Annotated in this window: 57 protein-coding genes, 1 other RNA gene and 1 other annotated feature (1 of these 59 running past the window's edge); of the genes, 13 read left to right on the forward strand and 45 right to left on the reverse strand. The window is 43.8% G+C overall.

Annotated elements, in window-relative coordinates; all coding sequences use genetic code 11:
• Positions 1 to 173 precede the first annotated feature (173 nt).
• The 15 genes from galE to GB992_RS06700 all read right to left on the reverse strand — a co-directional run bounded on the left by galE (position 174) and on the right by GB992_RS06700 (position 11201).
• Positions 174 to 1166 (reverse strand): UDP-glucose 4-epimerase GalE, encoded by a 993-nt coding sequence (gene galE / locus GB992_RS06630; RefSeq protein WP_161001740.1) that lies wholly within the window; start codon positions 1164 to 1166, stop codon positions 174 to 176.
• A gap of 83 nt (positions 1167 to 1249) precedes the next feature.
• Positions 1250 to 2026, reverse strand: a complete 777-nt coding sequence (locus GB992_RS06635) for an acyl-[acyl-carrier-protein] thioesterase (RefSeq protein WP_161001741.1) — start codon at positions 2024 to 2026, stop codon at positions 1250 to 1252.
• Positions 2027 to 2914, reverse strand: coding sequence for a 16S rRNA (cytidine(1402)-2'-O)-methyltransferase (gene rsmI, locus GB992_RS06640; RefSeq protein WP_161001742.1), 888 nt, complete (start codon positions 2912 to 2914; stop codon positions 2027 to 2029).
• A 14-nt stretch (positions 2915 to 2928) separates the two neighbouring features.
• Positions 2929 to 3279: a DNA replication initiation control protein YabA gene (locus GB992_RS06645; protein ID WP_017262130.1), complete on the reverse strand. Its 351-nt coding sequence runs from the start codon at positions 3277 to 3279 to the stop codon at positions 2929 to 2931.
• Between the two features lie 51 nt (positions 3280 to 3330).
• Positions 3331 to 4344 (reverse strand): DNA polymerase III subunit delta', encoded by a 1014-nt coding sequence (gene holB, locus GB992_RS06650; RefSeq protein WP_161001743.1) that lies wholly within the window; start codon positions 4342 to 4344, stop codon positions 3331 to 3333.
• A 28-nt stretch (positions 4345 to 4372) separates the two neighbouring features.
• Positions 4373 to 4702, reverse strand: coding sequence for a cyclic di-AMP receptor DarA (locus tag GB992_RS06655; protein WP_017262128.1), 330 nt, complete (start codon positions 4700 to 4702; stop codon positions 4373 to 4375).
• Between the two features lie 56 nt (positions 4703 to 4758).
• Entirely contained in the window at positions 4759 to 5400 is a 642-nt protein-coding gene (tmk, locus tag GB992_RS06660; protein ID WP_225439112.1) for a dTMP kinase, read from the reverse strand.
• A 67-nt stretch (positions 5401 to 5467) separates the two neighbouring features.
• Positions 5468 to 6307: a glucosaminidase domain-containing protein gene (locus tag GB992_RS06665; protein WP_161001745.1), complete on the reverse strand. Its 840-nt coding sequence runs from the start codon at positions 6305 to 6307 to the stop codon at positions 5468 to 5470.
• 226 nt (positions 6308 to 6533) lie between these two features.
• Positions 6534 to 6779 carry a YaaL family protein gene (locus GB992_RS06670; RefSeq protein WP_161001746.1) on the reverse strand — a complete coding sequence of 82 codons (246 nt, stop codon included), beginning with the start codon at positions 6777 to 6779 and terminating at the stop codon, positions 6534 to 6536.
• Between the two features lie 66 nt (positions 6780 to 6845).
• Positions 6846 to 7445 carry a recombination mediator RecR gene (gene recR / locus GB992_RS06675; protein ID WP_017262124.1) on the reverse strand — a complete coding sequence of 200 codons (600 nt, stop codon included), beginning with the start codon at positions 7443 to 7445 and terminating at the stop codon, positions 6846 to 6848.
• 18 nt (positions 7446 to 7463) lie between these two features.
• On the reverse strand, positions 7464 to 7769 hold the full coding sequence (locus GB992_RS06680; protein WP_017262123.1) for a YbaB/EbfC family nucleoid-associated protein: 306 nt from the start codon (positions 7767 to 7769) through the stop codon (positions 7464 to 7466).
• Positions 7770 to 7822: 53 nt separating this feature from the next.
• Positions 7823 to 9736 carry a DNA polymerase III subunit gamma/tau gene (gene dnaX, locus GB992_RS06685; protein ID WP_161001747.1) on the reverse strand — a complete coding sequence of 638 codons (1914 nt, stop codon included), beginning with the start codon at positions 9734 to 9736 and terminating at the stop codon, positions 7823 to 7825.
• Positions 9737 to 9923: 187 nt separating this feature from the next.
• An RNA gene (ffs, locus tag GB992_RS06690) (signal recognition particle sRNA small type) lies at positions 9924 to 10020 on the reverse strand.
• Between the two features lie 52 nt (positions 10021 to 10072).
• Positions 10073 to 10591 carry a tRNA adenosine(34) deaminase TadA gene (tadA, locus tag GB992_RS06695; protein WP_161001748.1) on the reverse strand — a complete coding sequence of 173 codons (519 nt, stop codon included), beginning with the start codon at positions 10589 to 10591 and terminating at the stop codon, positions 10073 to 10075.
• Positions 10584 to 11201, reverse strand: coding sequence for a class I SAM-dependent methyltransferase (locus GB992_RS06700; RefSeq protein ID WP_161001800.1), 618 nt, complete (start codon positions 11199 to 11201; stop codon positions 10584 to 10586). The genes tadA and GB992_RS06700 overlap by 8 nt, the downstream gene beginning before the upstream one ends.
• Positions 11202 to 11434: 233 nt before the next feature.
• On the opposite strand from GB992_RS06700, the gene nrdH reads away from it, so the two are divergent.
• From nrdH to GB992_RS06720, 4 genes are all read left to right on the forward strand, one after another.
• Entirely contained in the window at positions 11435 to 11662 is a 228-nt protein-coding gene (gene nrdH / locus GB992_RS06705; protein ID WP_161001749.1) for a glutaredoxin-like protein NrdH, read from the forward strand.
• A gap of 98 nt (positions 11663 to 11760) precedes the next feature.
• Positions 11761 to 13926: a class 1b ribonucleoside-diphosphate reductase subunit alpha gene (nrdE, locus tag GB992_RS06710; RefSeq protein ID WP_161001750.1), complete on the forward strand. Its 2166-nt coding sequence runs from the start codon at positions 11761 to 11763 to the stop codon at positions 13924 to 13926.
• 264 nt (positions 13927 to 14190) lie between these two features.
• Entirely contained in the window at positions 14191 to 15168 is a 978-nt protein-coding gene (gene nrdF / locus GB992_RS06715) for a class 1b ribonucleoside-diphosphate reductase subunit beta (RefSeq protein ID WP_017262117.1), read from the forward strand.
• 207 nt (positions 15169 to 15375) lie between these two features.
• Complete coding sequence (locus GB992_RS06720) at positions 15376 to 15951, forward strand: LOG family protein (protein ID WP_161001751.1); 576 nt, start codon at positions 15376 to 15378, stop codon at positions 15949 to 15951.
• Positions 15952 to 16116: 165 nt separating this feature from the next.
• Here GB992_RS06720 and mprF read toward each other — a convergent pair whose 3' ends face one another.
• The gene (mprF, locus tag GB992_RS06725) at positions 16117 to 18699 is read right to left on the reverse strand and encodes a bifunctional lysylphosphatidylglycerol flippase/synthetase MprF (protein WP_161001752.1); all 2583 of its coding nucleotides are present in this window, start codon (positions 18697 to 18699) and stop codon (positions 16117 to 16119) included.
• Positions 18700 to 18915: 216 nt separating this feature from the next.
• Here mprF and GB992_RS06730 point away from each other — a divergent pair, with 216 nt between their 5' ends.
• Positions 18916 to 19629, forward strand: coding sequence for a sunset domain-containing protein (locus GB992_RS06730; protein ID WP_161001753.1), 714 nt, complete (start codon positions 18916 to 18918; stop codon positions 19627 to 19629).
• A 229-nt stretch (positions 19630 to 19858) separates the two neighbouring features.
• Here GB992_RS06730 and rplL read toward each other — a convergent pair whose 3' ends face one another.
• From rplL to GB992_RS06805, 15 genes are all read right to left on the reverse strand, one after another.
• Complete coding sequence (gene rplL / locus GB992_RS06735) at positions 19859 to 20224, reverse strand: 50S ribosomal protein L7/L12 (protein WP_017262113.1); 366 nt, start codon at positions 20222 to 20224, stop codon at positions 19859 to 19861.
• A 106-nt stretch (positions 20225 to 20330) separates the two neighbouring features.
• Positions 20331 to 20840 carry a 50S ribosomal protein L10 gene (gene rplJ / locus GB992_RS06740; RefSeq protein ID WP_017262112.1) on the reverse strand — a complete coding sequence of 170 codons (510 nt, stop codon included), beginning with the start codon at positions 20838 to 20840 and terminating at the stop codon, positions 20331 to 20333.
• Positions 20841 to 20863: 23 nt separating this feature from the next.
• Positions 20864 to 21001: a sequence feature (ribosomal protein L10 leader region), on the reverse strand.
• Between the two features lie 39 nt (positions 21002 to 21040).
• Complete coding sequence (gene rplA, locus GB992_RS06745) at positions 21041 to 21730, reverse strand: 50S ribosomal protein L1 (protein ID WP_161001754.1); 690 nt, start codon at positions 21728 to 21730, stop codon at positions 21041 to 21043.
• Between the two features lie 148 nt (positions 21731 to 21878).
• Positions 21879 to 22304, reverse strand: coding sequence for a 50S ribosomal protein L11 (rplK, locus tag GB992_RS06750; protein WP_017262110.1), 426 nt, complete (start codon positions 22302 to 22304; stop codon positions 21879 to 21881).
• A 113-nt stretch (positions 22305 to 22417) separates the two neighbouring features.
• Entirely contained in the window at positions 22418 to 22969 is a 552-nt protein-coding gene (gene nusG, locus GB992_RS06755) for a transcription termination/antitermination protein NusG (RefSeq protein ID WP_017262109.1), read from the reverse strand.
• Between the two features lie 147 nt (positions 22970 to 23116).
• Positions 23117 to 23293 (reverse strand): preprotein translocase subunit SecE, encoded by a 177-nt coding sequence (secE, locus tag GB992_RS06760; RefSeq protein WP_017262108.1) that lies wholly within the window; start codon positions 23291 to 23293, stop codon positions 23117 to 23119.
• 12 nt (positions 23294 to 23305) lie between these two features.
• A complete protein-coding gene (gene rpmG / locus GB992_RS06765) occupies positions 23306 to 23455 on the reverse strand; it encodes a 50S ribosomal protein L33 (protein ID WP_081495858.1) in 150 nt (49 codons plus the stop codon).
• 127 nt (positions 23456 to 23582) lie between these two features.
• Positions 23583 to 24179: an RNA polymerase sigma factor gene (locus GB992_RS06770; protein WP_161001755.1), complete on the reverse strand. Its 597-nt coding sequence runs from the start codon at positions 24177 to 24179 to the stop codon at positions 23583 to 23585.
• A gap of 344 nt (positions 24180 to 24523) precedes the next feature.
• Positions 24524 to 25399: a 23S rRNA (guanosine(2251)-2'-O)-methyltransferase RlmB gene (gene rlmB / locus GB992_RS06775; RefSeq protein WP_162855648.1), complete on the reverse strand. Its 876-nt coding sequence runs from the start codon at positions 25397 to 25399 to the stop codon at positions 24524 to 24526.
• 8 nt (positions 25400 to 25407) lie between these two features.
• The gene (locus GB992_RS06780) at positions 25408 to 25818 is read right to left on the reverse strand and encodes a Mini-ribonuclease 3 (protein ID WP_161001756.1); all 411 of its coding nucleotides are present in this window, start codon (positions 25816 to 25818) and stop codon (positions 25408 to 25410) included.
• Positions 25811 to 27226: a cysteine--tRNA ligase gene (gene cysS / locus GB992_RS06785; RefSeq protein ID WP_161001757.1), complete on the reverse strand. Its 1416-nt coding sequence runs from the start codon at positions 27224 to 27226 to the stop codon at positions 25811 to 25813. The genes GB992_RS06780 and cysS overlap by 8 nt, the downstream gene beginning before the upstream one ends.
• A 625-nt stretch (positions 27227 to 27851) precedes the next feature.
• On the reverse strand, positions 27852 to 29339 hold the full coding sequence (gltX, locus tag GB992_RS06790; RefSeq protein ID WP_017260996.1) for a glutamate--tRNA ligase: 1488 nt from the start codon (positions 29337 to 29339) through the stop codon (positions 27852 to 27854).
• A gap of 207 nt (positions 29340 to 29546) precedes the next feature.
• On the reverse strand, positions 29547 to 30851 hold the full coding sequence (locus GB992_RS06795; RefSeq protein WP_161001758.1) for a PIN/TRAM domain-containing protein: 1305 nt from the start codon (positions 30849 to 30851) through the stop codon (positions 29547 to 29549).
• A gap of 54 nt (positions 30852 to 30905) precedes the next feature.
• Complete coding sequence (radA, locus tag GB992_RS06800) at positions 30906 to 32273, reverse strand: DNA repair protein RadA (protein WP_161001759.1); 1368 nt, start codon at positions 32271 to 32273, stop codon at positions 30906 to 30908.
• 165 nt (positions 32274 to 32438) lie between these two features.
• Complete coding sequence (locus GB992_RS06805) at positions 32439 to 32981, reverse strand: dCTP deaminase/dUTPase family protein (RefSeq protein ID WP_161001760.1); 543 nt, start codon at positions 32979 to 32981, stop codon at positions 32439 to 32441.
• A 196-nt stretch (positions 32982 to 33177) separates the two neighbouring features.
• Here GB992_RS06805 and GB992_RS06810 point away from each other — a divergent pair, with 196 nt between their 5' ends.
• Together GB992_RS06810 and rpiA are read left to right on the forward strand one after the other, a co-directional pair.
• Entirely contained in the window at positions 33178 to 33450 is a 273-nt protein-coding gene (locus GB992_RS06810) for an N-acetyltransferase (RefSeq protein WP_161001761.1), read from the forward strand.
• A gap of 21 nt (positions 33451 to 33471) precedes the next feature.
• Complete coding sequence (gene rpiA, locus GB992_RS06815; protein ID WP_161001802.1) at positions 33472 to 34152, forward strand: ribose-5-phosphate isomerase RpiA; 681 nt, start codon at positions 33472 to 33474, stop codon at positions 34150 to 34152.
• Between the two features lie 134 nt (positions 34153 to 34286).
• On the opposite strand, the gene GB992_RS06820 is transcribed toward rpiA, so the two are convergent.
• Positions 34287 to 34958: a phosphatase PAP2 family protein gene (locus tag GB992_RS06820; protein WP_161001762.1), complete on the reverse strand. Its 672-nt coding sequence runs from the start codon at positions 34956 to 34958 to the stop codon at positions 34287 to 34289.
• A gap of 272 nt (positions 34959 to 35230) precedes the next feature.
• On the opposite strand from GB992_RS06820, the gene GB992_RS06825 reads away from it, so the two are divergent.
• Genes GB992_RS06825 through GB992_RS06835 form a run of 3 tightly spaced genes read left to right on the forward strand, consistent with a single transcriptional unit; the run spans position 35231 to position 37816 of the window.
• On the forward strand, positions 35231 to 36073 hold the full coding sequence (locus GB992_RS06825) for a sulfite exporter TauE/SafE family protein (protein ID WP_161001763.1): 843 nt from the start codon (positions 35231 to 35233) through the stop codon (positions 36071 to 36073).
• On the forward strand, positions 36073 to 36462 hold the full coding sequence (locus tag GB992_RS06830) for a DUF1634 domain-containing protein (protein ID WP_161001764.1): 390 nt from the start codon (positions 36073 to 36075) through the stop codon (positions 36460 to 36462). Before GB992_RS06825 ends, GB992_RS06830 begins: the two co-directional genes overlap by 1 nt.
• A 13-nt stretch (positions 36463 to 36475) precedes the next feature.
• Positions 36476 to 37816, forward strand: coding sequence for an LCP family protein (locus GB992_RS06835; protein ID WP_161001765.1), 1341 nt, complete (start codon positions 36476 to 36478; stop codon positions 37814 to 37816).
• 83 nt (positions 37817 to 37899) lie between these two features.
• Here GB992_RS06835 and GB992_RS06840 read toward each other — a convergent pair whose 3' ends face one another.
• The 3 genes from GB992_RS06840 to GB992_RS06850 all read right to left on the reverse strand — a co-directional run bounded on the left by GB992_RS06840 (position 37900) and on the right by GB992_RS06850 (position 39506).
• Positions 37900 to 38355, reverse strand: coding sequence for a threonine/serine exporter family protein (locus GB992_RS06840; RefSeq protein ID WP_161001766.1), 456 nt, complete (start codon positions 38353 to 38355; stop codon positions 37900 to 37902).
• 44 nt (positions 38356 to 38399) lie between these two features.
• Positions 38400 to 39155: a threonine/serine exporter family protein gene (locus GB992_RS06845; protein ID WP_161001767.1), complete on the reverse strand. Its 756-nt coding sequence runs from the start codon at positions 39153 to 39155 to the stop codon at positions 38400 to 38402.
• Between the two features lie 147 nt (positions 39156 to 39302).
• Complete coding sequence (locus tag GB992_RS06850) at positions 39303 to 39506, reverse strand: cold-shock protein (protein ID WP_017260984.1); 204 nt, start codon at positions 39504 to 39506, stop codon at positions 39303 to 39305.
• Between the two features lie 306 nt (positions 39507 to 39812).
• Here GB992_RS06850 and GB992_RS06855 point away from each other — a divergent pair, with 306 nt between their 5' ends.
• Entirely contained in the window at positions 39813 to 40157 is a 345-nt protein-coding gene (locus tag GB992_RS06855; protein ID WP_017260983.1) for a hypothetical protein, read from the forward strand.
• Between the two features lie 80 nt (positions 40158 to 40237).
• On the opposite strand, the gene GB992_RS06860 is transcribed toward GB992_RS06855, so the two are convergent.
• The 4 genes from GB992_RS06860 to GB992_RS06875 all read right to left on the reverse strand — a co-directional run bounded on the left by GB992_RS06860 (position 40238) and on the right by GB992_RS06875 (position 45172).
• Positions 40238 to 41134 carry a cation diffusion facilitator family transporter gene (locus tag GB992_RS06860; protein ID WP_017260982.1) on the reverse strand — a complete coding sequence of 299 codons (897 nt, stop codon included), beginning with the start codon at positions 41132 to 41134 and terminating at the stop codon, positions 40238 to 40240.
• Between the two features lie 139 nt (positions 41135 to 41273).
• A complete protein-coding gene (locus GB992_RS06865; RefSeq protein ID WP_161001768.1) occupies positions 41274 to 42248 on the reverse strand; it encodes a beta-galactosidase small subunit in 975 nt (324 codons plus the stop codon).
• Positions 42229 to 44121 carry a glycoside hydrolase family 2 TIM barrel-domain containing protein gene (locus GB992_RS06870; RefSeq protein ID WP_161001769.1) on the reverse strand — a complete coding sequence of 631 codons (1893 nt, stop codon included), beginning with the start codon at positions 44119 to 44121 and terminating at the stop codon, positions 42229 to 42231. The genes GB992_RS06865 and GB992_RS06870 overlap by 20 nt, the downstream gene beginning before the upstream one ends.
• Before the next feature lie 595 nt (positions 44122 to 44716).
• Positions 44717 to 45172: a MerR family transcriptional regulator gene (locus GB992_RS06875; protein ID WP_161001770.1), complete on the reverse strand. Its 456-nt coding sequence runs from the start codon at positions 45170 to 45172 to the stop codon at positions 44717 to 44719.
• Between the two features lie 186 nt (positions 45173 to 45358).
• Here GB992_RS06875 and GB992_RS06880 point away from each other — a divergent pair, with 186 nt between their 5' ends.
• A complete protein-coding gene (locus GB992_RS06880; RefSeq protein WP_161001771.1) occupies positions 45359 to 46867 on the forward strand; it encodes an MDR family MFS transporter in 1509 nt (502 codons plus the stop codon).
• Positions 46867 to 47610, forward strand: coding sequence for a DUF4811 domain-containing protein (locus GB992_RS06885; RefSeq protein ID WP_161001772.1), 744 nt, complete (start codon positions 46867 to 46869; stop codon positions 47608 to 47610). Before GB992_RS06880 ends, GB992_RS06885 begins: the two co-directional genes overlap by 1 nt.
• A gap of 111 nt (positions 47611 to 47721) precedes the next feature.
• Here the strand turns inward: GB992_RS06885 and tkt are convergent, their stop codons facing one another.
• From tkt to helD, 6 genes are all read right to left on the reverse strand, one after another.
• Positions 47722 to 49755, reverse strand: coding sequence for a transketolase (gene tkt, locus GB992_RS06890; RefSeq protein WP_161001773.1), 2034 nt, complete (start codon positions 49753 to 49755; stop codon positions 47722 to 47724).
• Positions 49756 to 50216: 461 nt separating this feature from the next.
• Positions 50217 to 51527, reverse strand: coding sequence for an APC family permease (locus GB992_RS06895; RefSeq protein ID WP_161001774.1), 1311 nt, complete (start codon positions 51525 to 51527; stop codon positions 50217 to 50219).
• A gap of 251 nt (positions 51528 to 51778) precedes the next feature.
• Entirely contained in the window at positions 51779 to 52414 is a 636-nt protein-coding gene (gene apf / locus GB992_RS06900) for an aggregation-promoting factor (protein ID WP_161001775.1), read from the reverse strand.
• Positions 52415 to 52701: 287 nt separating this feature from the next.
• Positions 52702 to 53910, reverse strand: a complete 1209-nt coding sequence (locus GB992_RS06905; protein WP_161001776.1) for an MFS transporter — start codon at positions 53908 to 53910, stop codon at positions 52702 to 52704.
• 649 nt (positions 53911 to 54559) lie between these two features.
• Positions 54560 to 55486 (reverse strand): type I pantothenate kinase, encoded by a 927-nt coding sequence (coaA, locus tag GB992_RS06910; protein WP_161001777.1) that lies wholly within the window; start codon positions 55484 to 55486, stop codon positions 54560 to 54562.
• Positions 55487 to 55610: 124 nt separating this feature from the next.
• Positions 55611 to 57671 carry the 3' portion of an RNA polymerase recycling motor HelD gene (gene helD / locus GB992_RS06915; protein ID WP_161001778.1) on the reverse strand. Its footprint extends 231 nt past the window's final position, so 2061 of the gene's 2292 nt are visible here — the last part of the coding sequence; its start codon lies beyond the right edge, outside the window — the gene reads right to left on this strand; it ends in the stop codon at positions 55611 to 55613.

Consider the following 57671-nt stretch of genomic DNA (forward strand, 5'->3'; position numbering starts at 1 on the left):
AGCACTTGAACTAATTAATCAACGACCATTAAAAATACATCATCAACAGACTGCCATTGAAAGATTCCGGGCTTGTTCGGATTAAACTTGTAATTTGCCTAACCACGAAAAAAACTTCGTTGCGCAAACGAAGTTTTTTTACGTAAATCAAGTTAACAATAAATCAAAGCAGACTAACGATCCTCATAACCGTTTGGATGACTTTGTGTCCAAGCCCATGCAGTCTTAATAATGTCATGAACATCATCATATTGCGGCTTCCATCCAAGGATATTACGAGCATCTTCCGATTCAGCGACTAATGAATCAGGATCTCCGGGGCGCCGTGGTGCGATCTTGGCCGGAATCTCTTTCCCAGTCACTTCACGAGCTGCTTCAACCATCTGTTTAACAGAAAAACCAGTGGATGAGCCCAAGTTAAACGCACGACTCTCATTGCCTTCGTCCAAGTATTTCAATGCCAAAATATGAGCATCTGCTAAGTCCAGAATATGAACATAGTCACGCACATTAGTGCCATCTGGTGTATCGTAATCGTCACCGTACATATCAATATGGTCACGTTCACCAAGTGCCGTTTGCAAAATAATTGGAATTAAATGTGTTTCTGGGTGGTGATCTTCACCAATGGAACCATCAGCTTTAGCACCAGCCGCATTAAAGTAACGAAGCGCAACCCATTTAATGCCGTAAGCAACGTCACACCAATGAATCATGTGTTCCATAATCAGCTTACTTTCACCATAAGGATTGATTGGCTTTTTCTGATCGTCTTCATGAATCGGAATCCGTTCAGGAACACCATATGTAGCAGCAGTTGATGAGAAAATCATCCGTTTGCAACCCTGTTCATGCATCACTTCCAACAACGTAATCATGCCATAAACATTGTTGTCAAAGTACTTCAATGGATCTTTCATGGATTCTGGCACAATGGAAAATGCGTCCATGTGGATAACACCATCAATGTTTTCTTTTTCGAAAACGCTGGTCAGAAACTCGCGGTCACGGGTATCGCCTTGATAAAAGCGTGCCTTTTCATTAATAGCAGCGCGATGACCAGTAGATAAATTATCTACAACAACCACGTCGTAACCCTTTTCAATTAAACGATCCACCATGTGTGAACCGACGTAACCGGCACCACCGGCAACTAAAATTGACATTTTATTTTCCTCCAAATCGTTAACATCGGTACTATCATAGCATAACCTGATTGACCACAACAGCACCGGTCAGCACAGATGCATTAATCCACTGTTGTTGCGGATAACGGCCGCCATGTCAGCGTTGCTTCAGCATATCGCTCATCATCACCCATGATGTGATGATGGGTAGTTACTGTTCCATCTTCATTGTTAACCGGCGCGGTCACTTCACTTTTTACCGTGCTTCCATAACGGACTTCATTTTCAAACCGAATCGCCAGATGGCACAACTCGTGATGAATCAAAAATTCTTCATCTAGAGCATCCATCAGCCAATCAAAATAGTGTGAATTGTTTACGTGATGATTTGAATCTAAGTCAAAATAGCGCACCCGATACGCCTTGGTTGCCGCCACATCTGACTCTTCAAAACTAGTTGGTCGTGATAAACGAGGAATCCGTTTGACCATTTCAGAATGGTAAGGCGCCACGGCGTCGTCTGGAATAGCGACCATTTTACGGGCTTCCAAGTCCATCACAACGCAGATTGTATCTACATGAACCAGCTCGTTGCCCTGCTCATCTTCTAAAAAGAATTGGCGGTACGCAAAATAACGATTATTAGAAGTCGCTTCGGTCACCAAATGCACCTTTTCGTGGTCTCGAGGCAACCGCTTAATATCTATTTCGTACTGAGCAATAACCCAGCCATAGCCCTTGGATAGCATGTACTCCGTGCCAACACCAAAGCTGTCAGCCTGATCGTATGAAGTTAGCACCAGCATGTTGATTAACATGCCTAACGTTACCTTACCCGTTAAATCTGTTTCGTAATACTGAATTTTATGTTCTTCATCATACCGGTTCTGTTGCGTCATTTAATTGTCCTCGTTCAAGTGATGGTAGGTTGCATAAACCTCTTGCTTGCGTAACTGGCGAGCTTTAGCGACAGCCTTAATTGCATCGTTAGGCTTGTCACCTCGAGCAATCAACGTCTTAACGTGCTCTTCCACCGACTGACTCAGCAGCGGATCCTGCTCTTCAACAGGCGGATTAGTGTTCCCGCCAATTAAAATGACAAACTCACCGCGCGGCGAGTTTGTAGCCAACCAATCCAAAATTTCACTAGCAGTCCCACGAATAAACTCTTCAAACTTTTTAGTTAATTCGCGGCAAAGCACCAGTGGGCGATCCGGACCGACCGCGTTTGCGATCGCAGTCACCGTCTTCGCTAATCGGTGCGGTGCCTCATAGACAATCACCGTTTCCGGATGTTTAGCCAACTCGGTAAGCTCAGTCTTTTGTTCCTTAGTCTTGCGGTCTAAAAATCCGTAAAAATAAAACGGTTGTGGTACTAGACCACTCGCAATTAGTGCCGTTAGGCCGGCATTGGCCCCGGGTAGTGGCACTACTGGCAACTGGGCTGCTACAGCAGCAGCAACTAATTCCGTACCTGGGTCGCTGATTGATGGCATCCCTGCGTCGCTCACCTGAGCTATATTGACACCAGCGCGAAGTTTATCCAATAATTCCGGGATTCGCTCTTGCGTATTGTGCTCATGAAAACTAATTTGTTTTGTCTCGATATCAAAGTTGTTTAATAATTTCTGCGTGTTGCGCGTGTCCTCAGCCGCAATCAAGTCGACCTGTTTTAGCGTTGCAACCGCCCGGTACGTCATGTCCTGCAAATTACCAATCGGTGTTGGTACTAAAAACAGCGTACCGGATTCGTGTGGTGCAAAACTGCGCTGACTTGTTGCTACCATGCCTGTGTCCACCCCTAACTTGCTTTAATTGTTCGATCCCGTTCTCCATAAATGACGTCTAAACAAAATGCGCAAGAGTCATTTTCTTCTCTCCGTTGACCATAAAACTCACGGCAAACGTGAAAACCGGTCTCGTACAATCGTTCTAAATTCTGTAGTGATTTAGACAATCGTTGCTGTGCTTCAGTCGTATCTGTATCAGTACCGAGCAATTCACGTAAATGCTGGTTTTCGACGGTTAATTCAGCATTCTCTTCTGACAATGCCGTAACCTGCTTTTTTAATGCGGCCAACTGATCCAAAATTCCTGTCGTCTGATCTTGCAAGTGCTCAAAATCGTCGAGCATTGTTTGTCGTTTATCCACGATTACACCTCCATCAGTGTCATCATTGCATCGTTTCAAAACTGGCAATCATCATTTAGAAAGAACGTTAAATGCCTTCAACGTCAATGATTCGGCCACATTTTGAAAACTAACGTTGCGTTCGAGCAACTGCTTTGATTGTAACCCTAAATCTGTAACGTCGACGAGTTGCTTTTTAGAATAACGCGTCGTTAATTCCTGTAAATCCTTGCGATGACTCGGAAAACTCATGACAAATTTTTCCTGATCAATATTTTCTAATAGCATGTCACGAAAGCCAGCCAAAATAATATCTAAAACAATTCGCTGATGCGGACGATCCTTTGCCAATGGCACAAGTGTCGTTCCCACAGTAACAAACGCACTCATATCAGGCTTCAATAGTTGACTTTCCCACTGCCATACAGCAGCCGCAGTTTGACCAAGCCAGTCATCGACTAACCACTCAGCCGCTTGATCCGGACTATTAGTCAGCCGGCTGGTCAACGCTAATAAGTGCTTTCCAACACCGGCTGATTCGAGCTGGGACTGAAGTTCATTGACTGCTAATGGTTGCATCTCCATTTCCTGAGTCCGTGAAATGACAGTCGGTAAAAGCAAATTGGGATTGGTCGTCAGCAACAAGGCCGTAATGTTACCGCTGGGCTCTTCAAGAAACTTTAGCAAACTGTTGGCTGCGCTGGCAGTCATCGTTTCAGCTCCGGCAATAATGAAGACTTTTTTATTGCCTTCCATCCCACTTTTGGAAAACTCAGATTTCAGCAAACGAACTTGGTCAACTTTAATGGAGTTCCCTTCTGGTTCAACAATCAATACATCCGGGTGCTCACGTTGACTAATTCGCTGGCATTCCTCACATTTGCCACAAGGCTGACCATCTTGCAGGTTAATACAAAAAAGGCGCATCGCAATCCACATTGCGAGCTCCTCCTTGCCACTGCCGTTTGGTCCGGCAAATAAGTACGCATGGGCCAGTTCATTTTTTTTAATTACATTTTTAAAATGCTGAACCAGCACAGGTTGGCGCTGTTCAGCAATCGTTAAAACATCGTTATTTGTTGGCATATTTCCTCGTTAGCAGTGCGGTTAACGACTAAAACTGTTGAAATGCCTCAACTGGCAGTACAAAACAAGTTGCCCCACCAACTGTGACTTCAACCGGATATGAAGCAGTCTGGTCCATTGAAACATCCATATTAACTGGCGGTGTCATGAATTGATCCCGAGTGTGTGATGTCTCCTTAATGAGATCCATGACTTCCTGAACGCGATCATCTTCGATCCCGATCAAGAACGTGGTATTACCTGAACGTAAGAAACCACCGGTCGTTGACAGCTTTGTGGCTCTAATATTTTGTTCGATAAACTGATTACTCAGCCGATTACTATCCTTATCTTGGACAATAGCAATAATCATTTTCATATGCGTAATTCCTCCTGTGAAAAAGCTCGCGACCGCGATAACGGGGCTCCGTACAATTAAAACAAATTCGGGAACCGTTGAGCAATCACCTGTTTCGTGTCGGTAATCACTTTTTCCAGCGGTTGGTTCGCGTCAATTAGTGTAATGCGTTGTGGTTCGTCTTGCAACAATTTAAGGTAAGCGTGCCGTACACGACGATGAAATGACAGTTCTTCATTATCCAAACGATTGATTTCATCTGATCGATATTCATGAATTCGTGTTAATCCTACCTCTGATGGTACATCAAAGTAGATTGTTAGGTCTGGTGTAAGTCCTTTCGTAGCAAAAAGATTCATTTCTGCTACGGCAGCCTCGCCAATTTCACGGCCAGCGCCCTGATACGCAATCGAACTATCAACGTACCGATCAGAGAACACAACCTTACCCGCATCTAAAGCTGGCAAAACCGTTTGGACCAAATGCTGGCGTCGCGCCGCTGCGAACAGTAAAGCTTCGGTACGCGCATCCATCTCCGTGTTGGCTTTATCCATGATAATCGCACGAATTGCTTCTGAAATCTTATTACCACCCGGCTCACGGGTTGTCAGCAATTTCTCCCCTAGTTGCAATGAATAATCATCGATCAGCGCATTCAGAACACTGGTTTTTCCTGCCCCATCGGGCCCCTCAAAAGTTATAAATGCGCCTGTTTTCACTATTCCAAACTCCCTTATCGTCAATACGTTCATTGTACTTTAGAATAGGGGTCGCTGTCTAACGTAATTACACGGCAGCTGGCAATTCCAATTTGGTTCCGACCGTTAAATGACTTTGGGGCGCGCGATGGTTGACCTTCGCCAATGAATCTATTGGCAACTGCAAGGTCTTCTCAATCCGATGTAGTGTATCTCCTGGTTGCACGGTATAATCCTTCATTTGTGGTAACCACAGCCATTGACCTGGATAAATCCACCACCGAATCGGTGTTTGACTCACTTGACTAATTCGGCCCATTGAAATACCACTGGCCATGCTGATTCGCCACCAGCTGTCACCCGGTTGAATCACGTACCGCCGCAAAGTATCTTGTTGACGGGGTTGATTAGCGCTGTCCGACGTTTCAACTGAGTTAGGCGCCGCCACTGTTGGGTGTTGACCAATGTCTGATTTTTCCTGATCCCATCGGGTTAAATTATTAGCCCGGATGATTTGCATTAATTCATCCGCATATGCAGGATCAGTAGCATAACCATCGCTTTGCAATTTCTGTGCAGCCAGCCATGCATCTCGCTCACCTAAAACATTGTGATACCGACTATTCACGCTCAAAAATTGACCGTGATCCGCAATACTTTCAATAAATGACGGGTAAGCTCGAAAATTTGCCCACACAGACAGTGAATACCCGTTAACAACCTCGCGGGTTGGCATGCGAACCGTTGCCCCATCAATATTAGCTCCTTTAATGCCAAATAGATTATGAGCATTAGTGGCCAGTTGTGACGTCCCCCATCCGCTTTCCAAAATAGCTTGTGCACCAGTCACCGAGGGTAAAATTCCATAATGAGCCCAATTTTGTTGAGCACCTGACTCAACTTGCATTAAAAAATCTGTTTTATTCATTGCCCTTCCAGGCTCGCATAACCCCAATATGAGACCAATTACCGATACTGCTATTGCTAAACGTTTCATTCGAATCTCCTCCGTCTTTTGTGATCTACCCATTACATACGCAACATACGCAAAAGACCAGAGAAATTAACGCCATCAAAAAAAACGTTTGCCAGAGTTCAATGCACAATTCTCCAGCAAACGTTTTTCAATTATTGTGTCTAAATCTTAACCATCATTAATTATCAATCACTGAGGCCTGCAATCTGCCCCGAACTTTTCGTTCTCGTGCCTCACGGAACAATAGCATATATTTTTGTCGAGCCAACGCAGTTTGTGCCGAAAGTTCACGGCCATTACCTTCATCTACGACCGCAGTTTGAGTCTCAACAGCTCGGTCCCAGCTACGCTTTGCTCGATCAATATCATCCAATAACGCTTCATTATATTGCCCACGCAAGCGTGGACGACGACTAAATAACATTTTGACCTCCAACATCGCTCACGCTGATACAATTTCCATTCGTATGAGAGTACCAGCGTCTATCGTCTACATTTCAGTCCGACCCTCAACAGCTTTAAGTAAGGTCACTTCATCAGCGTAATCAATGTCAGACCCTACTGATAGACCATGAGCTAACCGGGTCACCTTGATGCCCGCTGGCTTAATCAACCGTGATAGGTACATAGCGGTAGCTTCCCCTTCAGGCGTGGCATTTGTTGCCACAATGACTTCCTTCACTTCGTCATGTTCCTGAAGCCGTTTGACCAAGCTAGTGATGTTAATATCTTCAGGCCCCTTACCTTCAATCGGGGACAAAACGCCGTGCAAAACATGGTATAAACCATGGTATTCACGCATTGATTCCATCGACATAATATCTTTGGGCTCTTCGACCACTAGAATCGTACTTTGATCACGCGATTTATCGGAACAAATCGCGCATGGATCTTCTTCAGTGATATTGCCACAGATTGAACAGAAATGTAAGTCACGTTTGGCCGAAATCAATGATTTAGCAAAGCCAGTCACATCATCGCCATCCATATCAATTGTATAAAAGGCTAGCCGTGTGGCAGTTTTTGCACCAATACCCGGTAACTTCATGTAACTTTCGATTAATTGTGCAATTGGTTCTGGATAATCCATTGTTTACCTCGTTTGTACTTACATCCCCAGGCCACGGCTGTATTTACCCATGGTACTGTCCGTTGCCGTGTCAATTTGTGTCATTGCATCATTAACGGCTGCCAAAACCATGTCAGCCAACATGTCAGGATCATCCGGATCAATCGCATCAGGATTAACGACTAAGTCAGTCATCTTGTGGTCCCCTGTAAATGTGGCCTTCACCATATCATCTGGCGCAGAACCAGTGAAAGTTTGTGCTTCTAGTTTTTCTTGATCTGCCTTCATCTGTTTTTGCATCTTTTGTGCCTGACGCATAATATTTTGCATGTTGCCACCCATCATAATCTTCATTCCTCCAAAAATAAGTTATTCATAATTGGTCATCAACTGACCGTTTAATCGTTTTTGATAGTTACGTTATCAGCGCCAAACAGCTGTTGCGCTTTTGTTACCAATCCATTCTCCGGCTCACTGATACCAGCGTCTTCCGATGGCGAATCAAGTGGTGCTGACGCCGGCTCATCTGAAACTGGCGATTGCTGCCGATCAGTAGTAGGCCCAGCTGGGGCCGCTCCGCCCGTTAATTCTTCTTTATGATCCGTCAAAAAGTCCTTACGAATCTGCGGCCACTGATCCTCTGGAACAAACCAAACATCCGTTGTATCGCCAGTCAATCGGTTAAGATTGTTCTCCAATGCTGTTCGCAAACCATCATCGGTAGCTGCCTTATCGAAGAAGAAAGCATAACTAAATGAAACAATTACACCCTCATTACTAGCAGCAACAGGCTTTGAAACATGCATCATCGCTTTTTGTGTCACGGGCAGCGTACCCAATAAGTCGTCCCATACGTCACGCATCGCATCTAAATCATGCTTTGTGGCGGCTCGTAACACTGGATAAATTTTCGCCAAGTTAACGTTTGCACTCGCATGGCTAGCAGTAGCAGTCGTCGTTTTGGCCCGTGCCGGCTTTCCTGTCTGCGTGCCCGTAGTTGATGCTGGCTGATTTGTTGGTGCTGGCGTCGCGCTAGTTGTCGAGGTCGTTTGAGTACCTTGAACACTATGAGACGAAGCTTCTACAGTAGGTGCTGGCTGTTGCGGTTGGGTCGTCGTTGCGCTTAAGCGGCTGACCGTTTGCTTCAACTGCTGAATTTGCGTCTCCAGTTCAGCTACTTCAGCCGCATTAGAAGCGTTCCCTGATGTAGGGGCCTTAGTTGTGCCCACATTCGGATATATCTGTGCAAGCTTAACCGTCAACACTTCTAAATAGACATCGGGATGCGTTGTAAATCGCAGCTGCGCAGCTACCTCATTTAAAGCATTGATCATTTGGTAAAAAACGTCAGGATCTGTATTCTTGCTCAACTGTTGAAAGACATCGCCGGTGGTATCACTACCGGTTACCATGTCAGGCGCTTCTTTATAAAGAAGCAGGTCACGAACGTAGCTAATTACGTCCTCTACAAACCGCCCAGCATCTTTACCATCGTCCAGGACCTTTTGGAGGGCCGCTAACCCAGCCGTCGTTTCATGAGCAACCACCTGTTTGACATAGTCAGCCAATAAGCTTTCCGTCACACTACCCGTGACCAACAGAGCATTATCGAGCGTCACTTCATTATCACCAAACGAAATCGTTTGATCCAAAATACTCAAGGCATCACGCATTCCGCCTTCTGCCGCATTAGCAATAACCTTTAAAGCTGGTTCCTCAAAATCAACTTGCTTTTGCTTCAAGATGTAAACCATTCGGTCAAAACTTTCTTGAGCCGTAATTCGTTTGAAATCAAAACGCTGCGTCCGTGAAATAATGGTCGCCGGAATTTTATGTGGTTCCGTGGTGGCCAAAATAAAGATCACATTTGCCGGTGGTTCTTCCAAAGTCTTCAATAAAGCATTAAAAGCACCAGTTGATAACATATGCACTTCATCAATAATGTAAATTTTATAAGTGGCCTGTGTCGGTGCGTACTTGGCCTTATCACGAATGTCACGAATTTCTTCAACACCGTTGTTAGAAGCAGCATCAATTTCAATGACATCGTTTAGCTGACCGGCCGTGATTGCTTTACAAATATCACAATTATTGCACGGTTCGCCATCTTTCTGATTTGGACAATTAATGGCCTTGGCAAAAATCTTCGCCGCTGATGTCTTACCGGTCCCACGTGGTCCACAGAAAAGGTAAGCATGACTCGTCTGCTGGGTCACAATAGCATTTTTTAATGTTTGTGTAATGACGGTCTGCCCAACAATTTCATCAAACCGTTGTGGCCGCCATACCCGATAAAGGGCTTGATAACTCATGTTAAACTCCTCATATTGATGTTCCTTATCGTGCGAAGTATCCGCACTTCGTTAGCATTCCTTTAAATCAGTATAAAGGTTTTAGACCCGAAAGATAACACCAGTGCTTCCAAATCTCAACTTGTATTTAAAAATAAATAAAAAGCGCTCAACCAGTTGTTAAAGCCATTGGTCAAACGCCGTTAATTTCAATAAAACATGAAGCACAAACCGTCGCGGACTTAGTGCTGCTACCTTCCGGTCCTGACACAATTCGTGAGGACGGCCTTGCCTCATGGCCTTTCGGCAATTAATAATACTACGCTATTTACGTCATAAAAGCTAGTGTTTTGCTTGTCATTTTGTTCGTTGTGAACTCGGTTTTTTTGCACCACGTCCTCGACGGATTGCCCGGAAAAAATTCTGCATAAGCGCGCTGGCTTGATCTGCCATGAGTCCCTCATGAACAATAACTCGATGATTAAAACGTGGGTCTTCCAGCAATTGGTATAAAGAACGCACTGTACCAGCCTTAGGGTCTCGGGCACCAAAATAGACTTCAGGAATCCGAGCGTTGATAATGGCACCACTACACATGGGACATGGCTCGATGGTGACAAACAACTGACAATCTTCTAGTCGCCAGGTGTTAAGTGTCTGATTAGCTTCACTGATCGCCATGATCTCCGCATGCAACGTTGCATCTTGAGCATGCTCACGCAGATTATAGCCACGACCCACAATTTTCCCCTGGTGCATGACGACTGCACCAATCGGCACTTCACCAACACTGCCGGCGATTCGCGCTTGCTTCAAAGCCTCTCTCATCCCTGCTTCAGCAATGGTCGGCGTTATATTTTCGTTCATCTCAGCCATTAGCCTGATCACTCGCAATTGATTCCAAGATATAGTAACCTTTATCTTTTTTGATAATTTCACAATTGCCAAAAATTTTCTGCATTAGTTTCTTTGCAGAAGGTGCACCTTGTTTTTTTTGCAAAACAACGGTTAGGCGACCATTAGGCAACAAATGCGTTTGGGCACCTGAAATCATGCCATCAACAACCGCTTTTCCTGCGCGAACAGGTGGGTTGGTAACAATGGCTGCATATTTATTAGTCACCTTTTCGTACTGATCAGACGTGTGGATGGTTGCATTATGAATTTGATTTTGATCTGCATTCCGTTTGGCCAGGGCTAGTGCCCGCTCATTTACGTCGACTAACTCGACGGTACGATCAGGATTGTCTAAAGCAATTGCAAGTCCAATAGGACCGTAACCACAACCCATATCTAAAATTGAACCTGACGGAATGTCATGTAGGTTTACCGCATCCAATAAAACCCGTGAACCATAGTCAACAGTACGTTTCGAGAAGACACCGTTGTCCGTAGTAAACATCATTTCATGACCTAATAGACGAAAATTCCACGTCGCTTCGTCGTGTACAACGTCCGGATTTGGCGTATAATAATGGTTGTTCATCATTTAAGTTAACCTCGTTTCTGTTTTCATCATAATGGAATCGCGGATAAAAGTAACGAAAAAAATTCGAAATTTTATAAACCCTTTGAGGACACCATATCTTGTGGATGCATCGTATAAATGCCACAAAATATGGTATTTTTTTGTTGCATTTCAATCTCCAGCCACTATACTTAGGTCATCAGCAAAACCAGTTTTTAAGTTCAAATGTGCAGAGAGAGGAAGTGGCCATTATGGCTAAAGTTGTTGTATTTACAAAGGATAATTGCATTCAGTGCAAGATGACAAAGCGTTTTTTGAACGCACATAACGTTGATTTTGAGGAACGTAATATTAATCAGCATCCAGAACTGATCGACTACTTAAAGGGTCGCGGTTTTCAAGCAATGCCGGTTGTTGATGCAGATGGTGTCGATGCAGTGTCTGGTTTCCGTCCAGACGTGCTGGCAAAGCTGGCTTAATTTCCCATCATTTTGTCAATGAACACGGCTCAGGCGTACGCGGAGCGTTGGCGTGCGTCTTTTCTTTTATCAAAAATCAATCAGGGAGTGACAGAAAAATGGCATTAAAGGATTTAAAGGACGTCACGTATTACGATTTGAATAATGAGATTAACATTCCCGTTAACGGGCAAATTCCGTTGAATAAGGATAAGGAAGCCCTCGCTGCCTTCTTAACAGAAAACGTTGAACCCAACACCATGAAGTTTGACTCGCTTCGCGAACGCTTTGATTACCTGCTTGATAACAATTACATTGAACGTGACTTTTTTGAAAAGTATGATTTTTCTTTTGTGGAAAAACTGTATGACTATTTGAACGCACAAGATTTTCATTTCAAGACATTCATGGCAGCCTACAAATTTTATGCCCAGTACACACTCCGTACAAATGATAATCAACAGTATTTAGAAGGCTTTATCGATCGTGTTGCAATGAATGCACTGTTCTTCGCAGACGGCGATGAGCAACTAGCTATGGACCTAGCCGATGAAATCGTCCACCAACGTTACCAACCAGCCACACCTAGTTTCTTAAACGCTGGTCGAGCTCGTCGTGGTGAATTGGTATCTTGTTTTGTCCTCCAAATGACAGATGACATGAATGCCATTGGCCGTGGTATAAACTCCGCTCTGCAACTGTCACGTATTGGTGGTGGAGTCGGTATTAACCTCTCAAATTTACGTGAGGCCGGGGCGCCAATCAAAGGTATCGCCAATGCTGCATCCGGTGTTGTACCTGTTATGAAATTACTAGAGGACTCTTTCTCCTACTCTAATCAATTAGGACAACGTCAAGGTGCCGGTGTGGTTTACCTCTCCGTTTTCCACCCAGATATTATCGGCTTCCTTGGTGCCAAAAAAGAAGCTGCCGACGAAAAGGTACGTGTTAAAACGCTTTCGCTTGGTGTAACCATACCGGATAAGTTTTACCAATTAGTGGCGGCTGATGAAGATATGTACCTATTTTCACCGCAAAGTGTTGAAAAGGAATATGGCAAACCATTTTCATATGTTGACATCACTAAAGAGTATGACAATTTAGTCGCCAACCCCAACATCGCCAAAAAGAAAATTCGTGCACGAACGCTAGAAACTGAAATCAGCAAGCTTCAACAAGAATCCGGTTACCCTTACGTCGTTAACATTGACACGGCCAACCTGCATAATCCAATTGCCGGCAAAATCATCATGAGTAACCTTTGTTCAGAGATTTTACAAGTCATGACCCCTTCTAAAATCAATAACAAACAAGAGTATGACGTTCTTGGTAAGGACGTTAGTTGTAACCTTGGCTCAACAAACATCGTTAACCTAATGGCCTCGCCTGACTTCGGTCACTCCGTTGAGGCAATGGTTCGTGCCCTCACTTACGTCACGGATCACAGCAATATCGATGTTGTCCCTAGTGTTCAGTACGGTAACCAGCAAAGTCATGCAATCGGTTTAGGTGCCATGGGATTGCACGCCTACTTTGCAAAGAACCATATGCACTATGGTGATGAAGACTCCCTTGACTTCACAAAGGTTTACTTCATGTTGCTGAATTACTGGTCACTTAAAGCGTCAAACGAAATTGCTCGTGAACGCCATGAAACGTTTGCTGGATTCGACAAATCTGACTACGCCAATGGAACCTACTTCGACAAGTACGTGACGAAGGATTGGGGCCCAAGCCGTGATAAGGTGGTTGAACAGTTTAAGGGAATTTTTATCCCCACTAAGGATGACTGGGCAGCATTGAAAGCAGATGTTATGAAGGATGGCTTGTATCACCAAAACCGGATGGCCATTGCGCCAAATGGTTCCATTTCCTACATTAATGACACAACTGCTAGTTTGAACCCCATCGTCAACCGAATTGAAGAACGGCAAGAAAAGAAGATCGGTAAGATTTACTATCCAGCACCATATTTATCCAATGACACCCTGCCATACTATCAGTCAGCCTATGACACAGACATGCGTAAAGTAATCGACATTTATGCCACCGCGCAAGAACACATCGATCAAGGAATGGCCTTAACCCTGTTTATGCGATCAACGATGCCTGAAGGCCTCTATGAATGGAAAAATGGTCGCACCGACAAAATGACCACGCGTGACCTTAACATTCTGCGTAACTATGCTTGGAAAAAGGGTTGTAAGTCTGTCTACTACGTTCGTACCTTTACCGACAACAACGGTGAAGTCGGCGCAAACGAATGTGAAAGTTGCAGTATTTAGTAAGGTGAGCGTGACCAGACCGAGGTTGAATCCGAGCAACAACAAGAGATTAGTATTGTACAAGCGGTCTTGGCTTGTACGGTACTAGTCTCAGGTTGTGCACAGGATTCAGGTCTGGGAGCGCGTTATCGCTACATAAAGGTATGCGATAGATTTTTGAGAATATATATTTCCAAAATTCACTAATGACAAACACCCATTCTCGTTCTACGATAATCATAATTAACTGATAGCATACAGAGACATCCGACACAGGAGGACAATATGGAAAACGGCAATTATAAAGCCATTAACTGGAATCAAGTTTCAGATGAAATTGATAAAGCAACTTGGGAGAAACTCACTGAGCAGTTCTGGCTCGACACGCGGATTCCCGTTTCAAACGACATGGATGATTGGCGCACCTTGGATGACGATCACAAATGGGTGGTCGGTCACGTTTTCGGTGGTCTAACCTTGCTGGACACGCTTCAATCACAAGACGGCATGGCTGCACTACGTCGCGACGTCCGGACGCAACATGAAACGGCCGTTTTGAACAACATTCAGTTCATGGAATCTGTTCATGCCAAAAGTTATTCGACCATTTTTGAAACATTGAACACACCCGATGAAATCGACGAGATTTTCGACTGGAGCGATTCTGAAGATCTACTGCAGAATAAGGCAAAACGGATTTATACGTTGTACCACGACGATGAGAACCCACTCAAAAAGAAGATCTCCAGTGTTTTCCTCGAAACGTTCCTGTTTTACTCTGGTTTTTACACACCACTTTATTATTTGGGTCATAACAAGCTAAACAACGTTGCCGAGATCATCAAACTGATTTTGCGTGATGAATCTGTCCATGGTACTTACATTGGCTACAAGTTCCAACTAGGAATGAAGGAATTAACAGAAAACGAACAGCAGTCCTTAAAGGATTGGATGTATGATTTTCTTTATTATCTTTATGACAATGAAGAAAAATACACGCACCTTGTTTATGACCGTGTCGGCTGGTCGGACGATGTTTTGAAGTTCATTCGCTACAACGCCAATAAAGCACTGATGAACTTGGGTCAAGAACCCCTTTTCCCTGATACCGCTGAGGACGTTAATCCAGTCGTTATGAACGGAATTTCAACATCTACTTCTAACCATGACTTCTTTAGCCAGGTCGGAAATGGTTATCTACTAGGAAACGTAGAAGCCATGAACGACTCGGACTACGATATTGGTGGTAAGAAGAAAAATTAGTCATTTATAGTAAAAGATGCAGTGAAATAAAAATCATCCTAATTTAAAGGATGGTTTTTATTTTTGATTACAGTGCAATCAAACTTAATCGGGAACTCCAAATTCGCTAATTACGCTATTAAACTGCAAATGAGTCACCATTTACCTTATGGTATACTGAATGCAAGTTAGTATTATGAAACATCGCTTAATTTGGAGATCGTAATTATGACAAAAATCAATTCACTTTGTGTCTTTTGTGGTTCATTACCAGGTAATCACCCCGAATATTCAGTGCAAGCTGCACTGCTAGGTGGCTATTTGGCCGACCATCATATTCGCTTAATTTACGGTGGATCTTCTGATGGTTTAATGGGCACGGTGGCAAATGCAACAATCGATGCTGGTGGTCAAGTAACTGGCATTATGCCTCGCTTCCTCAAGCGGATCAGCACCGAAAGTAACAACTTAACGGATCTAGTAGAGGTCAGCACTATGGACGAGCGTAAAGAAAAAATGCTCGCTATGTCTGATGCGTTTATTGTGTTGCCTGGTGGCTTTGGGACCTTCGAAGAATTAGGCACAATGTTGTCTTGGAGCAAAATTGACATTCACACTAAACCCATTGCTCTCTTCAACATTGACCACTTTTACGACTCTCTGTGGCAATGGTTTGTCGACGCAGCAGAATCCGAATTTTTGCCACTTAGCGACTTAAAGTTAATGGTTAACGCTAGTTCCATTGATCAAATTTTTGACTACTTTGCAACATTTAAACATGTGACAGCGATGCCACATGCTTAAGGCGACATTTTTAAAACGCCCCCCAAAAAAGGCCACTCAAGCTGGCAGAAAATCCTGCCTGCTCGAGTAGCCTTTTGCGTGCTATCCGTTTAAATAAAGCTTTTGCTTTAAATGAACGTCATTATACAAATTTAGAATTGAACGAAAATAGCGTAACTTCATGGATTAATTTTTAGCATGAAAAATCAGCAACCGTTTTTCTTTCTTGTTCGTCACTCGTTTGGCATTCACTACCATCGTAATCTGTAACATGGTGAAAACCAGCGAATTGCGACGGCGATAAGCAATATACTTTCCATGCCAACTAGTTACGTATTTTTCTTTGTAGTTTCTAAGTCCCTGAAACCCATAAAAACGATAGCCATATTCATAAATCAAATGTGCAATTCGTTCTTCAATAAAACTGAATCGAGAGACACCCACATTTGAAAGTGGCGCCATCCCCATATTAAAGTCCTCAAAGCCAGACTCGGCATTGTGTTGCAATAAATGGATAAACATAACGTCCATCGTTCCGGATGGTGCATTCTTACCATAACGCATTAAGTCAATCGAAGAAATGCCTGAATGCGTGGGCATGTTTGTCGTAAAGGCGAGAATTTTGCCTTCAGCAGAACGCATTACATAAATAGACGACTGATCTAAATAGTAATCGTCAAAGAAGCCGAGCGAAAACCCACTTTCGTTTTGACCATCTAGCCACTCATCAGAAATGACTCGCAATTCGTGTAGCGTATCAGCATCAAACGGCGGTTTAAGTTCTTCAAACGTAATCCCGACTCGATCAAACTTACTCATCAGATTGCGGTCTGACTTCCGTTTTTTACCTTGCATACTAAACGAAGGCAGGTTGACGAAGCCCTCCTCACCGAACTTGAAAAAGTCATATCCTTTTTCATGAAGACTCATCGTTAAATCTTCATCGATCTCGTAAAACACGATGGAATAGCCTTCTTTGTCGGCGACGTCCATAAAATTATCAATAGCTGCATCGCGATATTGTTGATCGCCGACTGGTTCACCCATGACAATTAAACGATCAGCCTTCTTTTGATACATGAAGAACATCTTATCTTCACCATCGACGGTGTAAAAATAAAGGAGCTTATCGCGTAAGTACGCCAAATGACTGACTTCATTTCCGCCATAAGTATCAATAACATGAGCGACACGACGCTCATCGAACGGCACCTTAAAGATTGTCGACTTCCCATTATGCATATACCAGTAGACAATCGCCAATACCACCAACGCAATCGCAATCGCAATTAAACCGCTTAGCCAAACACGCTCGGTCGGAAACAACGCTGCTCTCGGCACATGATGCATCCGCTGATAATTAGGTGTGTTGTACACGCCAACAATAATATACGTTACAAAAATACCAACAAAGCTGATGCCGTCAAACAACATGGCACCCCATGAATACTCAAAGTGCTCACGATAAAACTCTTTGTGGGACAACCATAGGGCCGCCAGCACTAGGACAAGGAAAACACTCATCTTGATAGACGGGTCCTTCCACATTGTGTTCAACGCAGCCATAATCAACACAACTGTCGTTGGCCAAAATGCGCGTTTAACACGCGAATTAACCCCACGCGCCAAGCCAATCAGTAAGAAACCCATGATGATGTTAATGGCCTGGTTAGCAAAATAAACAACGTATCCATACAAAGCGCCATAGACTTTGTTGTATTCCTGCAAGTGTGGAAAAGTTGAAACGAGGATAATCATGACCCCAGAAAACCATAAGAAAACAGTTAAAAATACGTGCGCGATGCGTTGAAATAACTGCATCGGCAGGCCTTCAAAGGCGTGGTTAATCTTGCTACCGGTATCTTGAATGAAGAATAAAACACCGACTAAGAATGGCAAAATGTAATAAAAGATTCGGTAGAACAATAACCAAACTAGTGCACCAGCTTTACCTACACCAATAAAACCAAGCCCCGTTAGCATAAACGTATCAAACGATCCCAAACCACCGGGAATCATGGAAACAACCCCAGCAACTGAGGCAACGGCAAACATTGGCAAAACGGCTGCAAAATCAACTTTGACACCCATTAATGCACCAATAAAAATAAAGAACAAGGCACAAAACAACCATTCAAAACTGGAACCGGCCATTAATGAGAGTTGCCGTTTAAGTGTTAAGTCATTAAAAAACTCTGAATCCGTGAAGTGGGTAACTAACATCACGGTTGGAAAGTATAGGGCGCCGCCAACCATCCAAATCCAATAACGAGCGAACATGCTGCCAGTATGCAATACAAAAATTTGAAAGAGCGCAATCCAACAAAGCAAAGATAGGCCAGTAACAAGGAACAATGCAATTTTTGAAATTGCAAACAGAATCTGTTTGCGAGTTGCACCCTTGCTATAGAAATTTGCTCGCAAACTTGCCCCAAGTAAGCCACCAAATCCAGCAATATTAGTGAACGTATTGACCGTCCATCCTGAACGAATAACATACCCTTTTTTAAACTTGCCAGGTAAAAATTTAACAATATTAAAATCGTAATTCAACATTGGAGTAACCGCAATAAAGCCTACGACTAACATCAGTAACAGACTAGTTGGCGTTTGCTGCGAGAATGTTTCTGCCACTTCTTGCCCACTGATTTGTTGAATGTCTCGTCCCACTTCATGAATCACATACAGCAGCACTGAGAATACAAACAGCAACCTTAGCAGCGTCATGTGGCGATTTATTGCCGCCCACATTTTTCGTAAAGTTTTCATGCCTTACTCCCCTCAAAATAATCTTCTCTAGTTTACCATGCCAAACAGCAAGTAACGGTGGATTTAGACTTTTTTAAGAGTAGTTTGATGCTCAAAAGACAATTTACCCAGCACCACTAGAACATTTGCTTACCACATTTAATCATTCAATAAAAGTATTGTCTTCATTAGGTAATTTATATAATATAAACGAATCAATAGCTTTCAGGATGAATTATGCAAATATTCTTAACACTCGTTATAGCAGGCGCTTTCGGTTACGGAACCTACCGACTCTATCGTAAGCAAAACCTCAAACAATTAGTGAGATGGCCACTTATTTTATTAACTGGTTTCTTATCATTGATATTTTTAATGAGCGCATTTACTGGCAATTCTACAAAGTCGTCCACTAACAATACTTCAACGAGGAATGGTGTCCATGCTCATGTCAAACATCACAAAACTCACAAAAAAGAAGCTCATACGTCTTCAAGCAGTTCAGATGAATCATCATCAACAAGTGAATCTCAAAGCATCGCAGATAGCGAATCTCAGAGCGCCTCAGAAAGTGAATCGATTTCTGAGAGTCAAAGTAACTCGATATCCGAAAGCCAGAGCAATTCCATATCTGAAAGTCAGTCTGTTTCTGCCAGTGAAAGTAGCTCTGTCAGTGTAAGCCAATCCATCACAGAGTCTGTGAGCGAATCAAAAAGTGCTTCGCAAGCTGCAGAACAATCACAATCAGCTGCCCAAGCTGCCGCTGACGCCCAAAGTTCCCGGCAAACATCTACTGTAGATTCTACTGCAGGACCCGTTATTGGAGATTCGCGTAGTCACATTTATCATTTACCTGGACAAAGGGCTTATCACATCAGTCCTGCTAACGCAGTGACCTTTAACTCAGAACAAGATGCTATAAATGCGGGTTATCGAAAATCATTAAGATAGCTCTATGCTAAAGATTTTGCGTAAGGATTGAACACTTAATTATTTTCAAATCTTCTAATTTATCTCAAAAAAACATCGTTTACGGTCGCTCATAACGTTAGAAAAACCGTATTTATATCACAGATATTAAAACACATTTTTGAACAATCACCATATTTGTATCTGTTTGCTCAAAGGACAAAAAAAGCACTGATCCCAAGGATCAGTGCTTTTTATTCAATGCATTTAATTACTTAACAGTAACTGATGCACCAGCATCTTCAAGCTTAGCCTTCAAGTCGTTGGCGTCGTCTTCTGACAAGCCTTCCTTGACGTTCTTAGGAGCTGCGTCAACTAAGTCCTTAGCATCCTTCAAACCTAAGCCAGTAGCTTCACGAACGGCCTTGATGACCTTGATCTTTGATTGGCCAGCTGAGGTCAATTCAACATCAAATTCAGTCTTGGCTGCAGCGTCACCACCAGCAGCACCGGCAGCAGCAACTGGAGCAGCTGCACTAACACCGAATTCGTCTTCGATTGCTTTAACCAAGTCGTTTAATTCAACGATGGTTGCGTCTTTTAATTGATCAACAATGCTTTGAGTATCTAAAGCCATGATTGTTTTCCTCCAAATATTGGTTTTGCTGGTATTCCAGCGAATTAGTTTTACGAGTTAAGCTACATCTAATGTATCAAACGCACCAAACGATGCATCGTCAACATTAAGCAGCAGGTTCGTCATCCTTGTTGTCAGCAACTTGCTTAACAGCAAATGCGAAGCTGCGAATCGGTGATTGCAATTCGGAAGCAAGCATTGAAAGCAAGTCTTCGCGACTTGGTAACGTTGCGTAAGTGTTGATTTCGTCAACAGAAGCAACCTTACCTTCCATCATGCCACCTTTGATTTCAAGGACATCATGATCCTTGGCAAACTTGGCCAAGATCCGTGCTGGGGCGATTGAATCATCACCATTACCGAAAGCCACAGCAGTAGGTCCAACGAATGTATCGTCAAGGCCATCAATGCCGGCTTTTTCAGCAGCGCGAACTAGAACTTTGTTTTTGATAACTTCCATGGCAACGTCTGAGTCACGTAATTGCTTACGCAAATCCGTAACTTCTTCAACCGTTAAACCACGGTAATCAACAATAACAACTGATTTAGCAGCAGACAACTTCTTAGCGACGTCATCAACTACAACAGCTTTTGCTGCAATCGTTTCTTTACTCACGTTTTACACCTCCATGATTGATTTTTTACCTAAAAAAATCCCGTTGTCCTAAGACAACGGGTTCAAAGTCATTCATCACGAATTGCTTTGCCTCGGCAGGATATTAAGATAGCTGGATTAACAACCGTCACCTGAGTCTTAGGTAAAATTAATTTACTTAAACACTATAGCAAAGCAGTGGTGCTTCGTCAATGTTTGATTTAGAAGCTTGCCAAATCGACAGCAACTGATGGGCCAAACGTTGAAGCTACTGATAAGTGTTGAACGTATGTGCCACGAACAGCGGCAGGACGTGCACGAACAATAACATCTTCGATAGCTTTAAAGTTACCAACCAATTGGTCAGCACTAAAGGATACCTTACCAATTTGAACGTGAACGTTTCCGTCACGGTCAGTCCGGTAAGTAACTTGACCACCCTTAGCATCCTTAACGGCTTGCGCAACATTCATCGTTACGGTACCCGTCTTAGGGTTAGGCATCAAGCCTTTAGGTCCTAATTGACGGCCCAAACGACCTACTTTAGCCATCATGTCTGGTGTTGCAATTGCAACATCAAAGTCCAACCAGCCATCAGAGATCTTTTGAACTAAGTCGTCGTCACCGACTTCATCGGCACCTGCATCTTTAGCAGCTTGTGCTTGGTCACCACGAGCAAAAACAATTACTCGTTGTGTCTTACCAGTTCCGTTAGGCAAAACCATTGCCCCACGTAACTGTTGGTCTGCCTGCTTGGTATCCAAGTTGAGCTTGAAAGCAATCTCAACCGTTGCATCGAACTTTGCATAGTCGATGTCTTTTACCAAGGCAACCGCGTCTTCTACGCTGTAAGCTTTAGTCTTATCAACTTGCTTAAGCGCATCTTGGTACTTCTTGCCCTTTTTGGCCATTGTGTTTTCCTCCTAGCAAATGTGGTATGGCGATGTTACACAAGGGTGAAACCAGGTCATCATATGATAGCCCTGCGCATCCCGTGAACATCTTCCACCTGATACATTCAGTTTTCACTGAGTATCCGTACTTGTCCGTTGTTTAGGCTTAGCCTTCTACAGTAAAGCCCATGCTCCGAGCAGTACCTTCAACCATGCGCATTGCGGCTTCAACGTCGGCAGCGTTTAGATCTTGCATCTTAGTTGTGGCAATTTCCTTAACTTGATCCTTGGTTACCGTAGCAACCTTTTTCGTGTTAGGTTCGCCAGAACCATGTTCAACACCAGCAGCCTTCTTCAATAGAACAGAAGCTGGCGGGGTCTTTGTAACGAAGTCGAATGAACGATCCTCATATACAGTGATAACAACTGGAATCAACAAACCTGCTTGATCAGCAGTACGGGCATTGAAGTCCTTTGTGAATCCCATGATGTTAATCCCTGCTTGACCTAAAGCAGGACCAACCGGCGGAGCAGGTGTTGCTTTACCGGCAGGAATTTGTAACTTAACAACATTAGCCACTTTTTTAGCCATGTCTAATTCCTCCTTGAGTGTGGTAGTTGATGGCGCGTTAGAATTACGCCTCCCACGATATGCTTAAACGCATACCGTAGTAGTTTACCATGATGGCAAACGGCTGACAAGTCCTACTGAATCTTTTCGACCTGATTGAATTCCAATTCGGCAGAAGTTTCACGGCCAAACATCGTTACATTAACCTTCAACTTTTGTTTTTCGTTATCAACTTCGGTAACCTTACCGACCATGTCTGAAAAGGCGCCATCAGTAATACGAACAGATTCGCCAACTTCGAGTTCAAAGTCGGCCTTGGCCTTCTTGTCTTCGCCCAAACGGTGAAGAATTAAATCGACTTCGTCAGGCAACAATGGTGTTGGTTTAGAACCACCACCATGTGAGCCCACGAACCCGGTAACGTTCGGCGTGTTACGCACGATGTACCAAGCCTGATCAGTCATGATCATTTCAACAAGCACGTAGCCAGGAAAGTCGTTTTCGATGACCGTCTTTGCCTTACCATCTTTTACCTGTTGCGTTTCTTCTTCTGGCACAACCACTCGGAAGATGTAATCAGACATCCCCATTGATTGCGCACGTGATTCCAAGTTGTCCCGTACTTTGTTTTCATAACCTGAATACGTGTGTAACACATACCAAAGTTTTTCAGCCGTTTCAGCCATGTTTAAATCCTCCATTTTTTAAAACAGTGCAAAATAAAAAAACTTCGACTTAGCCGACGAAGTTTTTCGATTAAATGCATTATAACAAAAATTCCACTGTCTTGCTACTGTCAATCATTGTGCCACCAGTAGCTACAAACGTTCGCACTAGGCTAACCAAGTAATCAGGGCCTGTACGCCCCAGTCAATAAGTGCAAAAAATAACGCAAACGCCACCGAAACAGAAATAACAATAGATGAATCTCGCCGATTTTCGCGAGCCGTTGGCCAGCGAACAATTTTCAACTCAGCAAATACGCTCTTTAAAAAACGCCACAAATGCATGATTCAGCCTCCTTATTTTGTTTCTTGGTGCAGTGTGTATTGTCCACAGTGTTTACAAAACTTGTTTACCTCTAGTCGTTTTGTCCGACTAGGGTTCGCTGTGATGGTATAGTTACGTGATCCGCAGACTGAACATGCCAGTGCGACTTTTTTTGTGGCCATTACTGGCACCTCCGAAATTTCTTAACAATTACGATTTCACGGCTATTGACCACTTCAAATCACCAATATTTCTAGGCGAGCGTGAGTCAATAATCAGATAACAGATTATCACGTCCAGACCCCTATGTCAATTAGCGCCACTGGCTAACAGCACTGTCACCGCCTTTTCGTGACATCGATTGGCCGCATTGCGCACCTTTGTGTATGAACACTGAAAGTGAACTGCGATGTGCTCGATTGTCAGCCCGATACTTAACCCCCACCAAACCTGTTGCTCGAATTCTGAGAACCGATCGCACAGATAAACAAGTCGATCTTGCAATTCCAAGCGAGTCAGTCCGTCTGGCTCAATACTAGACAAGTTGCAAACATGACTATCTGCCGATTGGGCCTCTATTGACTCACTAACCTCCTCGTGAAGTCGTTTCTGTGCCTGTTGCCGACGACGCAAATCGAAGCCGCGGTTGCGCACATTCAGTCGGTAGTACGTTGCAAACTCACCAACAGTCCGGCCACGATACCGTTTTAGTGTAGTCATTAACACCATCCGACATTCTTGAAGCCAATCATCACGTTCTAACAAGCGACCCTTGAAGTTTAACTCGCGAAACCATTTGTTAACCAAGGGCAAATAACGTTGAAAAAGACTGTCAAACGCTAGTTCATCACCCGCAATTGCCGCTGTAATGACAACATCTTCTTCCTCACGACTCCAATAATTCATTATGACCCCCACTTTCCTGCTTGAATGCAAAATGGTCCAGACCATTTTGCTTAGCAGAGCTACCTTAAGGCCACAATAGTTAATCAGCAACCAAACGAACGTTCGAAAAAGGCCACTTTGTTGTCAATTATTATGATATTCATTTGTTCGACCATAAATAAATGGCCATTTTTTAAAATTTACCAACACAAGCAGCGAATGTAAGCGATTATTATGCCAAACTAAACCACAGAATTTAATAAATTGTTCGGTAGTAATGACGGTACGAAAAAAGAGCCAATTTAAACGGCTCTTTTGTTTAAAAATTTTACGATTATAAAAATTTTTTTTCAAAATAATCGATTTTATAGTGGGTGACGAGAGTTGAATCCCGCATATATCAGTAAAGAAGCTGCTACCGAAGCATTCAAGCTTTGCACATGACCGACCATTGGAATGGTCAGCATTTCGTCAACTGTCTTCTTCAATAGCGCCGAAATTCCCTTGCCTTCGTTACCAATAACTAAAGCAGTTGGACCGGTTGCATCCCATTGACGGAAGTCCTTGCCCTTCATATCGGTGCCAAAAATCCACAGACCACGGTCCTTCAACTCTTTAACGGTCGCAACTAGATTTGTCACCCGTGCAACTGGCACATGTTCAATGGCACCTGTAGATGTTTTCGCAACAACAGATGTTAGCCCAACGGCACGACGTTTAGGAATAATAACACCATGAACACCCGCTGCATCAGCAGTTCGTAAAATTGAACCTAAGTTATGGGGATCTTCAATAGAATCCAAAATCAAGAAAAACGGTGCTTCCTGAGCTTGCTCTGCTTTAGCAAACAAATCATCAACACTAGCGTAGGCAAACGGCGGAATGGCAAGGACAACCCCCTGATGGTTTTGACCATTTGTCATAAAGTCAAGCTTCTTCTTAGGAACGGTACTCATCACAAGATGTCGCCCTGTCGCTAACGATTCAATATTGCGAATTGCATCTGCACGCAAACCCTCTTGAATAAAAACTTTATTAATTTGTTGATCTGAAGCCAAAGCTGCCTCGACTGGGTGTCGGCCAATAATAAAGTCCGTTGATGAATCATCATTTTGATCCGGTCTTTGTGTGACCCTAACCTCACGTTCCTTGTGTTCGTTATTTTTGCGGCGTTGAGGGCGCGACTTGTGATCGTTAAACCGATCATTGTGTTGACCGTTTCGTTGCTGTTTTTCTGCCATGTTTCTTTCTATCCTTCCGTTCTTCCCGACTCAACTTGATCAATGCACCACTGAGCTAACCAATCCGTGCGTTCCTGCTGAGCAGTGAGCTTAAGATAGCCAAAGATAGCTTCAAAACCAGTCGAAATTCGATACGTCACAATATTAGTATTCTTTGCACTGTGATGAGTGGTCGCGTTACGACCATGCTTAAACATTGTCGTTTCCTCTTCCGTTAATATCTCATCCGTTTGCATCAATTTGATCAATGCAGCTTGTGCCTTGGCCGAAACAAAGTGGGTCGCATGATGATGCAACTTTGTCGGCACCGTGTAACCTTGCTCAATCAAGTGTTGACGAACGTATACTTCATACACCGCATCACCTAAATAAGCTAATGTCATTCCATTTAATTCTCGATAATTAACTACTTCAGTCATTTGTTTCCTTCCGCCAACGTGTTCCTTGGGGAGTATCCTCAAGAATAATGCCGCGTGTTTTTAGTTCATCACGGATCTCATCACTACGCTGGAAGTCCTTATTTTTTCGTGCGGCCAAACGCTCTTCAATCAGTGCCTGAATTCCCTCATCGGCAGTATCTTCATCCGTAAGTTCAATCCCGAATACTGATAGTAGCGTCGACAATAACGTTTTAAGGTTAACGAGTGTCTCTTTGGCAACGGTACTTTCATTAAGATAAACGTTGATTAACTTGGCTAATTCATACACGGACGCGATTCCGTTTTGAACGTTAAAATCGTCGTCCATTGCGGTTTCAAAAGCAACTTGATGTTGTTTGGCTTGTGCCTCAATCGCTTCATCTCGGCCATCCTTGGCATCGCTCATTCGATAATTTAAATTATTAAACGTCGTTTGCAAACGAGCCAGGTTATTCTTGGCATCTTGTAAGTTACCACTGGTGTATTGGATTGGTCGCCGATACTGAGTTGTCGCCATAAAGAATCGAACAGCCTGCGGATCTTCACGTTGATTCATTTCGTGTAAGGTCACAAAATTGCCCAGTGACTTACTCATTTTTTCGTTTTCGTCACCAACAGTCACAAATCCGTTATGCATCCAGTAACGGGCAAACTTTTTCCCAGTATGTGCTTCGCTTTGAGCAATTTCATTGGTGTGATGGGGAAAAATCAAATCCTGCCCACCACCATGGATATCAAACGTATCACCCAAATACTTGGTCGACATTACTGAACACTCAATATGCCAGCCTGGCCGGCCCATGCCCCATGGTGACTGCCATGAAATTTCGCCCGGCTTAGCTGCTTTCCATAATGCAAAATCAATTGGATCCTCTTTTTTTGCATTATCACCGTCGTCAACACGGTCACTCGCGCCATTCTCTAAATCATCTAACGATTCATGAACGAGTTGGGTGTAATTAGGAAACTTACGTGCGCGATAGTACACATCGCCAGCAGACTCGTAAGCAAAACCCTTGTCTACCAGATCTGCGACAAAATCAACAATGTCTGAAATATTTTCCGTCGCCCGTGGATTAACAGTTGCCCGCTCAACGTTCAACGGCTTTGTGTCCTCAAAATAAGCATTGATGAAACGATTGCCCAATTCTGGCACGGTAATGTCTTCTTTGGCCGCTTCATTAATCATCTTATCGTCCACATCCGTGAAGTTCGAGACATATTTCACTTGGTAACCCTTATATTCAAAATATCTCCGAATGGTATCAAACGCTACAACCGAGCGTGCATTACCGATATGAATGTAGTTATACACGGTTGGGCCACAGACGTACATATTGACCTGGCCTTTATGCAACGGAATAAAGTCTTCTTTTTGCCGCGTAAGTGTATTAAAAATCTGAATCACGGTAACGCTCCCCTTCTCGAAAGATCAAGTTATAGTGATTTTACCATAGTTTAGGCTATTAACGCGATTACCATAATTCACCGTGGCTAGCGTTTAATCTGTCCGTTCCGCTGACTGGAGACGCCGTTCCTTGGGGATCGGTCTCAGCCTTCTGAAAGTCGAAGTCTTCTACCTCGATTATGAGCTGAAAACCGCATCTCATAACTCGTCCCACACCACTAAATGGCCAACCCCATGCCATTAAGTGGTGTCGACACGGAACTATGTCTCCAGTCAGCTTCACTCATATAACTCTATCATATCAGCACTCATTTCAAAGCTATGCGAACCATCCGAATAAACCACCGCATTCTGGTAATAACCATGAATATTAGCCGGAGGGCGTCAACAGTGGAACCAAGCCGTGAAAGTGGTGTTAATTCGAACGCTTTTCTCGAATTTACAGCACGAACTGGCGTCAAGACTCGGGGTTCCACGAGGCTTAACGGCGAGGTGAAAGACGGTGTGCTTCCGGCTTGAACCGGTCCCACGGCGGCGTTCCACTGTTGACAACCGTAGGCGAAAGAAAGCACAAAAAATGCCACCATACGGCAAATTGCACGCATGATGACATATAAGTGGTGAATTAAAGTGTTTCGATTGTGGCTTGAATATTCCGTAACGTTGCTTTACGACCCAACAATTCCATCGATTCAGGTAATTGTGGTCCGTGCATTTCATGCGTAGCGGCAATTCGAAGTGGCATGTAAAGTGCGCGCCCACGAATTTTAGTGTCTTTTTGAATTGACTTAATCGTCTTTTGAATTTGATAAGCATCAAAGACTGGCAATTTTTCTGCCCGGTTAACAAATTCTGTCAACACTGTCTTCGCCGTTTCGGCGGCCAGTTCAGCTTTGGCTTCATCATTAATTTGAGCAGGTTCTTGGAAGAACACGTCTTTACTCATCTCAACAATTTGAGCGGTGTATGACATTTGTTGTTTGTACAGGCTAACCAGCTTACGAACCCATTCCAAATGTAATTGGTTAGGATCCTTTTCAACTAAACCAGCGTTGATCAGTTCTTTCAAGCTGCTGTCGAAGATCTCGTCTTCTGGCGCTGCTTTCACGTACTGGTTGTTGATCCATTCCAATTTTTTACCATCAAATTTGGCTGGTGACTTGGACAACCGTTTTTCATCAAACATCTTAATCAGATCTTGACGAGAGAAGATTTCATCTTCACCAACTGGTGACCATCCCAATAAGGTAATGAAGTTCAACATGGCATCTGGTAAGTAGCCAAGTTCACGGTATTGTTCAATGAATTGAAGCACCGTTTCATCACGTTTGGACAGTTTCTTACCAGTTTCAGTGTTGATAATCAAAGTCATGTGACCAAAAATTGGTGCTTCCCAGCCAAAGGCTTCGTAAATCATCAATTGTTTAGGTGTATTGGCGATGTGGTCATCCCCACGCAAGACGTGACTGATTTCCATCATGTGATCGTCGACAACAACAGCGAAGTTGTAGGTTGGCATGCCATCACGTTTTTGAATGACCCAGTCACCACCGATGGTATCTGAGTTAATCGAAATCTTGCCCTTAACAATATCGTCCCAACCGTATTCACGATTCTTAGGAACACGGAAACGAACAACAGGTTCCAAGCCAGCCGCTTCAGCTTTTGCTTGAGCAGCCTTAATTTCATCATCACTCATGCCTTCATATTCGTAAACATAGTGAGGTGCTTCTTTGTTAGCCTTTTGTTTTTCACGGTCAGCAGTTAGTTCAGCTTCCGTTCGGTAAGACTTGTAGGCCAAGCCACGATCCAATAAATCTTGAATCAGCTTAACATAGATATCCTTCCGCTCGGATTGACGATATGGACCGAAATCCCCGGGCTTGTCGGGACCTTCATCCCAGTCAATTCCCAACCATTTTAGATTGTCCAACTGACTTTTTTCACCGTCAGCCACGTTCCGCTTGGTATCCGTATCTTCAATCCGAATCACAAACGTTCCTTTATTGTGCCGTGCAAATAAATAGTTAAATAGCGCGGTACGGGCATTACCAATGTGCAAATGTCCAGTTGGTGACGGTGCGTAACGCACCCGAATTTTGTTCTTGGCCAAAATCAGCGCCTCTTTCTATATAAAAAATTAATGTGTCTCATGTTAATGTTACCGTTTTAGCATCAAACTTTCAAATTCTTTCATTTTATGATACTGCGTGAATGCCTTGCAGCGCGTATTTTGTTTGTCAAACTAAAAAAGTGACCTCACGTATTGAAACGCTTAGTCGCTTTCCTATTCACAGTCTAATTAACCGACAACCAGTACCTAGTTTTTCCGTTTCTTAGCTGTTCTGTAATTCTTCTTGGCAGGTGCCTTAGTGCCGCGAACCGTTCGATCAACGGTGTTGTCAACGGCACTGGAACTTGCCGAAGCCTTTGCAGAGTTGCTCGCGGCAGTCTGCGATTGTGTCGAACTACTCTCGCTGGTTGCCTGACTATTGCCACTTGTCGCTTTATCACTGATGCCACGTGTAGAATGTGTTGGTTTCGCAAAAATCATTCGACCAGCATCCGTTTGTAAAGCACTCGTGACAGTCACGTCAATGTGGTCGTTAATAAAGTAGCGCCCATCTTCGACAACGACCATCGTGCCGTCATCCAGATACGCAACCCCTTGTTGACGTTCAGTCCCATTTTTAACCACCATAACGTTCAGCAACTCACCGGGAATTACCCGTGGCTTAAGCGACTTAGCTAAGGCATTAATATTCATAATCTGAACATTTTGGAACTGACTGACCTTGTTTAGGTTGTAGTCATTGGTAACAACAACTGCCTGTAACTGTTTAGCCAGTTCAATCAGCTTATCGTCCACTTCAGGAATGTCTTCAAAATCACCTTCGTACATTTCAATCGGCATGACTTTTTCACTTTGCAATTTATTCAAAATGTCCAAGCCTCGACGTCCACGCACACGCTTGATGCTGTCACTAGAATCCGCAATGTATTGTAGTTCATGCAATACAAAATTCGGTACCAACAACGTGCCTTCAAGGAATCCGGTCTTAATGATGTCGTAAATCCGGCCATCAATCAGAATATTGGTATCCAAAATTTTATAGTGATGGAAATTGGGTTCACTTTCATCCAGAATTTCGCCAGTATCCGATGTGCGTTTGTTACGACGAAAGCCGAGTGCAAATAATCGGCGCCATTCATCTGTTCGTGTAGTCCCAATTCGAAAACCAAGATATCCCATCAGCAGCATTAACACAACCGGAATCAGGGTATTGGTGACAAACCAACTGGTCCGGAAGAACACCGTCGAAATCAGAATAGCAAATACCAAACCGACGATAATGCCTAGACTTCCGAACAGAATGTAAATCGGACTTTGCTTAGCCAGATACTTTTCTAAGCGATTAACAAGTTTTTCAAGGTACCCGACCAACAGGAACGAAAGAAAATACAGAATAATTGCACCAAGTACGGCGTTGGTCAAAAAGTTATTGATAATGTGATTTTGGGCAAGACCAGTTACTGCCCACAGAATTGGGAAAAATCTGAAACCTAAACCAACACCACCGATCACAAATAACAATTGAATCACGAGTCTTTTCGTCATTTTCATCTATCTTCACCTCCTTTCAATGTCGTTATTAAATCCACAAGGGTTCTTATAATGTTAAGCCAAGGCTAACTTTAGTGCTTGACTGATCGTTGTCACACCGATTACTTCAATATCGGTGGGCGGTGTCCCTCCCTGAAGATTATTCTTTGGTATATAAATTCGCTTGAACCCCAGCTTCTGTGCCTCAGCAACCCGCTGTTCAATCCGGTTAACACGCCGAATTTCACCGGTCAGGCCAACTTCACCCACAAAACTATCACTCGGATTCGTCTCCTTATCACGATAACTGGACGCGATTGCCACAGCAATCGCTAAGTCAATGGCTGGCTCATCGAGCTTCACACCGCCGGCCGCCTTTAAATAAGCGTCCTGGTTTTGCAACATCAAGTTAGCCCGTTTTTCCAAAACGGCCATAATTAGCGAGACCCGATTACGATCCAATCCCTGAGCAGTCCGCTGAGCATTCCCAAAAACTGAGGGTGTAACCAATGCCTGAACTTCCACCAAGATTGGTCTGGTTCCCTCCATCGATACCACGATAGATGAACCAGTAGCACCCGTGAGTCTTTCTTCTAAGAAGATCTCAGATGGGTTAGCCACTTCCCGCAGGCCGTCTTCTCGCATCTCAAAAATGCCTAGTTCATTAGTTGAACCAAACCGATTTTTAACGGCTCGCAGAATCCGGTATGTGTGGTGCAAATCGCCTTCAAAGTACAGAACGGTGTCCACCATGTGTTCCAAGATTTTTGGCCCCGCGATAGCGCCTCCCTTGGTAACATGACCCACGATAAAAATCGTAATCCGATTTGTTTTCGCAATTTGCATTAACTCGGCCGTCACTTCACGAATCTGAGAAACTGATCCAACTGCTGAGGTAATATCTGGCTCCTGCATTGTTTGGACCGAATCAATGATGACAAACTCTGGGTTTAATGTCGTTATTTGTTCACGAATATTACTCATGTCCGTCTCTGGGTAGAGATAAAAATCGTCGCCACCAACACCGAGACGATCAGCGCGCATCTTAATCTGAGTGGCACTTTCTTCACCGGATACGTAGAGGACACGACCCTTGCTACCCAACTGACCAGAAACCTGCGTCAATAACGTCGATTTACCAATACCGGGATCACCACCAATCAATACGAGTGATCCAGGCACCACACCACCGCCAAGAACACGGTTAAATTCCTTTAAACTGGTTTTGACACGGGGAACCTCTTCAAGACTAACATCCTTGATTAATTCGGCCTTAGCCGTTTCACCGCCAAGGCTCACCCGTGACTTACGATTGGGAACTTCATCAGCGATTTTCTCTTCAACTAGTGTATTCCATTCACCACAGTTAGGGCAGCGACCCAAATATCGTGGTGAGTTGTAACCACAGTTTTGACAAACAAATTGTGTTTTAGTTTTTGCCACCTTATGCTCCTTTTACTCTTCGCCGTTGGTCAACCACAATAATGTTTGACCAATATTAACCAAACGATGTTCACAGTTTAACATACGTTTTTTCAGCTGTCATTGTTTGCCCAGCACTTGATAATTTCTTAATTTATTCGCCTGGCTACGTTAACAATTGTTAGCTTATTGACCAGATGAGCCAAACCCACCATCGCGTTCGTTATCTGGGGTTGCTTCGTTGTCAACAGTCAGATAATTCACAAAGATACCTTGAGCAATGCGATCACCCTTTTTAATGTGAACATCACGTAGGCCGTAGTTAACCAGCTGAACAAAGATCTCACCGTCATTGCTATCGTTTGAATAGTAGTCCGCATCAATGACGCCAATCCCGTTTGGTAAAACAAGACGGCGTTTTAATGGCCCTGATGATCGATTGACCAGCATCAACACTTCGTTGTAGCGCATATAAGCCTTCACACCAGTAGGCACTAAATATGGCTTCAATTCTTTATCAGCCGCTTGCATTAACGGGTCACTCACCGTTTCCTTATGCCGCAAGTGCCATAGCACCTTCAAAAAGTTGCGCCGCCAAATGGATGGCAACGTAAAGTCCTCTGAGGCTGCTAGGTCGTAACCAGCTGCGTATTTTGTTTGTCGCTCTGGCAACGCTATCTTCGTGCCAACCAACCGTTTAACTACTTCAAAACCACGGTCTCTTGTCATTATTCATCACTCACTTTCTTCGACTTGGCCAAGCTTCCTAACACAAATGTTCAAAACTTGGCACCATGTTACCTATTATAATGGAAGCGTGTGCACATTAATAGCATTCGAAATTGACAGTTAGTTTGGACCCACCATCACTTGAATTATGATAGGATATTAAAGGAACACAGCAACCGTAATGAAAGGAACGCTAATGGATTTTCAACGTGAAGGACAACGTCTTTTTTTAACTGACCAAGACCAGCTCCAGGCTGAGATTACATTCCCAGTCGTGAATGATCAAACTTGGTTAATTGAACATATTTGGGTAAGTGATCGTCCTAATAAACGGCTAGTGGCACGGCAATTATTCGATGCCGTCATTGAATTAGCAGATGCCGCCCACGTCGACCTACTCCCGTTAGATCCATTTGCCCGCCACATTTTTGCTACGGATCCCGCTGTTAAAAAATACCAACATCATTAAGGAGCAAATTACATCATGGCAATGACACAAGACGAATTGAAACAACAGGTTGGTCAACGTGCTGTCGACTTTATCGAAGATGGCATGGTTGTCGGTTTAGGAACTGGTTCAACCGTAAAATACATGGTTGATGCACTTGGCAAACGTGTGAAAGAAGAAGGCCTCAACGTTGTTGGCGTGCCAACATCTGACCGTACCCGGGAACAAGCCCGTTCCCTCGGTATCCCCGTTAAGGGCATTGATGACGTTGACCACATTGACCTAACCATCGACGGTGCCGACGAAATCAGCGACGACTTTCAGGGAATCAAGGGTGGTGGTGCTGCGCACCTTTGGGAAAAAATCGTTGCGACTAACTCCAAGAAAAATATGTGGATTGTGGACGAAAGTAAACTTTCACATAAGCTTGGCAGTTTCCCCTTACCACTTGAAGTCATTCCTTACGGTTCTTCACAAGTTGTTAAAAAATTGGCTGCCAAGGGGTACAAACCAGAAGTCCGGATGCGTGATGGTCAACACGTTTTGACCGATTCCAAGAACTATGTTGTTGACCTTCACCTTGGTGAAATCGATCATCCTCACGAACTCGCCAACGAGCTGATTCAAATGGTCGGTGTGGTTGAACAAGGATTGTTTTTAGATACGGTCAACACCGTTATTGTTGGTCGTCCAGACGGCCCCGAAGTGCTTCAGGCCCGTTAGTTTGCTAAGAAACGGTCAAACAGCACTTCAGTAACACAAAAGACGACGTTCGCGGAAAAATCCATGAACGTCGTTTTTGTATTACCTAAGAAAGCCAGGCCTTGTCACGCCCGCTTGCATCCTATGTCAATTGATTAATCCTCAACACCTCGAGAATTACTGAGAAATTTAACTCGTTTTAACTTCGGTGCTAACCAAACATACAAGTATTCGGCACCTTGTAACCATGCATACGCTAACAGAACAGCACCAATCGTATCGGTTGCGTAGTGTGCTTGCAGGTAAACCCGGCTAAACATAACTAACAATACCCAAAGGCACAAAATTGTTTGAATCAATAGTCTTTGCAAATTGTTTTGCATCAGTGGCAGAACAACTAAAAATAAAATTGCGGCAACCATGAACGTGCCCAAAACGTGTCCTGATGGAAAGCTGTAGCCATCATCGCTAGCCATGTGACCTACTGGACGTTGACGCGCAACAATTTTCTTGATAATGGTACCAAGAACGTTGCCACCAAATCCGTACCCAATTGCCCACAATGCAGGAATTTTGTATTTAAATCCCCAAAGTAACCCGGCAATAATGATCATGTATAGTAAATCCAATGTTGGACTTGCCAGCGTAGTAATGAGTTTAAAAACGCCAGTTAGTGCTGTACTATCATGATGAACGTGAGAAATAAGTTCAGAATCAATCAGTGATAAAATTTGGGATTGACGCATTGCGGCAATCGCCAGGAATAAAAATAAGACGGTCGTGACGGCTAAAATTGCACCGCGACCACGTTCCTTTTCAATAAGCATGTGTACCTCCACCCGTCACTTTGGGTATGTATTCGGTCATTAATAACCATCGACAAAGTATAGCACATAAAAATTGCTGTTTTATAAGTTGCTTAATGGTTTTAATCACCCTTAAGCATTTAACCTTTTCTTAATACTTTTAGTCGAAATTAAACAATTTTAAATGGCATCGCTTACAGAGCATGATAACAGAGTGTTCATGTCCCTTTCGTGCTAAAGTAATAGCACAGAGGGGTGCTCAAAAACTAGCACCTAATCAAAGGAGAGCCTTCATGACACAAGTAATTCTTATGTTGGCCGTGGGTTTAATTGCCGGTATTGCCGGTGCAATCCTTGGCCTTGGTGGTGGTATTATCATCACTCCTGTACTTACATTAGCAATGGGGATTAACATCAAGTATGCGATTGGTGCTAGTATCATTGCCGTTATTGCAACTAGCTCTGGTGCCACCATTGCCTATTTACGTGATAACGTACTGAACTTACGAGTGGCCATGTTTTTGGAAATTTTTACAACTATTGGTGCCATTCTTGGGGCCATCTTAAACGGTATTTTGAGCCCTGTTGTCCTGTACTTAATTTTTGGATTGTTATTAATTTACTCTGGCTACAACATGATTCGTAAACTACGGGCTGGTAGTGAGATTCTTCAACGTGTGCACCCAGATCCAATTGCCGAAAAGCTGGAATTAAACAGCAGTTATTACGATAAAGCTGCTGACAAAACAGTGGATTACCAAGTTGAACACGTGCCCGCTGGGGCCACCGTTATGTTTGGCGCTGGGATTGCCAGTGGTCTGCTGGGAATCGGATCAGGTGCCTTTAAGGTGATGGCCTTGGACACCTTCATGAAGATGCCGCTCAAGCCGTCCACTTCCACTAGTAACCTTATGATGGGTGTTACTGCGGCTGCTTCAGCTACCGTGTATTTCTTCAACGGTTCGATTCAACCCCTAATTGCGGTTCCACTGGCCCTGGGCATCTTGGTTGGCGCAACGATGGGATCACGAATTATGCAGATTTTGCCATCACGATGGATTCGCATCATTTTTGTGCCGATTATCTTCTATATTGGTCTCCAAATGTTTCTTAAAGGATTCGGGGTGAACATTTAATGGACAATAAAGACGCAGAAAACGCAGAAGAGGAAAAGATTTCTAAAGAAATGGCCCAAGTTGAGATTATGATTGGTCAAATCCTTAGAATAGGAGTTATTATTTCTGCAGTTATCATGCTAATTGGTTTTATTGCTTATGGGATTCAGGGCTCGACTGGTTTACCAAGCCACGGTGCTGTCACCATCACTGCAATTGCCACCGGATTATTGTCATTTAAATCTGGTTCTGTCATGATGCTCGGATTATTTTGTCTGATACTGACCCCTGTATTACGTGTTGTTGTTTCAATTTACGCGTTCTACGTGGAAAAAGATTCCCTGTACGTTTGGATTACCTCTGCCGTGCTCGTGATTCTGCTATTCGCTTTATTTATCGGACACAGCTAACTCGGAGGCTTACATGGATAACAATAATAACGATTCGCGAATGAGTCGGGCGGATCGCCGCACCCAAGGCGACCACTTTACCAATGACACAACTGCTAGTGATGGCGCGATAAGCAGTGGTTCCAAACGTCCACAGCGACCGCACAAACACCCGATCCGAAACACTTTTTTTGCCATTATTGGTATCATCTTAATCATCGGTGGCGGTTTCGGTTACAAAATGTACAGTAACATCAAACATACTAGTAATGAGATGTTTGATTCTGTCAATGGCACAAAAGCGCGAAACGTTAGTAAGTTAATCAAGCAGGGTAAGCCCATTTCCATCCTATTGATGGGAACTGACGTTGGTGCCCTTGGTCGTAACTCTAAGGCCTGGGCAGGTGGACGAACAGACTCGATGATGCTGGTTACGGTTAACCCTAAGACGAAGACAACAACCATGGTCAGTATCCCCCGTGATTCGTTGGTTTCTATCACCGGGCACGAAGAGGAATTCCCGACAAAAATTAACGCAGCCTACTACTTTGGTCAAACAAAAGCAGCTATCTCAACGACTTCCCGAATGTTCAACGTGCCAATTGACTACTACGCCCTCTTAAATATGGGTGGCCTAGAAAAAGTTATCAATAAAGTCGGCGGTATCGACATTGTGCCACCGTTGACCTTCACGTATGAGAATCAACACTTTACAAAGGGCAAAAAGATCCATGTTAACGGCGCGCAAGCGTTGAAATTCACGCGGATGCGCTATCAAGATCCTGAAAGTGACTATGGTCGAACATTACGTCAACGAATTGTCATCACTGCCCTCTTAAAAAAGAGTAGCAACTTGACCAACCTATTAAATCAAGATTTTCTGGATTCCATTGCCAGCCAATCACGTACTGATTTCACATTCGGTGATATGTTGACCTTAGCCAACACCTACCGTGCCGCAACCAAGCACATTGTTTCTGACCACGTTCAAGGTGCCAGTGACGAAATTGCCGGTCAAAGCTTCGAAGTTTTGCCAACGACTGAAAAACAGCGTGTTACCAACAAATTGCGTAAACAGCTTGGTCTGTCAAAGGCTAAAACTGGTAAACGTTTTGCCAACACCGTTCCAGAGGCACTCAGTGTCTACGAACCACCTATTGGTTATGGTGAAACGGCTGATACGAAGTCAACTTGGGGTGCCGACACCAATACTGCTTCTGAATACAGTAAAGCATACAGTAGTGATTCCAGTGCTGCTGATCTCGATCCTAACTATGGTGCTGATAATACAGACTCCACTAGTCAAACAACAGGCGCCAACGCAACAGGCTCTGACGCCGATCAAACTGGTGGCTACACCGGTTATGGATACTAGCATTTAAGTCAACTAAAAAGGAGTTAATCAGGCTAGCGCATTTTAAAGTGCGCTAGACCGACTAACTCCTTTTATTTTGCTTTTTAAACATGCCGCAATCGATATGTTATTCGAACAAGTAATTCAGATAGTAAGAACCCTAGTGCTATCATCCCTGCAATGGCAATAACTTGGCCTAAATAATCTAAAGCAATGTTGCCATGACCGGTAACAAGGTTACGAATAACTTGATAGGCCTGCCCACCAGGCACCAATGGCACCAAACTAGGAATATTAAATAAAATTACTGGCATGTGTTTGACGCGAGCAGCCCAGTTACTTAAAACACCAATTAATAATCCAGCAGTTAACATGCCTATTGCCATTTGTGCTAACGGAATCTGTGCGCCTGACTTTAATACAATTAGTTCATATACCGCCCATCCTGCTGCCCCAATCCAACCGGCAACGTTTAGCGCATGACGGGGAATATTCAAAATAATGCCAAAACCGACTGTCGCGGCATAGGCGAGAATCCCTTCAATTATGATATGTATCATTAACAGAATCTCCTACTCAAAAAGCGTTATGTTGCTTTCATTTTTCACCACAGACTTACCATAATCGCGATACCAAGACCAATCGCACATACCGATAAGACCGCCTCAACTGCCCGGGCCGGACCGCTCAAATAATTACCTGACATCGTGTCGCGGAACGCGTTCATAATTGGCACACCTGGGACTAACGGCATCAATGCGCCGATAATGACCGCATCACCAGCAGTGCGCGTAAAACCAAGCCAACGAATGCCCACATAAGCCACGAAACCAATTACCAGTGAAGCCAGAAATTCGCTCAAAAAACGGACACGCAATTCATGATTCACATAGTAGAAAACAGCATAACCGCCCCCACCGGCCAACATTGCGAACAGTAATTTAACGGGTGCATCAATGCCGGTAAAGGCCACCGTAAGTGTCATACTGACAATAATTGCAGCTAATTCCTGTAGCCAAAACGGAAAAGTGGGCACAGCAACTTCAATTTGCCGTAATTGTTGATAGAATGTGGGTAAGTCAATCTCATCGCTGGCAAACTGACGTGACAACGTATTAACTTGGGCCACTTTTTCAAGGTCGATCGTTCGGCTGTGAATTGGTCGCACCTGTGTTGATTCACCGTCTGGCAAGGACATGGTAATACCAGTCAGCAACACAAAAATGTTTGCATACCGATAACCAGCGTTATCCGCAATTCGTTGCATTGTATCTTCAACCCTTGCGATTTCAGACCCGTTTGCTAGCAATATTTGACCAGCCAGCAACGCTGTATCCATGACTAATTGTGCTTCGTCCACCCATGATCACTTCCTTAACAGATTTAGAGCCTAAAAACGTATCATACAAAAAAACGACAGCCGCATCTCGTAAGAGATACAGATGTCGTTTTTCATTCACATCAAAGCGTTAACCCTAGGAGTTAACACCATTATTTGAATTATTAATTAGTTTTTAACAACGTTAGCAGCTTGTGGGCCACGGTCGCTTTCTTCAACGTCGAAGCTAACAGATTGGCCTTCTTCAAGCGTCTTGAAGCCGTCGCCTTGGATAGCTGAGAAGTGAACGAATACATCGTCACCACTTTCGCGAGTAATGAAACCAAAGCCTTTGTCGGCGTTAAACCATTTAACAGTACCTTGTTCTGACATGTTAATGAGTCCTCCTGTTGCGTTTGCACGCAGTCTAAGTGTTTTATGTAAATTGGAACTGGTGCAAATGGGGACTGGTAACACCAAAACATGAACCGACCTGACCATCATTCCCTTACCAAAGTACAGTTGTCATTGTATCATATAGACTGCTTTCTTTACCATATTTTATAAACAGAAACACAAAATAACCGGCAACTTTTTTTGTGCAAAGTCAGTCTATCCCCTGTCCCCAACCCTCTCAGCATCGGCTTGGCACCAAAAGTGCTAGAATAGTTAGTGAACAAACATATGGAGGCTCTCAACATGGCAGAAAACTTAGTCCCTGTTGACGAACTCGATGAATCCGCACAAACAACGGCCCTAACCGATTTCGCCAACTTTTACATCACGCTTTGGCGGCGGAACAACTTGGAATTGATTACACAATACGACCAACAACACGGGTATATTCAGGACATCAACCGTGAATTAGCAACAAACCGTTCTTTTACACCGGAACGTGAACGCGATACCAGTATTCAATTCAGCAAGAACGATTATATTCGTTTACTTGATGAAATCGGCGTCAAATTTCATTCGACCGGTAATCCGGAAACTGACTGGTCAACGTGGTACGATCAGCACTTTGCAGCATTATCTAAATCATAATCCACATTCTTAACAGACAATGAATGGCTCATTTCACGACAAAACATAGTGAAATGAGCCATTGCTGTATCTAAATTTATTTACACTTTATCCTTGTTAACAAACAGCGCGTCAGTCTCACCGTGGTGAACTTCAGGCTGAATGGTTACGTGACAAATGTGATACCGCTCCGTCAACATACTGGAAATCTGAGCAACGGTCTTTTCCACCTCACTCAGTTTGACATCCTTCATGTTGACGTGTGCTGAAAAGACAATTTTATTTTCATCAATGAGCCAAGCGTGAATATGGTGAACACGTAGCACACCCGGGATTTCAACAATATCTGCAGCGATTTGATCATAATCTAATTTTGGTGCAGTCTGCATCAAAATTTGCACTGTTTCGTGAATCACCGGCCAAGTTTCATAAATAATGTAAAACGACACCAACAGCGTTAGTAGCGGATCAACCCACGTAATGTCAAAGAGCACAATTAAAATTCCGCCGATGATAACGGCAACAGACGATAACGCGTCTGCCAGGACGTGTAAATATGTCGCTTTAATATTCAAGCTATCCTTTGAGCCATGGTGCATCAACACCGCTGACAACAAATTAGCCGCTAACCCGATAACGGCAACAATCAACATAATGTCGCCATTAATCGGTTCTGGCTTGGCAAAACGCCGTGCGGCTTCAACCATCAGCACAATTGAAACACCAATCAGAAATAGCCCATTGACGAACGCGGCCAAAATTTCTGCACGGCGGTAACCAAAAGTTCGCTGCCGATTTTGTGGCTTGCCGCTAATTCGTTGAGCAACATATCCCAATACGATTGACAGTGAATCCCCGAGGTTATGAAACGCGTCTGACAATAAGGCCAGTGAGCCTGATAGCAATCCCCCAACAATTTCTGCCGCGGTAATGAGTAAATTCAGCACAGTTACAAACAAAAATCGCATGCCGGTCATTTGTTCTTCTTGGTGATCCATTTACCCATCCCCGTTTCTTTCGCATTCTTGTGGTAGTCGTTTACTCGTTTAAACCGTCTTGTTAACTGAAAAACATTTAGTCATATTATCGCACATCAGGGATAGAAGGGCTACCTGCCCTTAGTCTTGATGGCATTCACTAATCTGACACATGATTTCCAGGATGAATTTGCACTGTAAACGTTCGATCAACGTCAGCGAACAAACGATATGGTGGCTGGACATCTGCTCCCCAGCTATCAATGCCCCCAACGCCACGAACCGCTCCATAAATTGACAAAACGGTCCGTCTTGCCAATGGCAGTTCTTCGACGTGTGTTGCGGCTTCAAGTTCCATTGCAGTATACGGTAAACAACTGAAAGCAAACGGTTGATCAGCCATCTCGACACTGAAAGAAAATGGCTGTGCGTCAACGTCCGCATTGTTTAAAGTTCGCTGCCGGGTTACGGTTAGCCATCGTGTTTGCATATGCATGCCCATTTCCTGAGGCACTAGGTAAGGTGTCACTGGTAAGCCAGCCACATAATACTGGCCCCGGCTACCGCCAGCCATGCGGTCTGGGTAAGTTTCCCCGGACAAACCGTCATATTCAAATCCAGTAGCGACAGTCGGCATGATTAATTGAACGCCGAAAGCGGGCAGCTCAGGAAGTGCCTCGTTCCCCTGCAAATGACTCGTGAGTGTCACCATTCCATTGGCAACGATTTGATAATGCATTGTTACTTTTGTTGCTGGCGTTGTGGCTGTTTGAAAATCAAACATAATGTCAACCTGATCGGCCGTTTCATCATTTGAATATTGATTATTTTGAGGTGCAATGGGTAGCCCCAAGTCCTTGCCATCCACTTGTACATCAATATTCTGACATCGTGTGAAGCAATCCGCACCTAGCCACATTGCGGATTCTTCCGAAAAATGATTGCCCCGGTCATTGTCTGTTGTTGCTCGCCAAAAAATGGGCCGAATTGGCCGATATAACCACTCCTTACCGTGACTAACGATTGATTCCAACCCGCCTTTTTCATAACTAAACAAATAATGGACATCATCCGTTGCCACACCTAGTGTGCCATCTCCAAAAATCACGTGAAGCTTAGTTGTCGTATTGGCCATAGTAATAGCGCACCTCCTGCATTGCTGGCTTTGCCTGTCTGTTTGCAAACATTAATCCGTCCCCAGAAAATTCACCATCCGTATGACGATCATCAAAATCGCCACCATAGCGCAATACCTGTCGGCCGGTAACCTCATCCGTAACCCATAGTGCCTGGTCAATGAAGTCCCAAATAAACCCACCTTGATAGGACGGAAAGTCATCTAGTAACGCCATGTATTCACCCAAACCGCCTAGCGAATTGCCCATGTCATGCATATACTCACAATCTAAAAATGGCTTCATTGGCTGATTGCTTAAATACGTGCGAATTTCAGCCGGCGAAGCGTACATTCGGCTCTCCACATCAGAAATACTGGTTTCATATTTACGATTGCGGACAACACCTTCGTAATGCGTCAACCTTGAGGAATCCATTGTCTTGTAATAGGTGTTCATCGCTTCAATATCATCACCGGCGTATGATTCATTACCAAGCGACCAGAATAAGATGGCCGGATGATTCTTAAACGTTTCGTAGTTGCTACGTGCCCGATCTAAGACTGCTTCGCGCCATTGTGGCAACGATCCTGGCACATTGTCCGAAGGCTCAACAGCCCCCATCTTTTGCCATGTTCCGTGAGTTTCCAGGTTATTTTCAGCCATCATGTACACACCAGCCTGATCACACATGTAGTACCACGGAATTTGATCCGGATAATGACAGGTACGGACAGCGTTAATATGGTTTTCAGCAAACGTTTGTAAATCCGCCTTCATGTCAGCCATTGAGACGGTTCGGCCAGTAGTGGCATCCCATTCATGACGGTTGACACCGTTAATAATCAGTCGTTTGCCATTCAGATAGATAACTTGGTTACGCAATTCCAGCCGTCGAAAACCGATATCATAAGGAACCACTTCAATCGGGTTGCTATCCTCATCTGTAATTGTCACAGTCAAGTGATACAAATCCGGATTGTGATGCGTCCACAACATAACGTTCTCAAACGGCAGGTGACCAAAACTAATTTGTTTTGCCACTGACCGCTTTTCATCCACAATCAGCTTGTCCGCCTTATCAAACACCGTTAAGTGGACCCGCGCCTTACTTTCCACGTCCCCAGTCAGTTTCAGGGTCACATTAAGTTCACCACTGTCTAAATTCTCATTAACCACTGGTCGAATGTGCATATCAGCAATGTGAACAGTTGGCAATCCGACTAGCCTAACACTGCGAAAAATGCCGGAAAAACGGAACATATCTTGGTCTTCCAAAAACGATGCCGTACTTCGTTTGAACACTTCCACCGCAAGCACGTTATCACCGTCGACCAAGGCATCGGTCAAATCAAATTCTGAACGTGAAAAACTATCTTCGGCATATCCGAGAAAATGACCGTTGAGCCAAACATACATAGCTTCTTCCACGCCGTCAAATTGAACGATCACCCGTTGATTCGTCAGGCCGGGAGCCAAATGAAAATGCCGAATGTATGCACCAACTGAGTTGTCCGGTGCCTCGCTAAACATACCCTCGCCTGTCTGATCAGGTCCCATTGTGTAAGCTGGTCGACGATAAATTTTACCTTCCCATGGGTACAAGGTATTGATGTATTGAATCTGCGCATAATTACTCAATTCAATATGTCCCGGCACATGAATCGTCCCAAAATCACTGGTGTCGTAGTTGGGTTCATAAAAGCCAACGGGTCGATGTTGTGGACGGTCTGCGAACTTAAACTGCCACTGACCGTCCAAGCTTTGTGCGAAACTGCTGCTCTTTGAACGCGCCTCATCGGCGTCACGATACCAATAGTGATCACTGTGGGCGGGTAATTGTCCGACACGAAAAACTTGTGGATCGTCCAACCATTTAATGTCTGCCTGCATGTTTATCCTCCTGTGATAGCGTTTTCATAATAATGTTTATTTTACCGCATTTATTCAAACGGGGGAAATCTGTGTTGTTTTGTTCACCCTTGCTATATTGTCACAAACGCGCTTCCACCCCCAAGATGTTTGGGCTATATACCCAAACATGCTGCTGACGCTCAGAAGTCTGTGCATAACCCAAAACGACGGGTGCAAAGGAAAATTTACCTTCACACTCGTCGTTTACGTTATAGTTCAACTGGTCCCGGGCTTCATTCACTCTAAATAAAAAGCACTCCAGATCCCCTAAACTGGAGTGCCCGTGATGAGCAGTTGATTACACCATGAAAAACTTGGGTTGATTTTCATGAAACACATTGTTTTAAATACGATCACTAACCATCCCGAAAGGATGATTCTCGAGCGCATAATGCGCAGTTTAGCGAACCTTTTTAATCAAAAAAGTTTTCCAAAAAACACTCACAACATGAAGCAGTGACCCAGCCGTAAAGATCGGTCACCTCTTAGGGATTTTTGGGTAATCAACCATTCGCCTCACCACAAACACAGCTTAGCATGACTAGGAGCAGGCAACAAGCAAAGTCCCCTAGATTCAAGCTTTTTTCTGGAGTTCGAACCGAGTCTTACCGTCACGCAAACGCGCTACAAGTTCATATCGTGGATCTGGATCAAACAAGCCTAAGCTGACAATTTGGCTACCATCCTCGTCCGTACCGACCCCTTCTAGTCGGTTCATCATGACATCTTTTAACAAATGAATAACTTCGCGGTGCTTTTGCATCCGTTTGGTAGCAGCGACCAACGTAAAGCCCTCATCCATATACGCCTTGATCGCACGAACCTTAAACGCAGTATCGTACGTATACTTACGATTGCCTTCCTCCTGATTGACGACGTGAATATACCCTTTATCCGTCCAGTAACGTAGCTGCGCGGTTGAAACATCCGTCGCTCGAGATAAATCACCGACACCAATCAATATATCATCACTCTTAATAATGCTTCTTAACCATTCGGGCGAGCCCTCGGTTTGGGGTGTTCTTTCCATATAATTAAACCTCTTATTTCTTGAAATCGTTATCATAAAATCTGACGTCAATATTATATTTACTGGAACAATTATATATTTTAAAATAACTTTGTCAACTTACTTGACATGATTATCTGAAAGCATTATATTAACTCTCGTACTTTTTTAAGCAAACTAATTAATCAAATGAAAGAAGGACCTCTTATGTCAGAAGCTGTCGACACAAATGGCAAACCTTATAACCGCGGACTGATGGTTATGGTTTTGCTGATTGGTACGTTCTGTACCGTTTTGAACCAGACGATTTTGACGACCGCTTTCCCTACATTAATGAAAGCCTTCGATATTTCCACCTCTACGGTTCAATGGTTAACCACTGGATTTTTAATGGTTAACGGGATCATGATTCCTATTTCTGCCTACTTGTCTAACCGATTCAATTCAAAATGGCTCTATATTGGTGCCATGACGATTTTTGAAATTGGCACGATCATGGCCTACATCGCACCTAATTACGGCACCTTACTTGCTGGACGTTTAGTTCAGGCGATTGGTGTTGGGGTTACCATGCCATTATTGCAAACATTAATGTTGACGATCTTCCCAGCCAGTTCTCGTGGTGCTGCCATGGGGCTAGCCGGTATTGTTATCGGTGTTGCACCTGCTATTGGACCAACACTCTCTGGGTGGGTCATTGATAAGTTCCAGTGGCGTGATTTGTTTGGCATGATCATTCCAATCGTCGCTCTAGTTATCATCTTAGCGTTCTTCTTTATGAAGTCCGTTATTGAAACCTCTAAGCCAAAACTTGATTGGCTTTCGGCTAGTTTATCTACCATTGGTTTTGGTTCCTTGCTTTACGGATTCTCCTCCGTCGGTGACGATGGCTGGACATCCACTAAGGTGCTGTCCTTCCTCGCAGTCGGTGTTGTTGTCATTGCACTATTCATTTGGCGTCAACTCACTATGAAGAACCCATTCTTACAATTACGTGTTTTCAAATCCTTTGAATTCACCATTGCCGCAGTTTTGAGTTCCGTTGTTACAATTGCGATGACTGGTGTTGAACTGGTTCTGCCACTTTACCTGCAAATTGTTCACGGTATGAGTGCCTTCCATTCTGGATTAACACTACTGCCTGGGGCCTTAATGATGGCTGTCATGAGTCCAATTACTGGTCAAACATTTGACCGGATCGGTGCTCGGCGGATGGCTGTTGCTGGGATGTTCCTCTTAACGGCCGGCACTTTACCATTTGTTATGATTACCAAGAGCACACCTGTCATTTATGTTACCTTCTTATATGCCGTGCGGATGTTTGGGATTTCAATGGTTATGATGCCTGTAACAACGGCCGGTATGAACGCCCTGTCCTTTGACATGATTTCCCACGGGACTGCCGTTAATAACACAACACGTCAGGTTGCCACTTCAATTGGTTCAGCGATCTTAGTTTCCGTTTTATCAAACGTTACAAAGAACGCTATGCCAGCACATCACGTGTTGACACAAACGCCATTAGCATATAAAGTTCGTGCCATCAATGCCACAATGAGTGGTTATCATGCAACATTCTGGGTTGCTGTCGGCTTCTGTATCGTTGGTTTCCTGTTAGCCTTCTTCTTAAAGGGTGCTAATCACTCTAATGCTACCGTTACCAGTGACGATCTAAAAGATGCTTCAGAACCCGCTAATAATGGAGGTGAAGCCTAATGATTCTAGCTACACTTGTCATTGGTGCCATTGCCCTGTTCATTTGTTTCGTCTACATTAATAACCGGACTTGGCAAATCATCGGTACCTTACTATCAATCATCGTGCTATGTGGCTCACTCTTTATGATCACAGCCAACGACCACAGTCACTTTGGGATGCACAAAGTCACCACAACGACGACTAAGCAGATTTATTCCGCTAGTGGCAGTAGCGCTAACGGTGTCAATATGGTGCTCTACCAAAACGTTGGGACTAAAGGCACTGAAAACGTTCAAATTTATGCGACCAAGGCTAACCAAAAGAAGCCTGGTCACACACAGGCCGATGAATTCACCACTAATACAATTAAAAAAGCTAGCGGTAATAAGGCAACGTTAAAAACATCAGAAACACGTTGGGAATATAAGAGCCACACTGCTAAAGTTTGGTTCGGTATTGCCAAGGAAGACCATAAACTGACAAAACGGACAAATACATTCTATCTGCCAAGTTCATGGTTGCATCTCTCAACTAGCCAAGCAAAGAAGTTGCAAGGCCAGATGGCGAAGATGCAAACACCTCAGGCCAAGGCTCAAATGAAACAACAAGCTGAAGCCTACGTTAAAGCAAAGATGCAAGCGGCCGTTACTAAGGATCCAAAGCTTGCAACGGATCAAGCAGCTCAAGCAAAACTGACTAAACAATATGCGGCTGAATTTCAATCTCAGTTGATTAAAAAAGCAGTAGCATCAGTTAAGTAATTTTTGAGAGCAAGTAACTAATATGTATCTAAAACGACTCACGTCCAAACGGGCGTGAGTCGTTTTAGTCGTCATTCTTAAAGCAGGATGAGCTTTGAACAACCACTTATATTATCGTGCGGAAACGTTCTCGTTAAGTGTATGCAACCGTGTATTAATTAGGCTGGCATACGTATCAACGACCGTTTCAGGCGTGAAACCAAAGTGCTTAATAATTTCACTCCCCTTACCGCTTAGACCAAAGGTATCGATACCAATTACCTTACCGTCTAAACCGTCATATTTACCCCAGTCACTCGTGCTCCCCATTTCAATAGACACCCGATTACGGACATCACGCGGCAACACTTCGTCCTTATAGTCCTGCGGTTGAGCATCAAACAAATCCATACTTGGCATTGAGACCACAGATACGTCCTCGCCACGTTCCCACAGCTTTTGCTGTGCAGTCAAGGCCAATTGAACCTCTGAACCGCTAGCAATTAAAATACCATCTGGTTTGAGACCCTTTTGTGCGGAAATAACGTAAGCCCCCCGACTCACACCTTCCGGATGCGCCTTAGCACCAGTCAAGACTGGTAATGTTTGTCGTGTCATAATTAGCACAGTTGGGTGATCATGCGCCCCCATCGCCTGTTGCCAGGCCGCAATTGTTTCGTTTGCATCAGCTGGACGAATAACAGATAGCCCTGGCATGGCCCTTATGCTGGCAAGTTGTTCAATCGGTTCATGAGTTGGACCGTCCTCGCCAACCGCCACGGAGTCATGGGTGAACACATACGTAACGGGTAGCTTCTGTAAGGCAGCCAACCGCATGGCACCACGCATATAATCTGAAAAGACCATAAACGTACTGCCGTATACACGTGAACCACCATGCAAGGCAATTCCGCTCATCGCACAACCTTCAGCGAACTCACGGACGCCAAACCACAGATTTCGGTTGACTGCGCTGTCCACGTCAAAACGCCCATTATCCTTAATATTCGTTTTGTTTGAAGAAAACAGGTCGGCTGAACCACCCCATAGTGAGTGTTCCCGTTTACTCAACGTTTGCAAAACCTTGGCACTAGTCAATCGAGTCGCTTCGGCATCACCAAGCTCATACTGGTCAGTTAAATCACTTAAGTCCACGCTCTTCATTTGACGAACATCGTCGGCAAAGTAAGCTGCAAGCTCAGGATACTGAGTCGCATAACTTTCCATCATGTGATTCCAGTCTTCTTCTGCTTTATGTCCGCGACGTTGAATCGTCCGGTAAAAACGATCATACACTTCGCCAGGAACATAGAACGGTGCATAAGGCCATTGATAATTTTCCTTGGCAACACGCAAATCTGCCGCGCTTAATGGCGCACCGTGAACTGCATGGGTGCCTTGCTTTGGTGCACCATAGCCAATCGTCGTTTTGACCTCAATAATTGTTGGCTTGGTTTGATCCATCTGCGCCGTTTTAATCGCCTTGTCGATGCTGTTCAAATCATTACCATCATCAACCCGCCGATAGGACCAGCCATAACTTTCAAACCGTTTCTGAATATTCTCGGCAAAAGCGTTGCTCAGTGGGCCATCCAAAGACACGTCGTTAGAATCATAGAGTACAATCAGTTTGCCTAATTTTAAGCGACCAGCTAGACTAGCTGCTTCATGGGAAATGCCTTCCATGAGATCACCGTCACCAACGAGCGTATATGTATAGTGATCAACAACTTTAAACCCAGGACGATTATACATTGCGCCTAAGTGCCGCTCTGCCATCGCCATCCCAACGGACATTCCTAAGCCTTGGCCTAATGGTCCAGTTGTTGCCTCAACGCCGTCAGTCCAACCATATTCTGGGTGCCCTGGTGTCTTGCTACCCATTTGACGAAAATGCTTAAGATCTGTGATGGAAACTTGATAACCACTCAAATGCAGCAGACTGTATAGCATCGCTGATCCATGACCAGCTGATAGCACAAAGCGATCACGGTTAAACCAATGTGAATCTTTAGGGTTAACCGTCATATTTCGAGTCCACAGCGCGTAAGCCATCGGAGCTTCGCCCATCGGCAAACCAGGATGGCCAGATTGTGCCTTATCGATTGCATCCAAGCTTAATGTCCGTACACTATTTACTGCTAATTGGTCGATTGAATCAAACATATTTATCATCCTTTTTCATAACCATTTAATAGACACGTCTGTTTTTCTTTCTTTGGTCTATGTTTGTCACAATACCGATTTCAATTTTAAACGGCAAGAATAAAATGATGATAAAAGTGGCATTTTGATTAAAATACGATTAATTAGCGTCTCTGAAATCATTGAATATTTCAGCAATAGAAAGGAGTCAAACGATTGGTCTAGATTTTGACATTCGTTTGCATTTTTTAATTATTTTATTGTATTACGACTTCATAAAGTTGCTTAAATTAGTCCTTTTATATAAATTGGTATAGCTGATATGGCCGGACGTTTTCAGCTTCTATACCTTTGCTTTCATTTTTGGACCTATTTTTGAACAATTCCTTTCATACGAAATAAAAAGCATCCTCCAATTCGAAGGATGCTTTTTGGTACCTAAAGTAAATGCATACAAGTGTATCTCTGTAACCTAATAATCACTATAACTTCTGATTTTTATTTTTTTGCTGCGCCTCAATTTCTTGGCGATTCTTCTTCGTCAAGAAATAAAACGGAACAGCGACTAATAACGCACCAAGACCCCAAAATAGGTTAATCGGTTTGGCCTGTGCTAGTAACCAGCATGAAACCAAAATTGCAATTACCGGAATCACTGGACCAAATGGTACTTTAAAAGAACGTGGTTGATCTGGTCGGGTCCTCCTGAATACTAAGACAGCAATGATCGTTGGCACATACTGAGCAAACCGTGACACAACAGAAATGGCAGCCAAAGTGCTAAACGTTCCTGTCAGTGCAAGAGGCAACGCTAAAGCAACTGAAATAATCACGGCCACGTACGGCACACCACGACGATTAACACGACCGACAATCTTTGGCATGACGCCATTGTCAGCCATTGCTTGCCCACTACGAGGAACGGTAAAGGACTGGGCAACGGAAATCCCTGTGATGGAAATAATCGTCCCCGCACCGATAATGTACTTCCCGACTGGTCCAATAATCTGAGTTAACGCCTCCTGCATTGGGGCCGTCGTTGTTGCTAGCTTAGTCCCTAAGACTCCGATTGACACCGTTTGAATGAGAAAGTACAACAATGCCACTATTCCCATCACCGTAATGATTGCACGCGGAACATCATGTTGGGGATTTTTCATGTCCTCAGCAGCAATCACAATGGCCTCAAAACCAGTAAAAGCGTAAAACATGACGATGGCTGCCTGACCGAATGAACCCGCAACATAATGACCGTGTGGGAAAAATGGTGTAAAGTTTCCTGCATGAAGGAAGAATAGACCAATGGCAACAAACAGCACTAATGGAATAATCTTCGCAACAGTGACCACATTGTTCAACCATTTTGTCACACTAACACCCAGAATATTGATTACACCCAGTCCGACTAGTAACACCGTAATAATGGTGGCATGCCAAACAGGTTTAGCCAATACAGGCCAAAAAGCGCCCAGAGCTGTCGCCAGCCCAGCGGCCATTGTGGCCCAGGCAATAATACTAATAACCCAAATAATGAAGCCAACTTCATAGCCAACAAAGTCACCAAATGCTGCCTTGGCATAGACGTAAGGTCCGCCATTCTGTTTGAATAAACTGGCATCCTCGGCAAAACACAATGCAATACTAATAACCAAAAACATGTCAAAGACAAACACCAGTAGACTAGCCGGACCAATTAGTTTCATCGCCGTATTAGGCAACAAGAAAATGCCTGATCCGACAATGGCGTTGATCCCGAATAATACAATACTTAAAAAGCCAAAACGACCTTTCATTCACCACTACCTCCTCACGTCAATCAAATAACTATGTAAAAAAGATTAATGCTTATTATAGTACATTCAATACGTATCGGATTGTCCACTTTAATAAACAACACTCTTTTATCAACAACACTAATCAGCTTACGCCCTTCGAGTAGCTGTAAAGCAATGATGAATTTAGGATTTTGGAGCAAAAAAAAATCATCCACTACAAAGTGGATGATTGATTATCAAAAATAATTTTCGGCGTCAGCCGGGGTTGTTTACCACCAACCCTGTGACTGCCAAGCGGCTTGGGCGCCAGCCCATGAACCGTAACGTGAAACTGCGTATTGTGTTGCAACAGCTTCTTGGTGTTGTGGTGATAAGTCACCACCCAATTTGTCTAGGCTCAATTGGTACTTACCGTAGTATTGACCGTTTTGAGCAGTGTATGAACCGCCTGATTCACGAGCAGCAATCCATGCTTGAGCTGATGAGTCACCAGTAGAAGCGGCAGGTGCAGCTGCTTGAGTAGTCTGTGTCGTAGCAGCTTGTTGTGCAGGCTGTGCTTGAACAGTTTGCTGTTGTGCAGGTTGCGCTGCTTGTTGTACTGGAGCAGCTTGTTGTGTCTGTTGAACAGGAGCAGCCTGTTGTGCAGGTTGTGCTGCTTGAGTACTTTGCGTACCGTTAGCACCAGGAATATCTAATGATTGGTCAACAAAGATTAAGTTACCACCGTTTTGTAAGTGGTTAGCGTTAACGATTGCATCAACAGTAGTGTTGTTAGCAGAAGCTAATTTTGAAACAGTGTCACCGCTCTTAACAGTAACAGTGGTGTCGGCATTTGCAACAACAGTACCAATTGAAAGTAACGCACCGGCACTAACAGTAGAAAGCATTAATTGTTTGATCTTCATATAGTAAGTTTCACTCCTAATTTTGTATGGTGAGCTCTTTTTCACTCACGCTGGCTAATAGATAAATCTTACGCGATGATTCGCTTGTGTTGTTTATTAACAACTCAACGATGACTACTATACAGCGCGTAAATAACAGAGAAATACCGTCAGCATTACAAATTTAGGCGTTTTTGTCATAAAACTCGAAATCTGAAATATATTGTAATATTTAAGGATGTTTCTTATTGAGCCATAAAACCGTTTGTTTGCAATCCACTCGTCTCAATTCAACGGACAGTTTGCGCCTAAGCCGTTGTATGTTTGCGGAAAACAAGGTCGGTAAGTCCTAGACAGAGCGCAAGCAGAATCCCCATTAAAACGAAGGTTCCGTCTCCCAGCCAGTCAATAACAAAACCAAAAATAAAATTGCCTAGTGGATGCATGAAGTCTACAGAGATAAACCAAATACCAAACACACGGCCCAAATAAGCCACATCCGTTACATTTTGCACTAGCGTAAACAAACCTACCCCGATTCTTGAGATCAAGAATCCATACAATCCTGTCATCACCAGCAACACTGGATACGGTCGCCAAAACCCTGCAATCAGCATAACGACGGCCAGTAGATAAATGTCACGCTCAATCTGAGGTAACGCACGGGCACTGCGAGCTCTTACCAAACTCAGACCGCCCAGCATGCCACCAATGGCCATTACAGCCATCAAATAACTATAAAGGTGTTCATTACCACCAAAGTAATGTTTCACATCATATGGAAGCAACAAATTAAACGCTGCGTAAAAAATGTTCACAACACTGTCGATGACAACCATTTTGACCAGCACCGGCTTACCCATGACATACTTAAAACCGTCTTGTAGACTAGTCCAAATCGACAGCCGACCACTCTTACTGGGTTGATACCGATACCGAATCCCCAGCAACAACGCAATCGACAATAGGAATGAAAAAGCATTAATTAATAGAAATTCTCGAAAGTTAATCCATGAAACAGCAAGTAACGCGCCACCAAGCAATGGTGCAAAAATGTCTGCCAAACTAAGTGACGTATTTGAAATCGCATTAAATCGTTGTAGCGCCGAATCTTGAATGAGTTCTGGCACCATTGCCTTTGCTGCAGGAAAGTTGAAACCCAATCCAATATCTAAAATAGCCGTTAATAAAACCAGCTGATAGAAGATTGGATGGTTGACATCTACAATCAGAGCCATTAACAAACAAGCAACAAAACTAATAATATCTGACCATAACATGACTCGTTTACGATTCACACTATCGACAAGTGGTCCTGCCAGCACATCGGCAGCAACCAATACGAGGCCACCGATTCCCTGAACGACCCCTAAGATAGACGCCGTTCCAGTTGCTTTCACAATAAACCAGTTCAAGCCAAAAATATAAAGTGCGTCGCCGAGCCGTGAAATAAACGGGCTTAAGAAAAGCGGCCAACTAAATTTACGTTTTTGATTAAGTGGTGCGTTTTGTGCCATCGATTCTCTCCCCCGTTTCACAGAATGTCAATCCATCATAACAGATTGCTTCTATAAATAGATAATTATTTCAATAATGGTGCTAAATTTCGTTATTGCCGATCTTTCTGCAAAGAAAAACATCCCAGTCCTTATCGACTAGGATGTTAACCATTGATTCAGCAATAACAAAAACTTTGCGACTAATGGATTCATGACGTTACGATGACCAGAAACGCCGTTCCATGAGGACCGGATTCAATCCGCACAATTCGCGTTTTTCATCCTTGATTATGAGCCGAAGTTCACGTCTCATAAGTCATCCCGCAACACTAAGCGGCCAAAATGCCGGCCGCCAAGTGTTGCCGACACGGAACTTTGTTTCCAGCCATCTCCACTTTTGCCATAATTTGTCAGTCATTGGCAAATGCCTCCACTGACCATCATCACGCTATATCAGCTGGAGAGCGTCAACAGTGATACCGAGTCGTGAAGGTGCTGTTAATTCGAGTGGTCCTATCGAATTTACAGCACGGACGGTCGCAGAGACTCAGCTTTTACGAGGCTCTGCGGCGAGGTGAAAGACCGTGAACTTCGGGCTTGAACCGGTCCCACGACGAGCGTGTCACTGTTGACAACCGCAAGCGTTATCTACCATTACAGTTAAAATTTAGTACTGACGCAAATAAACGGCATCGATAGCGTGATGCTGACGCTTGTGCAGAATGACATTGGCACGATTACGAGTAGGCAAAATATATTCGTTTAAATTGCGCAAATCTACAGCATCCCACACCTGACGCGCATACAAAAACGCATCTTCACGGGACCCCGTGGCTAGTTCATGATAATAATTCGTCTTATCGTTAAACGCCGAATCCAGCAAAATGCTGAACCGTTCCAAGAACCAGTGCTCAATTAACTTTGGCTCAGCATCGACGTAAATCGAGAAGTCAAAGAAGTCACTAACGAAAATTTCCGCCTGTGATGGTAACTGCAGAACATTGATTCCTTCGACAATTAAGATATCTGGTTGATCAATCTCATCGTATTCATCAGGAATTACATCATAAACCTGATGTGAATATCGAGGTGCTTTGACATTTGGTCGTGACTGTTTCACGTCGTTTAAAAATTGAATTAGCCGCGGCATATCATAGCTGTCAGGAAAGCCCTTGTCGTCACTAATGCCCTTTTCTTCCAGTACATTATTAGGATATAAAAAGCCATCCGTGGTGATTTGCTGAACCTTCAATTGTGCATACAAATGTTTCAACATCAACGCTAACAAACGTGCCGTGGTTGACTTACCTACTGCCACAGATCCTGCAATACCAATCAAAAATGGCACATGTCGACGCGGCACCTTCAAAAAGTCGCTACGAGCATTATTGGCCAACTGAAATTCATGGTATTTAAGGAGAATATAGTGCACCAACGGCATGTAAATTTCCTTTACATCCGCTAATGAAATTCGGTCATTCAGAGACCGAATCTGATCCAAATCTGCTTCTGTTAATGGAACTGCCTCTGCATCAAATAAATCCCGCCACCGGTCACGCTCAAAACGATCATAGTTGCCTAATTTGTCTGCCATAACTCATCCACCATGTTTTCTTCAAAAATCCCTTAAAGTATAGCATAGCTCAATCTGTGATACTGGAATTGAACACAGATACTCCGAAATTTCAGCGAAAACGTTACTATTGCACTTCCATTACCTATTCACGCACGTATAAATCTGAATCCACGTGATCCATCAACGGCGTCAGTTCACCGTTTGCCAAAATTGTGAGCTGGTGCATCGCACGTGAACAAATCGTGTACAGCAATTGCCGTTCACTTTCATCGTGATAAACGGCTTTCGAGGCATCCCAAACGACGATGGCATCGAATTCAAGCCCCTTAGCCAAGTACGCCGGGATAATCAATGTGCCGGGCACTAACCGCTGATTTTCGGTCCGAATTAATGTGGCATGGACGCCATCAGCTTTGAGGCGATCAGCAACAGCCTCACACTCAGCCAGTGTTTTGCCGATGATAGCAGTCGTTTCATCGGCCTTATCATTGACCGCTAATTGTTGTTCCAAACGTTGATACAAGGCTTCTCTGTCATTGGCGACTAATACGGCTGGCTTGTCGCCATTACGATCAAAGGCTGTAATTTGTTCACCATCAACCAAAAGGTCCTTCGTGAAATCAGTGATTTGTTGTGTGGACCGGTACGATTTCGTCAGTTGAACTACCCGCGTTTTGTCCGGATCAAACATCGTGGACAGTTCGCCCAGAAGCGTTCGACTGTTTTCTTGCGTAAAGATTGCCTGGTTTAAGTCACCAAGCAAAGTGAACCGTGCACGAGGAAAACTAAACTTTAAAAAGGCCAATTGAAAGGCAGAATAATCTTGAACTTCATCGATAAAGACAAAACGGATTTCCTTTTCACCTTTTTTACCCGTCATTAAATCATACAAGTAAAGGTAAGCTGACGTATCCGCCAATGATAAGCGGTGGTCACGATAACCATTCAATGTTGCGTCAACACCGGCCTGCCACTGTTCCCTAGTCACATCGTGTTTACTAAGCTCAATCAGATTAGGCACATGTCGTAAGAAATGAGCATACTGCGCATTAATGTTTAAGTAACGACTGCGGACGATGGCGAGCTGGACTGGCTTGTAGGCTTGCATCACGATCTGACGAGCCAGGAAACGATATTCCTTATCCTGACTGTCAAACTCACGCGGTTGATCGCCAAACATCGTGTCAACCTGCTCTTTAGTTAAGTTTTGAACGGTTTCTTCAACCCACTTATCGTGCAAAGAAGAACTGATGCGCCGGTTCAACATCTTGATCAACTCTTCTCGAGTCGCAGATAATCGATTACCTAAATGATAGTTTTCATTAAATGAATAGTAAATTTCGGCAATCTTTTCCTTACTAATAAATACTTGATCCTGAAACTTAATGTCCCGGAACCGCATGTCAGCCTGTTCAAGATGATTGGCATAGCGCGTAATCACGTCGAAGTAAGCCAAGCTACCTTTCAAGGCATTGACCGTCTTAAATTTAGTGTCAGTGGTGGCATCAAAACGTTGTTGCAACGTTTCAACCTGAATTTTCGGCAAACGCCGGTTAGTGTATTGCAGATAAGTCATCTGCACCATGTTTTGTTCGCCCAATTCAGGCAACACCTGGTTAATATAATCGTTAAAAAGTTGGTTTGGTGAGAACAAGACCACTTGTCCAGACGTTAAGTTACCGCGGTATCGATACAATAGCCATGCCACTCGTTGTAAGACAGCAGCCGTTTTACCGGACCCAGCGGCCCCCTGAACAAATAACAAGTCAGATTGCGTATCTCGGATAATTTGGTTTTGTTCCTTCTGAATGGTAGTGACAATGCTCTTCATCTTGGTGTTGGATGAGTTTCCCAACGCTTCCATAAGCATTTGATCGCCGACCACTTCATCTGTATCGAAGACAGTAAGGATGACGCCGTCTTTGATTTGGAACTGACGTTTTAACTTAACATCAACGGTTTGCGGTCCATCCGGCGTTTGGTACGTGATGTCGCCAAGGCCACCGTCATAATAGATAGAAGAAATTGGTGCCCGCCAGTCATAAACCAAGAAATGATCTGGTGAGTCAGCAAACGAACCCAACCCAATATAAATTGTCTCAGGACCGCGAGTACCATCTTCCTGAAAGTCAATGCGGGCAAAATATGGGGTACGTTCCAATTTTTGTAACACATCAAGTCGTTGAGTAGCGTGTTGCCAGCT

The sequence above is a fragment of the Furfurilactobacillus milii genome (genome assembly GCF_009863985.1).
GTDB classification, from domain to species: Bacteria; Bacillota; Bacilli; order Lactobacillales; family Lactobacillaceae; genus Furfurilactobacillus; species Furfurilactobacillus milii_A.

Excerpts from the sequence above, each read along its gene's own strand:
- galE (WP_161001740.1), bottom strand. The coding sequence starts at position 1,166 with ATGTCAATTTTAGTTGCCGGTGGTGCCGGTTACGTCGGTTCACACATG.
- GB992_RS06635 (WP_161001741.1), bottom strand. The coding sequence starts at position 2,026 with ATGACGCAACAGAACCGGTATGATGAAGAACATAAAATTCAGTATTAC.
- rsmI (WP_161001742.1), bottom strand. The coding sequence starts at position 2,914 with ATGGTAGCAACAAGTCAGCGCAGTTTTGCACCACACGAATCCGGTACG.
- holB (WP_161001743.1), bottom strand. The coding sequence starts at position 4,344 with ATGCCAACAAATAACGATGTTTTAACGATTGCTGAACAGCGCCAACCT.
- GB992_RS06655 (WP_017262128.1), bottom strand. The coding sequence starts at position 4,702 with ATGAAAATGATTATTGCTATTGTCCAAGATAAGGATAGTAATCGGCTG.
- GB992_RS06665 (WP_161001745.1), bottom strand. The coding sequence starts at position 6,307 with ATGAATAAAACAGATTTTTTAATGCAAGTTGAGTCAGGTGCTCAACAA.
- GB992_RS06670 (WP_161001746.1), bottom strand. The coding sequence starts at position 6,779 with ATGTTATTTAGTCGTCGTCCACGCTTGCGTGGGCAATATAATGAAGCG.
- recR (WP_017262124.1), bottom strand. The coding sequence starts at position 7,445 with ATGGATTATCCAGAACCAATTGCACAATTAATCGAAAGTTACATGAAG.
- GB992_RS06680 (WP_017262123.1), bottom strand. The coding sequence starts at position 7,769 with ATGATGGGTGGCAACATGCAAAATATTATGCGTCAGGCACAAAAGATG.
- dnaX (WP_161001747.1), bottom strand. The coding sequence starts at position 9,736 with ATGAGTTATCAAGCCCTTTATCGGGTATGGCGGCCACAACGGTTTGAT.
- tadA (WP_161001748.1), bottom strand. The coding sequence starts at position 10,591 with ATGGCTGAGATGAACGAAAATATAACGCCGACCATTGCTGAAGCAGGG.
- GB992_RS06700 (WP_161001800.1), bottom strand. The coding sequence starts at position 11,201 with ATGAACAACCATTATTATACGCCAAATCCGGACGTTGTACACGACGAA.
- nrdH (WP_161001749.1), top strand. The coding sequence starts at position 11,435 with ATGGCTAAAGTTGTTGTATTTACAAAGGATAATTGCATTCAGTGCAAG.
- nrdE (WP_161001750.1), top strand. The coding sequence starts at position 11,761 with ATGGCATTAAAGGATTTAAAGGACGTCACGTATTACGATTTGAATAAT.
- nrdF (WP_017262117.1), top strand. The coding sequence starts at position 14,191 with ATGGAAAACGGCAATTATAAAGCCATTAACTGGAATCAAGTTTCAGAT.
- GB992_RS06720 (WP_161001751.1), top strand. The coding sequence starts at position 15,376 with ATGACAAAAATCAATTCACTTTGTGTCTTTTGTGGTTCATTACCAGGT.
- mprF (WP_161001752.1), bottom strand. The coding sequence starts at position 18,699 with ATGAAAACTTTACGAAAAATGTGGGCGGCAATAAATCGCCACATGACG.
- GB992_RS06730 (WP_161001753.1), top strand. The coding sequence starts at position 18,916 with ATGCAAATATTCTTAACACTCGTTATAGCAGGCGCTTTCGGTTACGGA.
- rplL (WP_017262113.1), bottom strand. The coding sequence starts at position 20,224 with ATGGCTTTAGATACTCAAAGCATTGTTGATCAATTAAAAGACGCAACC.
- rplA (WP_161001754.1), bottom strand. The coding sequence starts at position 21,730 with ATGGCCAAAAAGGGCAAGAAGTACCAAGATGCGCTTAAGCAAGTTGAT.
- rplK (WP_017262110.1), bottom strand. The coding sequence starts at position 22,304 with ATGGCTAAAAAAGTGGCTAATGTTGTTAAGTTACAAATTCCTGCCGGT.
- nusG (WP_017262109.1), bottom strand. The coding sequence starts at position 22,969 with ATGGCTGAAACGGCTGAAAAACTTTGGTATGTGTTACACACGTATTCA.
- secE (WP_017262108.1), bottom strand. The coding sequence starts at position 23,293 with ATGCATTTGTGGCGTTTTTTAAAGAGCGTATTTGCTGAGTTGAAAATT.
- rpmG (WP_081495858.1), bottom strand. The coding sequence starts at position 23,455 with ATGGCCACAAAAAAAGTCGCACTGGCATGTTCAGTCTGCGGATCACGT.
- GB992_RS06770 (WP_161001755.1), bottom strand. The coding sequence starts at position 24,179 with ATGAATTATTGGAGTCGTGAGGAAGAAGATGTTGTCATTACAGCGGCA.
- rlmB (WP_162855648.1), bottom strand. The coding sequence starts at position 25,399 with ATGGCAGAAAAACAGCAACGAAACGGTCAACACAATGATCGGTTTAAC.
- GB992_RS06780 (WP_161001756.1), bottom strand. The coding sequence starts at position 25,818 with ATGACTGAAGTAGTTAATTATCGAGAATTAAATGGAATGACATTAGCT.
- GB992_RS06795 (WP_161001758.1), bottom strand. The coding sequence starts at position 30,851 with ATGAAAATGACGAAAAGACTCGTGATTCAATTGTTATTTGTGATCGGT.
- GB992_RS06805 (WP_161001760.1), bottom strand. The coding sequence starts at position 32,981 with ATGACAAGAGACCGTGGTTTTGAAGTAGTTAAACGGTTGGTTGGCACG.
- GB992_RS06810 (WP_161001761.1), top strand. The coding sequence starts at position 33,178 with ATGGATTTTCAACGTGAAGGACAACGTCTTTTTTTAACTGACCAAGAC.
- rpiA (WP_161001802.1), top strand. The coding sequence starts at position 33,472 with ATGACACAAGACGAATTGAAACAACAGGTTGGTCAACGTGCTGTCGAC.
- GB992_RS06820 (WP_161001762.1), bottom strand. The coding sequence starts at position 34,958 with ATGCTTATTGAAAAGGAACGTGGTCGCGGTGCAATTTTAGCCGTCACG.
- GB992_RS06825 (WP_161001763.1), top strand. The coding sequence starts at position 35,231 with ATGACACAAGTAATTCTTATGTTGGCCGTGGGTTTAATTGCCGGTATT.
- GB992_RS06830 (WP_161001764.1), top strand. The coding sequence starts at position 36,073 with ATGGACAATAAAGACGCAGAAAACGCAGAAGAGGAAAAGATTTCTAAA.
- GB992_RS06835 (WP_161001765.1), top strand. The coding sequence starts at position 36,476 with ATGGATAACAATAATAACGATTCGCGAATGAGTCGGGCGGATCGCCGC.
- GB992_RS06840 (WP_161001766.1), bottom strand. The coding sequence starts at position 38,355 with ATGATACATATCATAATTGAAGGGATTCTCGCCTATGCCGCGACAGTC.
- GB992_RS06850 (WP_017260984.1), bottom strand. The coding sequence starts at position 39,506 with ATGTCAGAACAAGGTACTGTTAAATGGTTTAACGCCGACAAAGGCTTT.
- GB992_RS06855 (WP_017260983.1), top strand. The coding sequence starts at position 39,813 with ATGGCAGAAAACTTAGTCCCTGTTGACGAACTCGATGAATCCGCACAA.
- GB992_RS06860 (WP_017260982.1), bottom strand. The coding sequence starts at position 41,134 with ATGGATCACCAAGAAGAACAAATGACCGGCATGCGATTTTTGTTTGTA.
- GB992_RS06865 (WP_161001768.1), bottom strand. The coding sequence starts at position 42,248 with ATGGCCAATACGACAACTAAGCTTCACGTGATTTTTGGAGATGGCACA.
- GB992_RS06870 (WP_161001769.1), bottom strand. The coding sequence starts at position 44,121 with ATGCAGGCAGACATTAAATGGTTGGACGATCCACAAGTTTTTCGTGTC.
- GB992_RS06875 (WP_161001770.1), bottom strand. The coding sequence starts at position 45,172 with ATGGAAAGAACACCCCAAACCGAGGGCTCGCCCGAATGGTTAAGAAGC.
- GB992_RS06880 (WP_161001771.1), top strand. The coding sequence starts at position 45,359 with ATGTCAGAAGCTGTCGACACAAATGGCAAACCTTATAACCGCGGACTG.
- GB992_RS06885 (WP_161001772.1), top strand. The coding sequence starts at position 46,867 with ATGATTCTAGCTACACTTGTCATTGGTGCCATTGCCCTGTTCATTTGT.
- tkt (WP_161001773.1), bottom strand. The coding sequence starts at position 49,755 with ATGTTTGATTCAATCGACCAATTAGCAGTAAATAGTGTACGGACATTA.
- GB992_RS06895 (WP_161001774.1), bottom strand. The coding sequence starts at position 51,527 with ATGAAAGGTCGTTTTGGCTTTTTAAGTATTGTATTATTCGGGATCAAC.
- apf (WP_161001775.1), bottom strand. The coding sequence starts at position 52,414 with ATGAAGATCAAACAATTAATGCTTTCTACTGTTAGTGCCGGTGCGTTA.
- GB992_RS06905 (WP_161001776.1), bottom strand. The coding sequence starts at position 53,910 with ATGGCACAAAACGCACCACTTAATCAAAAACGTAAATTTAGTTGGCCG.
- coaA (WP_161001777.1), bottom strand. The coding sequence starts at position 55,486 with ATGGCAGACAAATTAGGCAACTATGATCGTTTTGAGCGTGACCGGTGG.